The organism is Curtobacterium sp. MCLR17_034 (assembly GCF_003234485.1).
GTDB classification, from domain to species: domain Bacteria; phylum Actinomycetota; class Actinomycetes; order Actinomycetales; family Microbacteriaceae; genus Curtobacterium; species Curtobacterium flaccumfaciens.
Window position 1 is genome coordinate 55,275 of sequence record NZ_QKTH01000011.1, and the last position, 57,671, is coordinate 112,945.

48 protein-coding genes and 1 tRNA gene (2 of these 49 cut by a window edge) are annotated in these 57,671 nt (G+C 71.9%); 31 read left to right on the forward strand and 18 right to left on the reverse strand.

All coding sequences use genetic code 11. The features are described 5' to 3' along the window. Positions 1 to 54 carry the final stretch of an ATP-dependent Clp protease proteolytic subunit gene (locus DEI98_RS12190; protein ID WP_027464696.1) on the forward strand. It extends 606 nt beyond the left edge of the window, so 54 of the gene's 660 nt are visible here — the last part of the coding sequence; the start codon falls outside the window, past its left edge; it ends in the stop codon at positions 52 to 54. Positions 55 to 117: 63 nt separating this feature from the next. Here the strand turns inward: DEI98_RS12190 and DEI98_RS12195 are convergent, their stop codons facing one another. Continuing rightward, a complete protein-coding gene (locus tag DEI98_RS12195; protein WP_181438025.1) occupies positions 118 to 726 on the reverse strand; it encodes a copper resistance CopC family protein in 609 nt (202 codons plus the stop codon). Positions 727 to 776: 50 nt separating this feature from the next. Continuing rightward, on the reverse strand, positions 777 to 1,505 hold the full coding sequence (locus tag DEI98_RS12200; protein ID WP_181438026.1) for a YcnI family protein: 729 nt from the start codon (positions 1,503 to 1,505) through the stop codon (positions 777 to 779). A gap of 236 nt (positions 1,506 to 1,741) precedes the next feature. On the opposite strand from DEI98_RS12200, the gene clpX reads away from it, so the two are divergent. Next, complete coding sequence (clpX, locus tag DEI98_RS12205; protein ID WP_017886000.1) at positions 1,742 to 3,022, forward strand: ATP-dependent Clp protease ATP-binding subunit ClpX; 1,281 nt, start codon at positions 1,742 to 1,744, stop codon at positions 3,020 to 3,022. 122 nt (positions 3,023 to 3,144) lie between these two features. Here the strand turns inward: clpX and DEI98_RS12210 are convergent, their stop codons facing one another. After that, on the reverse strand, positions 3,145 to 5,169 hold the full coding sequence (locus DEI98_RS12210) for a M3 family metallopeptidase (RefSeq protein WP_111100871.1): 2,025 nt from the start codon (positions 5,167 to 5,169) through the stop codon (positions 3,145 to 3,147). A 227-nt stretch (positions 5,170 to 5,396) separates the two neighbouring features. Next, on the reverse strand, positions 5,397 to 5,978 hold the full coding sequence (locus DEI98_RS12215; RefSeq protein ID WP_071245042.1) for a TetR/AcrR family transcriptional regulator: 582 nt from the start codon (positions 5,976 to 5,978) through the stop codon (positions 5,397 to 5,399). 122 nt (positions 5,979 to 6,100) lie between these two features. Here DEI98_RS12215 and DEI98_RS12220 point away from each other — a divergent pair, with 122 nt between their 5' ends. Beyond that, positions 6,101 to 6,940: an alpha/beta fold hydrolase gene (locus DEI98_RS12220; RefSeq protein ID WP_111100872.1), complete on the forward strand. Its 840-nt coding sequence runs from the start codon at positions 6,101 to 6,103 to the stop codon at positions 6,938 to 6,940. 161 nt (positions 6,941 to 7,101) lie between these two features. Here DEI98_RS12220 and DEI98_RS12225 read toward each other — a convergent pair whose 3' ends face one another. Together DEI98_RS12225 and valS are read right to left on the reverse strand one after the other, a co-directional pair. Next, complete coding sequence (locus tag DEI98_RS12225; protein WP_027464702.1) at positions 7,102 to 7,353, reverse strand: hypothetical protein; 252 nt, start codon at positions 7,351 to 7,353, stop codon at positions 7,102 to 7,104. 65 nt (positions 7,354 to 7,418) lie between these two features. Next, the gene (gene valS, locus DEI98_RS12230; RefSeq protein ID WP_258370839.1) at positions 7,419 to 10,013 is read right to left on the reverse strand and encodes a valine--tRNA ligase; all 2,595 of its coding nucleotides are present in this window, start codon (positions 10,011 to 10,013) and stop codon (positions 7,419 to 7,421) included. A gap of 287 nt (positions 10,014 to 10,300) precedes the next feature. Here valS and proP point away from each other — a divergent pair, with 287 nt between their 5' ends. Beyond that, the gene (gene proP / locus DEI98_RS12235; RefSeq protein WP_258370840.1) at positions 10,301 to 11,866 is read left to right on the forward strand and encodes a glycine betaine/L-proline transporter ProP; all 1,566 of its coding nucleotides are present in this window, start codon (positions 10,301 to 10,303) and stop codon (positions 11,864 to 11,866) included. 146 nt (positions 11,867 to 12,012) lie between these two features. Here the strand turns inward: proP and DEI98_RS12240 are convergent, their stop codons facing one another. Genes DEI98_RS12240 through DEI98_RS12255 form a run of 4 tightly spaced genes read right to left on the reverse strand, consistent with a single transcriptional unit; the run spans position 12,013 to position 17,262 of the window. Continuing rightward, positions 12,013 to 13,749, reverse strand: coding sequence for an ABC transporter ATP-binding protein (locus DEI98_RS12240; protein WP_111100873.1), 1,737 nt, complete (start codon positions 13,747 to 13,749; stop codon positions 12,013 to 12,015). Further along, positions 13,746 to 14,645: an ABC transporter permease gene (locus DEI98_RS12245; protein ID WP_111100874.1), complete on the reverse strand. Its 900-nt coding sequence runs from the start codon at positions 14,643 to 14,645 to the stop codon at positions 13,746 to 13,748. Before DEI98_RS12245 ends, DEI98_RS12240 begins: the two co-directional genes overlap by 4 nt. Next, positions 14,642 to 15,637, reverse strand: a complete 996-nt coding sequence (locus DEI98_RS12250) for an ABC transporter permease (RefSeq protein WP_111100875.1) — start codon at positions 15,635 to 15,637, stop codon at positions 14,642 to 14,644. Before DEI98_RS12250 ends, DEI98_RS12245 begins: the two co-directional genes overlap by 4 nt. A gap of 5 nt (positions 15,638 to 15,642) precedes the next feature. Beyond that, positions 15,643 to 17,262, reverse strand: coding sequence for an ABC transporter substrate-binding protein (locus DEI98_RS12255; protein ID WP_111100876.1), 1,620 nt, complete (start codon positions 17,260 to 17,262; stop codon positions 15,643 to 15,645). 32 nt (positions 17,263 to 17,294) lie between these two features. Here DEI98_RS12255 and DEI98_RS12260 point away from each other — a divergent pair, with 32 nt between their 5' ends. Next, positions 17,295 to 17,894, forward strand: coding sequence for a TetR family transcriptional regulator (locus DEI98_RS12260; RefSeq protein WP_110864855.1), 600 nt, complete (start codon positions 17,295 to 17,297; stop codon positions 17,892 to 17,894). A 143-nt stretch (positions 17,895 to 18,037) separates the two neighbouring features. Here the strand turns inward: DEI98_RS12260 and DEI98_RS12265 are convergent, their stop codons facing one another. Continuing rightward, positions 18,038 to 19,060, reverse strand: a complete 1,023-nt coding sequence (locus DEI98_RS12265) for a cation diffusion facilitator family transporter (protein WP_111100877.1) — start codon at positions 19,058 to 19,060, stop codon at positions 18,038 to 18,040. A gap of 244 nt (positions 19,061 to 19,304) precedes the next feature. Here DEI98_RS12265 and ileS point away from each other — a divergent pair, with 244 nt between their 5' ends. The 5 genes from ileS to DEI98_RS12290 are packed head-to-tail and all read left to right on the forward strand — an operon-like array spanning position 19,305 to position 25,867. Further along, a complete protein-coding gene (ileS, locus tag DEI98_RS12270) occupies positions 19,305 to 22,562 on the forward strand; it encodes an isoleucine--tRNA ligase (RefSeq protein WP_111100878.1) in 3,258 nt (1,085 codons plus the stop codon). Next, positions 22,559 to 24,067 carry a folylpolyglutamate synthase/dihydrofolate synthase family protein gene (locus tag DEI98_RS12275; RefSeq protein ID WP_181438027.1) on the forward strand — a complete coding sequence of 503 codons (1,509 nt, stop codon included), beginning with the start codon at positions 22,559 to 22,561 and terminating at the stop codon, positions 24,065 to 24,067. Before ileS ends, DEI98_RS12275 begins: the two co-directional genes overlap by 4 nt. After that, complete coding sequence (locus tag DEI98_RS18395; protein WP_146243512.1) at positions 24,064 to 24,549, forward strand: DUF4233 domain-containing protein; 486 nt, start codon at positions 24,064 to 24,066, stop codon at positions 24,547 to 24,549. Before DEI98_RS12275 ends, DEI98_RS18395 begins: the two co-directional genes overlap by 4 nt. Before the next feature lie 35 nt (positions 24,550 to 24,584). Continuing rightward, the gene (gene ndk / locus DEI98_RS12285; RefSeq protein WP_017885984.1) at positions 24,585 to 25,004 is read left to right on the forward strand and encodes a nucleoside-diphosphate kinase; all 420 of its coding nucleotides are present in this window, start codon (positions 24,585 to 24,587) and stop codon (positions 25,002 to 25,004) included. A gap of 14 nt (positions 25,005 to 25,018) precedes the next feature. Then, positions 25,019 to 25,867 carry a thioredoxin domain-containing protein gene (locus tag DEI98_RS12290; RefSeq protein ID WP_071405555.1) on the forward strand — a complete coding sequence of 283 codons (849 nt, stop codon included), beginning with the start codon at positions 25,019 to 25,021 and terminating at the stop codon, positions 25,865 to 25,867. A gap of 69 nt (positions 25,868 to 25,936) precedes the next feature. Here DEI98_RS12290 and DEI98_RS12295 read toward each other — a convergent pair whose 3' ends face one another. Both DEI98_RS12295 and DEI98_RS12300 read right to left on the reverse strand, forming a co-directional pair. Then, positions 25,937 to 26,800: a thioredoxin domain-containing protein gene (locus tag DEI98_RS12295; protein WP_111100879.1), complete on the reverse strand. Its 864-nt coding sequence runs from the start codon at positions 26,798 to 26,800 to the stop codon at positions 25,937 to 25,939. 31 nt (positions 26,801 to 26,831) lie between these two features. Further along, positions 26,832 to 27,434, reverse strand: a complete 603-nt coding sequence (locus DEI98_RS12300) for a vitamin K epoxide reductase family protein (RefSeq protein ID WP_258370841.1) — start codon at positions 27,432 to 27,434, stop codon at positions 26,832 to 26,834. Between the two features lie 347 nt (positions 27,435 to 27,781). Between DEI98_RS12300 and DEI98_RS12305 the strand changes: the two genes are divergently transcribed. Together DEI98_RS12305 and DEI98_RS12315 are read left to right on the forward strand one after the other, a co-directional pair. Next, entirely contained in the window at positions 27,782 to 30,784 is a 3,003-nt protein-coding gene (locus tag DEI98_RS12305) for an Rne/Rng family ribonuclease (RefSeq protein ID WP_181438028.1), read from the forward strand. Position 30,785: 1 nt separating this feature from the next. Next, positions 30,786 to 31,715: a hypothetical protein gene (locus DEI98_RS12315; RefSeq protein ID WP_111100882.1), complete on the forward strand. Its 930-nt coding sequence runs from the start codon at positions 30,786 to 30,788 to the stop codon at positions 31,713 to 31,715. Between the two features lie 95 nt (positions 31,716 to 31,810). On the opposite strand, the gene DEI98_RS12320 is transcribed toward DEI98_RS12315, so the two are convergent. Continuing rightward, positions 31,811 to 32,083 (reverse strand): DUF4031 domain-containing protein, encoded by a 273-nt coding sequence (locus tag DEI98_RS12320; protein WP_071405560.1) that lies wholly within the window; start codon positions 32,081 to 32,083, stop codon positions 31,811 to 31,813. Between the two features lie 179 nt (positions 32,084 to 32,262). Here DEI98_RS12320 and rplU point away from each other — a divergent pair, with 179 nt between their 5' ends. The 15 genes from rplU to DEI98_RS12395 all read left to right on the forward strand — a co-directional run bounded on the left by rplU (position 32,263) and on the right by DEI98_RS12395 (position 48,572). After that, positions 32,263 to 32,571 (forward strand): 50S ribosomal protein L21, encoded by a 309-nt coding sequence (rplU, locus tag DEI98_RS12325; RefSeq protein WP_027464715.1) that lies wholly within the window; start codon positions 32,263 to 32,265, stop codon positions 32,569 to 32,571. A 12-nt stretch (positions 32,572 to 32,583) separates the two neighbouring features. Beyond that, positions 32,584 to 32,835, forward strand: a complete 252-nt coding sequence (gene rpmA, locus DEI98_RS12330; protein ID WP_017885976.1) for a 50S ribosomal protein L27 — start codon at positions 32,584 to 32,586, stop codon at positions 32,833 to 32,835. A 104-nt stretch (positions 32,836 to 32,939) separates the two neighbouring features. Beyond that, on the forward strand, positions 32,940 to 34,517 hold the full coding sequence (obgE, locus tag DEI98_RS12335) for a GTPase ObgE (protein ID WP_111054875.1): 1,578 nt from the start codon (positions 32,940 to 32,942) through the stop codon (positions 34,515 to 34,517). A 7-nt stretch (positions 34,518 to 34,524) separates the two neighbouring features. Further along, entirely contained in the window at positions 34,525 to 35,343 is an 819-nt protein-coding gene (gene proB / locus DEI98_RS12340; protein WP_217499638.1) for a glutamate 5-kinase, read from the forward strand. Positions 35,344 to 35,767: 424 nt separating this feature from the next. After that, on the forward strand, positions 35,768 to 37,033 hold the full coding sequence (locus DEI98_RS12345; protein WP_071405563.1) for a glutamate-5-semialdehyde dehydrogenase: 1,266 nt from the start codon (positions 35,768 to 35,770) through the stop codon (positions 37,031 to 37,033). 40 nt (positions 37,034 to 37,073) lie between these two features. Next, complete coding sequence (locus DEI98_RS12350; protein ID WP_035807661.1) at positions 37,074 to 37,274, forward strand: hypothetical protein; 201 nt, start codon at positions 37,074 to 37,076, stop codon at positions 37,272 to 37,274. An 11-nt stretch (positions 37,275 to 37,285) separates the two neighbouring features. Then, positions 37,286 to 37,885: a nicotinate-nucleotide adenylyltransferase gene (gene nadD / locus DEI98_RS12355; RefSeq protein WP_027464719.1), complete on the forward strand. Its 600-nt coding sequence runs from the start codon at positions 37,286 to 37,288 to the stop codon at positions 37,883 to 37,885. Then, on the forward strand, positions 37,882 to 39,399 hold the full coding sequence (locus DEI98_RS12360; RefSeq protein WP_110864844.1) for a hypothetical protein: 1,518 nt from the start codon (positions 37,882 to 37,884) through the stop codon (positions 39,397 to 39,399). The genes nadD and DEI98_RS12360 overlap by 4 nt, the downstream gene beginning before the upstream one ends. A 132-nt stretch (positions 39,400 to 39,531) precedes the next feature. Continuing rightward, positions 39,532 to 39,906, forward strand: coding sequence for a ribosome silencing factor (rsfS, locus tag DEI98_RS12365; protein ID WP_027464721.1), 375 nt, complete (start codon positions 39,532 to 39,534; stop codon positions 39,904 to 39,906). A 108-nt stretch (positions 39,907 to 40,014) separates the two neighbouring features. Further along, positions 40,015 to 40,087 (forward strand) — tRNA-Ala (locus tag DEI98_RS12370). 79 nt (positions 40,088 to 40,166) lie between these two features. Next, positions 40,167 to 41,090 carry an aldose 1-epimerase family protein gene (locus DEI98_RS12375; protein ID WP_111100883.1) on the forward strand — a complete coding sequence of 308 codons (924 nt, stop codon included), beginning with the start codon at positions 40,167 to 40,169 and terminating at the stop codon, positions 41,088 to 41,090. After that, on the forward strand, positions 41,069 to 42,586 hold the full coding sequence (locus DEI98_RS12380) for an anthranilate synthase component I family protein (protein ID WP_111100884.1): 1,518 nt from the start codon (positions 41,069 to 41,071) through the stop codon (positions 42,584 to 42,586). The genes DEI98_RS12375 and DEI98_RS12380 overlap by 22 nt, the downstream gene beginning before the upstream one ends. 76 nt (positions 42,587 to 42,662) lie before the next feature. Then, the gene (locus DEI98_RS12385) at positions 42,663 to 43,502 is read left to right on the forward strand and encodes a hypothetical protein (RefSeq protein WP_258370844.1); all 840 of its coding nucleotides are present in this window, start codon (positions 42,663 to 42,665) and stop codon (positions 43,500 to 43,502) included. Next, complete coding sequence (locus DEI98_RS12390; protein WP_111096054.1) at positions 43,499 to 45,127, forward strand: DNA polymerase Y family protein; 1,629 nt, start codon at positions 43,499 to 43,501, stop codon at positions 45,125 to 45,127. Before DEI98_RS12385 ends, DEI98_RS12390 begins: the two co-directional genes overlap by 4 nt. A gap of 34 nt (positions 45,128 to 45,161) precedes the next feature. Next, the gene (locus DEI98_RS12395) at positions 45,162 to 48,572 is read left to right on the forward strand and encodes an error-prone DNA polymerase (protein ID WP_111100885.1); all 3,411 of its coding nucleotides are present in this window, start codon (positions 45,162 to 45,164) and stop codon (positions 48,570 to 48,572) included. Between the two features lie 46 nt (positions 48,573 to 48,618). On the opposite strand, the gene DEI98_RS12400 is transcribed toward DEI98_RS12395, so the two are convergent. Both DEI98_RS12400 and DEI98_RS12405 read right to left on the reverse strand, forming a co-directional pair. Continuing rightward, a complete protein-coding gene (locus tag DEI98_RS12400) occupies positions 48,619 to 50,130 on the reverse strand; it encodes a cell wall metabolism sensor histidine kinase WalK (protein WP_084741168.1) in 1,512 nt (503 codons plus the stop codon). Further along, positions 50,127 to 50,804, reverse strand: coding sequence for a response regulator transcription factor (locus DEI98_RS12405; protein WP_017885962.1), 678 nt, complete (start codon positions 50,802 to 50,804; stop codon positions 50,127 to 50,129). The genes DEI98_RS12400 and DEI98_RS12405 overlap by 4 nt, the downstream gene beginning before the upstream one ends. A 171-nt stretch (positions 50,805 to 50,975) precedes the next feature. Here DEI98_RS12405 and DEI98_RS12410 point away from each other — a divergent pair, with 171 nt between their 5' ends. After that, on the forward strand, positions 50,976 to 51,314 hold the full coding sequence (locus tag DEI98_RS12410; RefSeq protein ID WP_027464726.1) for a hypothetical protein: 339 nt from the start codon (positions 50,976 to 50,978) through the stop codon (positions 51,312 to 51,314). Positions 51,315 to 51,373: 59 nt separating this feature from the next. On the opposite strand, the gene DEI98_RS12415 is transcribed toward DEI98_RS12410, so the two are convergent. Beyond that, positions 51,374 to 52,468: an aromatic acid exporter family protein gene (locus DEI98_RS12415; protein ID WP_111087568.1), complete on the reverse strand. Its 1,095-nt coding sequence runs from the start codon at positions 52,466 to 52,468 to the stop codon at positions 51,374 to 51,376. Positions 52,469 to 52,548: 80 nt separating this feature from the next. Here DEI98_RS12415 and DEI98_RS12420 point away from each other — a divergent pair, with 80 nt between their 5' ends. Continuing rightward, on the forward strand, positions 52,549 to 53,793 hold the full coding sequence (locus DEI98_RS12420) for an aminoglycoside phosphotransferase family protein (RefSeq protein ID WP_110864837.1): 1,245 nt from the start codon (positions 52,549 to 52,551) through the stop codon (positions 53,791 to 53,793). A gap of 567 nt (positions 53,794 to 54,360) precedes the next feature. Beyond that, positions 54,361 to 56,487: a DEAD/DEAH box helicase gene (locus DEI98_RS12425; protein WP_181422702.1), complete on the forward strand. Its 2,127-nt coding sequence runs from the start codon at positions 54,361 to 54,363 to the stop codon at positions 56,485 to 56,487. A gap of 112 nt (positions 56,488 to 56,599) precedes the next feature. On the opposite strand, the gene DEI98_RS12430 is transcribed toward DEI98_RS12425, so the two are convergent. After that, entirely contained in the window at positions 56,600 to 56,872 is a 273-nt protein-coding gene (locus DEI98_RS12430) for a mycoredoxin (RefSeq protein ID WP_027464730.1), read from the reverse strand. 58 nt (positions 56,873 to 56,930) lie between these two features. Here DEI98_RS12430 and DEI98_RS12435 point away from each other — a divergent pair, with 58 nt between their 5' ends. After that, positions 56,931 to 57,671, forward strand: the start of a protein-coding gene (locus tag DEI98_RS12435; RefSeq protein WP_181438029.1) for a CYTH domain-containing protein. It continues 789 nt past the right edge of the window; 741 of the gene's 1,530 nt are visible here — the first part of the coding sequence; it begins with the start codon at positions 56,931 to 56,933; the stop codon falls past the right edge of the window.

Sequence of the window (57,671 nt, forward strand, 5' to 3'; positions counted from 1 at the left end):
CTGATCGACCAGGTCCTCACCAGCCGCAAGAACCTGCCGGCGCTCGTCAAGTAGCACCAGCAGGAACGACGAAGGCCCCGCACCGAACGGTGCGGGGCCTTCGTCGTTGCGCGGTGGTCAGTCCTCGGTGTCGTCGGACTCCGGGGCCGGCTTGCGGCGCAGGAGCAGCAGCACCGCGACGACCACGCCGACCAGCACGACGCCACCGGCGCCGATCCAGATCGCGTCGGACGCCGCCGAGTCGCTCGATCCCGAGGCGGTGCCCGTGGTGGTGTCCGAACCGGCATCGTCGTCACCAGTGGTGGCGCAGGTCGGGGGCTTCGCCGCACCCGAGGCCGGGGTGAAGCCCGACGGCGCCTTCCACGTGAAGGGGTACTCGTCGGACACGGTGTGCCCGTCGGCGGAGACGATCTGCCACTCGACGGTGTACTTGCCCGAGTCGCCGAGTGCGGCGGCCGTGGTCATCGACGGCCCCTCGACGTCGACGCAGCCGTCCTCGTAGTACTTGCCGTCGGGGCCGACGATGCGGAACGCGAAGCCCGACCCCGAGTCGCCGATGTCGAGCAGCTTGTCGTTCGTCGTGATGTCGAACGTCTCCGGCAGCTCGGTCAGGGTGCCGCCGACCTCCGGGTCGGACGAGATCAGGTAGTTGTGCGCGCTGGCCGGACCGGCGAGCCCGAGGACTGCGCCACCGGCGATCGCGACGGCCGCGGCGGTCCCGGCCACGAGCCTCCAGGCAGAGGACCGAGGCCGGGACCGACGCGAGCCGCGCTGCGTCACTTGGCGGAGCTCCGACGACGCGTGCCGGCGACGGCGACGACCAGGGCGACGGCGCCGAGCACCAGGCCGCCGAGGCCGAGGAAGCGACCGACCAGGTCGGGGTCGTTCGAGGCGGTCGAGCCGGCGGCCTCGGCCGTCGGGGTCGCGGCGATCGGGTCGCCGTCGTCGTCCGTCGCCTCGGCGGCGGTCAGCGTGATCGAGGGTGCCGGGTGCTCGGGCTCGGCTTCGCCGGCCTTCTGTTCCTGGTTCCACTCGACGCTGCCCTTCTCGCAGGTCTGGATCGCGGGGAACTCGACCAGGTCGCCGGCCTTGCCGTCCGGCAGCGAGAACGAGAGCGCGAAGGTGTCGCGCTCGTCGGCGGGCAGGGGGGTCTTCGCGGTGTACGTGACGCTGGTGACGCGCTCGGCGGCCGTCTCGGCGTGGTCCTCGTCGGATGCCGACGCCGACGGGTCGGTGTAGGGCTCGGTCGCCTTCGTGATCGTCCAGTTCGGGTTCACGGTGGGCGTGACCTCGATGACGGACTCCGGCACCTGGAACTGGATCTTCGTCGTGGGGGAGCCGTCGCAGCCGTGCGGGACCGAGAAGGTCGCCGTGGTGTACGAGTTCGCTGCGGTCGACGTGGCCGTGGCGGACACGTGCGCGCTGGCCGCCGTGGCACTGCCGAGGACGATGACGGCTGCGACACCGAGGGTGACGGCGCCGCCGGCGGCGAGACGCTTCTGCATGGGGTTCCTTCCGGGGTGGTTCTGCACCTGCTGTTCTACAAGATGTAGAGAAGTCCGGATCACCGTAGCAGGCTCGCACGCCCTGGGCGAACGCGCGGGCGGATTCCGGAGGGGCATCGCGGTCGGTGTCACCGGTTGCGGTTAGGCTCGTGTCCACGACGAGGTGCCCACCAGCAGCGGTGCACCAGCGGTGGTGCGACAGCGCGGCCGGCATGTCCAATCAGGGAGGCACGGGAATGGCACGCATCGGAGAGAGCGGCGATCTCCTCAAGTGCTCGTTCTGCGGCAAGAGCCAGAAGCAGGTCCAGCAGCTCATCGCCGGACCGGGCGTCTACATCTGCGACGAGTGCGTCGAGCTCTGCAACGAGATCATCGAGGAACGTCTGGCCGAAGCCGGCGAGGACACCTCGAGCGGGGACTTCGAACTGCCCAAGCCGCGGGAGATCTTCGACTTCCTGCAGGAGTACGTCATCGGGCAGGACCCGGCGAAGCGCGCCCTCGCCGTGGCCGTCTACAACCACTACAAGCGCATCCGGGCGCAGGGGCAGATCACCGCCGCCGAAGACCGCGACGACATCGAGATCGCCAAGTCGAACATCCTGCTCATCGGCCCGACCGGCTGCGGCAAGACGTACCTGGCGCAGACCCTGGCCAAGCGCCTCAACGTCCCGTTCGCCGTCGCGGACGCCACAGCCCTGACCGAGGCCGGCTACGTCGGCGAGGACGTCGAGAACATCCTCCTCAAGCTCATCCAGGCCGCCGACTACGACGTGAAGCGTGCCGAGACCGGCATCATCTACATCGACGAGGTCGACAAGATCGCCCGCAAGGCCGAGAACCCGTCGATCACCCGCGACGTCTCGGGCGAAGGCGTGCAGCAGGCGCTGCTCAAGATCCTCGAGGGCACGGTGGCCTCGGTCCCGCCGCAGGGCGGCCGGAAGCACCCGCACCAGGAGTTCATCCAGATCGACACGACGAACGTGCTGTTCATCGTGGCGGGCGCGTTCGCCGGGCTCGAGGACATCGTGTCCTCGCGCGTCGGCAAGCGCGGGATCGGCTTCGGGGCACCCCTCCACAGCGCGACCGACCACCAGGACCTGTACTCCGAGGTGCTGCCGGAAGACCTGCACAAGTTCGGTCTGATCCCCGAGTTCATCGGTCGTCTGCCCGTCGTCACCACGGTGTCGCAGCTCGACCAGGCGGCGCTCATGCAGATCCTGACCGAGCCGAAGAACGCGCTGGTCAAGCAGTACCAGCGGATGTTCCAGATCGACGGCGTCGAGCTCGAGTTCGACCAGGGTGCGCTCGAGGCCATCGCGGACCTCGCGGTGCTGCGCCAGACGGGTGCCCGCGGGCTCCGGGCGATCCTCGAAGAGGTCCTCGGCCCGGTGATGTTCGACGTCCCGTCCGACGACGACGTGGCCCGCGTGGTGATCACCCGCGAGTCCGTGCTCGAGAACGCGGCGCCGACGATCGTGCCGCGGCCCCGGGCCAAGCGCGTCGAGAAGTCGGCGTAGCCCTCCGGAACCAGCGAACGGACACAGCACCACGGGATTCCGTGGTGCTGTGTCCGTTTCGCGGTGCGGTGCGGTGCGGTGTGGTGCGGTGCGCCAGCGCGCGGCGGCGTGCGCCGGCGCGCCTACTCGAGCCCGCGGCGCCGCAGCAGCGGGCCGACCTCGGCGTCGCGGCCGCGGAAGTCCCGGTACGCCTCGAGCGGGTCCTTCGCCCCGCCGACCCCGAGCAGACGCTCGGCGAACCGCCTGCCGGCTGCACGGTCCAACCCGCCGTTGTCGCGGAACCACTCCACCGTGTCGGCGTCGAGCACCTCGGACCAGATGTACCCGTAGTAACCGGCGTCGTACCCGCCCGAGAACGTGTGTGCGAAGTACGTCGACGAGTAGCGCGGCGGCACGGCCTCGACCGCGATGCCGGCGGCGGCCAGGGCGTCCCGCTCGAAGTCCTCGACGGACGTCACCGCCGCGGCGTCGGCCGCCGAGAGCCGGTGCCACGCCTGGTCGAGCAGTGCGGCGGCGAGGTACTCGGTCGTGCCGAAGCCCTCGTTGAACCCCTCGGACTCGCTGAGCCCCAGGACGAGCTCGGGCGGCAGGGGTGCTCCGGTCTCGTGGTGCTTCGCGTAGTTCGCCAGCACGGACGGCCACGACAGCCACATCTCGTTCACCTGGCTCGGGAACTCGACGAAGTCCCGCTCGACGTTCGTGCCGGAGAACCGCGGGTAGGTGGTGCGGGCGATGAGGCCGTGGAGGGCGTGGCCGAACTCGTGGAAGAGCGTCTCGACCTCGTCCTGGATGAGCAGGGTGGGGGAGCCGGCGGACGGCTTCGCGACGTTGAGGTTGTTGACCACGACGGGCAGGGTGCCGAGCAGCTCGGACTGCTCGACGACCGGGTTCATCCATGCGCCGCCGCGCTTGCCGTCGCGCGTGTAGAGGTCGAGCAGGTACAGCCCCACGGGCTCGCCGTCGTCGCCGGTGACCTCGAAGACCCGGACCTCGTCGTTGTAGCCGTGCAGGTCCGGGCGCTCGGTGAAGGTCAGGCCGTACAGGGCGCCGGCGGCGTGGAAGACCCCGTCGTGCAGGACCCGGTCGGCCTCGAAGTACGGGCGGAGCGCGGTGCTGTCCGCGGCGAACTGCTCGCCGCGCAGGATCTCGGTGGCGTACGCCCAGTCCCACGACTCGATGTCGAACCCGACCGTGCGCGACCGGACAGCGCGCTCGTCGTCGGCGTTCCGTGCCGCGGCGCCGACGAGCGAGGACAGCAGCCCGTCGACGGCCTCGGGGGTCTTCGCCGTTTCGTCGGCGGTCACCACGGCGGCGTGGTTCGGGAACCCGAGCAGCTCGGCGCGCTCGGCCCGCAGCCGGACGATGCGGAGCAGCACCTCGCGGTTGTCGTACTCGTTGCCGCGACGACCGCGGGCGAGCGAGGCGCGCATGATCCGCTCACGCAGGTCGCGGTTCGCCAGCGAGGACAGCCACGGGTGTCCGGTGTAGAGCGGCAGCGTGATGAGCCAGCCGTCGAGGCCCCGGTCGGCGGCAGCGGCGGCCGCGGCGGACTTCGCCCCGTCGTCGAGCCCCTCGAGCTCGTCCTCGCTCGTCACGTGCACGGCGGAGTCGTTGGTGTCCTCGAGCAGGTTCCGCTCGAAGGTCGTCGTCAGGGTCGAGAGCTCCTGGTTGATCGCGGTCAGACGCTCCTTGCCCGCGTCGTCGAGGCCCGCGCCCGCCAGGGTCATCTCGGCGTGGGTCCGCTCGACCAGGCGCAGCGCCTCACCGGTCAGCCCGGCGGCTTCGGCACCGTCGAGCACCGCCTGCACGCGGGCGTACAGGCGGGAGTCCAGCGTGATCGCGTCACGGTGGGCGGCGAGGAGCGGGGAGACCTCGGCCTCGAGGTCGTGCAGCTCCGGCGTCGAGTCGGCCGACGACAGCGTGAAGAACACGTGGCTGACGCGGGTCAGCAGCTGCCCGGATCGCTCGAGTGCGACCAGGGTGTTCTCGACCGTCGGGGCGTGCGGGTCGGTGGCGATGGCCTCGACCTCGGCGCGCTGCTCGGCCATGCCGGCTTCGAACGCCGGTCGGTAGTGCTCGAGTCGCACGTCGCCGAAGGGCGGCAGGGCGTAGGGGAGGGTGCTCGGGACGTCGAACGGGGTTGCCATCTGCCCACCCTATGCACGGGTGCTGGAGTCCGTTCCTTCCCATGACGCCCGGACTGGGAAGCGGGATCGGGCGTCCCTGGTCGAAAGAACCGACCAGGTACGCCCGGAACGACCAGGGACGCCCGGAACGACCCGGCACGCGCACCCGCGCCCGGCGCGACCAGCGGACGGACGGGAGGCCCGTGGCGGCGCCGCCACGGGCCTCCCGTCCGCTCGCTGGTCGCGTGTCAGCGCATCGCGGCGTCGATCAGGGTCACCGCGGCACGACGCGCGTGCGCGGCCGGCGCCGTGGTGCCGGCGATGGCCGCGGTGGTCTGCGCGCCCTCGGCGAGCAGTGCGAGCTGCGCGGCGAGTTCCTCGGCGTGCTCGGGGTCGGCGACGACCTCGGCGGTGAGCCGCTGCACGAACTGCTGGAACGAGTCCTTGTGCTCGCGCGCGATCTCGGCGACGGCGGGCGAGGTCGCGCCGAGCTCGCCGAAGGCGTTGATGAACCCGCAACCGCGGAACGTGTCGTCGCCGAACCACGACTCCAGGAAGTCGTAGACCGCCAGGAGCTTGTCTCGCGGGCTGGTCGCAGCCTCGACCGCGCCGTGCACACCCTGCTCCCACATGTCGTGGCGGCCGGCGAGCACCGCGGCGATGAGCTGCTCCTTGCCGGGGAACGCCGCGTACAGCTTCTTGAGGGAGACCCCGGCGCCCGTGCGGATCTCGTCCATCCCCACCGACTGGATCCCGCGCGTGTAGAACAGCTGGTCCGCGACCTCGACGATGTGTGCTCGGACGTCCGGCTCGACGGTGCTGGTGGCCATGTGTGTACCCCGTTCCCTGAGTGTTCACCGTTCTCGACTTGCGCCGGGAACGGGCGTTCTCTACTGTAGTCCACATCGGCGGAGAACGATCGTTCTCCGCGATACTCCGGGAAGGAACGATCATGGGTGCCATCACCGTCGGAACCGAGAACAGCGTCGACATCGAACTCCACTACGAGGACAAGGGCCAGGGGCAGCCGATCGTGCTGATCCACGGCTTCCCCCTCGACGGTAACTCGTGGGAGGGGCAGGTTCCGATGCTCCTCGAGGCCGGCTACCGCGTCATCACGTACGACCGCCGCGGCTTCGGCCAGTCCTCGCAGCCGTCCACCGGCTACGACTACGACACCTTCGCCGACGACCTGCACACGGTCCTCGAGACCCTCGACCTGCGCGACGTGATCCTCGTCGGCTTCTCGATGGGCACCGGCGAGATCGCCCGCTACATCGGCCGCCACGGTGAGGACCGGATCGCGAAGGTCGCGTTCCTCGCCTCGCTCGAGCCGTTCCTCGCCATCACCGACGACAACCCCGACGGCGCCGGCCCGATGTCGTTCTTCAAGGACATCGCCGCCGACGTGGCGAAGGACCGTTACGCGTACTTCACGAACTTCTACCAGGACTTCTTCAACCTGTCGGAGAACCTCGGCACCCGCATCTCCGAGGAGCAGGTCCGCAACGCCTGGAACATCGCGGCCGGCTCCGGCTCGATCGCGTCCGCGGCCGCACCCCTGACCTGGCCGACCGACTTCCGTCAGGACATCCCGAAGGTCACCGTCCCCGCACTGATCGTGCACGGCACGTCGGACAACATCCTCCCGATCGACGCCACCGGACGACGCTTCACCCAGGCGCTGCCCGCGGCGAAGTACGTCGAGATCGAGGGTGCCCCGCACGGCCTGCTCACCACGCACACCGCCGAGGTGAACGAAGTCCTGCGCACCTGGCTCGCCGAGTCCTGATCCCTCGGCGATCACGCGGGCGCTCCCCGGCGGGGGCGCCCGCATCGTGAGCACAAATGGTCGGGTCCCCACCGGGGACCCGACCATTTCTGCACTCCAAGCGCCGCGCAGCGAGCAGCGCGCAGCGCGCCCCCGCGCAGCGCGCCCGCGCGCAGCGCGCGCTAGTCCTCTTCGCCCGCGTCGTCGGGGTTCGTCACCTGGGCGTGCCCGAGCGCGTCGAGGTGGATCGAGGTGCCGTCGTCGAGCTCGACGATCGGCTTGCCCTCGAGGAAGGTCAGGGTCCAGCCCCACGTCGCCGTGTCGACGGACTCCGCCGCGAGCTCGTCCTCGACCCCGCGCACGGCGACGACCATCGTCTCGGGCAGTCGCGCAGGCGGCTCCCCACCCACGTTCCAGCGTGTGCCCAACTGCATCCGTGCCTCCAGTCCGGTGGTGGACGGGCCGGGTCACCAAGGCGACCCGGCCCGGACAGGCGACGTTACGCCTGCTGCTCCGCGAGCTCGATCTCGGTGACGGCGAGCTCGTCGCCGTCGACGAACGACAGGTTCTCGATGCGGCCGACGGCCGCCAGGTCGACCGCCGCGCGCTCGATGAGCACCCGCGTCTCGGCGGGCGCCGCGACGACCGCTCGCGTCACGGGCGTCTTCTGGGACGCCTTCGCCGCCGTCTTCGCGCCGCGGATCCCGATCAGCGCCTGCCCGACAGCCGCGAGCAGCCCGGTGGGGGCCGCGTCGGTCGGCAGGTCGCCCGCGGTCGGCCAGGAGGCCCGGTGCACGCTGGAGTCGTGGGTCCAGGCCCACACCTCTTCCGTCGCGTACGGGAGGAACGGTGCCAGCAGTCGGAGCAGCACGTCGATCGCGCCGCGCAGTGCCAGGACCGCGCTCGCCTGCGTCTCGTGCGTCGCGTCGGACGCGGTGCCGTAGGCACGCTCCTTCACGAGCTCGAGGTAGTCGTCGCAGAACGTCCAGAAGAAGCGCTCGGTGATCTCGAGGGCACGCGCGTGGTCGAACCCGTCGAACGCCGCGGTGGCCTGCTCGACGACGGCACCGAGCTCGGCGAGCATGTCGACGTCGAGCGCCTCGGTGACTCTCGTGGCGCCCTCGGGCAGCGGGAAGCCGTAGACGAACTTCGCCGCGTTGAGCACCTTGATCGCCAGACGACGGCCGACCTTGATCTGCTTCGGGTTCTGCGGGTCGAAGGCTGCGTCCGTGCCGAGCTTGGACGAGGCCGCCCAGTAGCGGACCGCGTCGGCGCCGTGCTGCTCGAGGATGGACAGCGGCGTGACGACGTTGCCCTTCGACTTCGACATCTTCTTGCGGTCGGGGTCCACGATGAAGCCGGAGATGGAGGCGTGCTTCCACGGCACCACGTCGGCCTCGAGCTGGCTGCGGAGCACGGTCGTGAACAGCCACGTGCGGATGATGTCCTGCGCCTGCGGGCGGACGTCGTACGGGTACACCAGGTCGTAGAGCGCCGGGTCGGTCTCCCACTTGCCCGCGAGCTGCGGGGTGAGCGACGAGGTGGCCCAGGTGTCCATGACGTCGAGTTCGCCCTGGAACCCCCCGGGCACGCCGCGCTGGTCCTCGGTGAAGCCGGGGGCGGGCTCGGAGGCCGGGTCGACGGGCAGCTGCGCCTCGGTCGGCACGATCGGCTGGTCGAACACCGGGTTGCCGTCGGCGTCGAGCGGGTACCAGACGGGCAGCGGCACGCCGAAGAAGCGCTGGCGCGAGATGAGCCAGTCGCCGGACAGGCCACCGACCCAGTTGTCGTAGCGGACGCGCATGAAGTCCGGGTGGAACGCGATCTCCTCGCCGCGCTGGCGGAGCGTGCTCTTCAGCTGCTCGTCGCGCGCACCGTTGACGATGTACCACTGGCGGGTCGACACGATCTCGAGGGGCTTGTCGCCCTTCTCGAAGAACTTCACCGGGTGCTGGATGGTCTTGACGTCACCGATCAGCTCGCCGGACTCGGTCAGCGCGTCGACGACGACCTTCTTGGCCGAGAACACGGTCTTGCCGGCCATCTCGGCGTAGAGCTCCCGGCCCGTCGCCGACTCGATCCAGGCGGGCTCGTCCGAGCGCACGCGGCCGTCGAAGCCGATGATCGCGCGGTTCGGCAGCTGCAGCTCGCGCCACCACACGACGTCGGTGGTGTCACCGAAGGTGCAGACCATCGCGATGCCGGCACCCTTGTCCTTCTGCGCCAGGTGGTGTGCGAGCACCGGGACCTCGACGTCGAACAGGGGGGAGCGGACCGTGGTGCCGAAGAGGTCCTGGAACCGCTCGTCGTCCGGGTGGGCCACCAGGGCGACGCAGGCGGGCAGGAGCTCGGGGCGGGTGGTCTGGATGACGACGTCGTCGCCACCGTCGGTGCGGTGGAAGGCGATGCCGTGGTACGCGCCGGGCATCTCCTTGTCCTCGAGCTCGGCCTGCGCGACCGCGGTGCGGAAGGTGACGTCCCACAGGGTCGGGGCGTCGGCCTGGTAGGCCTCGCCGCGCTCGAGGTTGCGCAGGAACGCGCGCTGGGCGCTCGCCCGCGAGGTGTCGTCGATGGTGCGGTACGACTGGGTCCAGTCGACCGACAGCCCGAGCGTGCGGAAGAGCTCCTCGAACTGCTGCTCGTCCTGCACGGTCAGGCGCTCGCACAGCTCGATGAAGTTGCGGCGCGACACGGGCAGCTGGTCGGCGGCCTTCGAGGACTTGCCGTCCCCGCCCTCGAACGGCGGCGTGAACTCGGGGTCGTACGGCAGCGTCGGGTCGCAGCGGACGCCGTAGTAGTTCTGCACACGGCGCTCGGTGGGCAGACCGTTGTCGTCCCAGCCCATCGGGTAGAAGACGTGCTTGCCGCGCATGCGCTCGAACCGGGCCTTGAGGTCGGTGTGCGTGTACGAGAACACGTGCCCGATGTGCAGCGAGCCGGAGGCGGTGGGCGGCGGGGTGTCGATCGACCAGACGGCGTCGCGGTGACCGGCGGCGTCGCGGTCGAAGCGGTAGGTGCCGTCCTGCTCCCAGACCGGCCCCCAGACCTGCTCCAGTCCGTCGACGCTCGGCTTCTCGGGCATGGGCTTGGTCATGGGTGTGCCTTCCGTACGTGTGTGCGGCACCGAGTCCGTGATGAGGTGCCTGAGTGTTCCGCGCCTGACGCGCGGTGCCCCAATCGTAGCGGCCGCGCGAGGGCGCGCAGCCGGACGACCGGCCGCTCACGGCCATCGCCGATCGGCGCCTAGCACACCGAACTGTCGGACACGCCCGGAGCCTGCTAGTCTTCCTGGGTTTGTCCGGCGAGCGCAGGGTTCGCAGGAGCTGCAACGTCGCCGTCCGCCGGACGCCCGAAGGAAGCACCGCACCCCGGAGGAACGACTTGGCACCGAACAACGCACCCCACCCGCACGGCGATCGGCCGTTGCGCACGAAGGGCGCCGCGAAGCGCGCTCGTCGCGATCTGACGAAGGACGACGTCACCGTCGTCGAGGAGTCACTGCTCAAGCGTGCCGTCGCGGCTGCCGCGCTCGGCAACGCCATGGAGTGGTTCGACTTCGGCATCTTCGCGTACCTGACGGTCACCATCTCGCAGGTGTTCCTGCCGCAGGGCGACCCGGCCGCGAACATCGTCGCCACGTTCGGCTTCTTCGCCGCCGCGTTCATCGTGCGCCCGATCGGTGGTGCCGTGTTCGGCCCGATCGGCGACAAGATCGGCCGCCAGAAGGTCCTCGCGCTGACGATGATCCTGATGGCCGCCGGCACGCTCATGATCGGCCTGATCCCGTCGTACGACACGATCGGCTTCTGGGCCCCGGTCCTGCTGCTCGTCGCCCGCTTCGTGCAGGGCTTCTCCACCGGTGGTGAGTACGGCGGCGCCGCGACCTTCATCGCCGAGTACTCGCCCGACAAGCGCCGCGGCTTCATGGGCTCGTGGCTCGAGTTCGGCACCCTCGCCGGCTACGTGCTCGGCGCCTCGATCGTCACGGGCCTGCAGTTCGGCCTGTCCGAGGACGCCCTGCTCAGCTGGGGCTGGCGCATCCCGTTCATCGTCGCGGGCCCCCTCGGCCTGATCGGCCTCTACCTGCGCCTCAAGCTCGAGGAGACCCCGGCGTTCCAGAAGCAGCAGGAGCAGGCCGCCGAGCGCGAGGGCCAGAAGACCCCGTTCCTCAAGCTCTTCGCCGAGAACTGGCGCTCGCTCATCATCTGCATCGGCCTGGTCCTGGTCTTCAACGTGACCGACTACATGCTGCTGTCGTACATGCCGACCTACCTCGAGCAGAACCTCGGCCAGAACGCCACGTTCGGCCTGATCCTCATCGTCATCGTGATGCTGCTCATGATGGTCGTCATCACGTTCGGCGGTCGGCTGTCCGACAAGTTCGGGCGTCGTCCGGTGCTCGCCGCCGGCTGCATCGGCTTCATCCTGCTGTCCTGGCCGGCCCTCAAGCTGGTCCAGACCGGCACCGGCGTCGGCGTCTTCGCCGGCCTGCTGATCCTCGGCGTCGTACTGGTCACGTTCACCTCGACCATGCCGTCGACGCTGCCCGCGCTGTTCCCGACGATCATCCGCTACGGCGCCCTGGCGATCGCGTTCAACGTGTCGGTGTCGCTCTTCGGCGGGACCACCCCGCTCGCGACCGCTGCGCTCATCAACGCCGCGAAGGACGCCGGGTACGGCTGGGCCGAGGACATCCCCGCGTTCTACCTGATGCTCGCCGCCGTGATCGGCCTGGTCGCGGTGTACTTCACCAAGGAGACCGCCGCGAGCCCGCTCATGGGCTCCGGCCCGACGGTCGGCTCCGAGGACGAGATCGCCGGCGTCATCGAGGACTACAACGACCCGACGTCGGAGCTCGCGCAGTCCGACTGGGCGAAGGACTTCTCGACGAGCGAGATCCCGATCATCTCGGCCGACGCCGCCCAGAACGAACCCTCCGGTTCCTGACCACGTGCCGCCCCGCGGCAACCCGGCCAGGAGGCCCGGTGCACGTCCGTCACGGACGCGCACCGGGCCTCCTGGCCGTTCAGGGCCGTCGGTGACGCCACGCGCGCAGCGACAGTCCACGGGTGCGAGCGCGCGTGGACGGTCGCTCAGCCCGTGGGGCCGGCTGCGGTCCCTGCGGCGGGGCCCGCTGCCAGCCGCTCCGCGGCGTGCAGCAGCCGCGCGGTCACCGGGTGCGCCGGGCGCGCGAAGACCTCGGCGGCGGGGCCGTGCTCGACGACCGCGCCGCGGTGCACCACGAGGACCTCGTCCGCCATCCGCCGGACCGCCCGCAGGTCGTGCGACACGAACACCATCGCCACCCCGGTCTCGTCGCGGAGCCGTTCGAGCAGCCGCAGCACGGCGTCCTGCACCGTGGCGTCGAGGGCGGTCACCGGCTCGTCGAGCACGATCACCTCGGGATCGGTCGCCAGCGCACGGGCGATCGCGAGCCGCTGGCGTTGCCCGCCGGACAGGGTGCGGGGGGAGCGGGACCGCAGCACGGGGTCGAGGTCGACCTGTCGCAGTGCCGCGTCGACCCGTTCGCCGAGCGCACCGCGTGCCCGCCGTTCGTCACCGCGCGAGAACGCGTCGGCGAGGACGCGCTCGACGTTCCACCGTTCGTCGAACGTCGCGCCGGGGTCCTGGACGACGGCCGCGACCCGGTGCCGTCGGGGGCGGCGCTCGCGCTCGGGCAGCGGGACCCAGGGTTCGTCGTCGAGCGTGACCGCGCCGGCGTCGGGCGTCTCGAGCCCGAGGAGCATCCGCGCCAGCGTCGTCTTGCCCGAGCCCGAGGCGCCGATCACCCCGAGCACCCGGCCACGTTCGAGCCCGAACGACACGTCGTCGACCGCGAGCACCCCGTCGTACTCCCGCGAGAGCCCCTGCGACGCGAGCACGTCCCTCGCACCGTGCGAGGTTGCCCGCTCGGTGCCGCGGCTGCCGATCGGCGCACGGTGCGGAGTCGTGCGGTCGGTGCGAGGTTGGCCGCTCGGTGCATCGTCAGAGGGCTGCACGGAGCCATCGACCTCGCACCGGTCTGCGAGATCGGCACCGTGCGCCGGCGCGGGCGCAGCCGCGGCAGCACCGGCCGCGCGCACCAGCGCCCGGGTCGCGGGGTGGGTCGGCGCCGCGAAGACCTCGGCGACCGGGCCCTGCTCGACGATCCGGCCCTCGTGCACGACGGCGACCCGGTCGGCCCACCCCGCGACGAGCCCCAGGTCGTGCGTGATGACGAGCAGTCCGGCACCGCGGGTCTGCGCCGCCCGCAGCTGTTCCATCACGGTGACGGCGACCCCGGCGTCGAGGGCCGTCGTCGGTTCGTCGGCGACCAGCAGCGCGGGGGACCCGACGGTCGCCGCGGCGATGAGGGCCCGCTGTCGCATCCCGCCCGACAGTGTCCCGGCGAGCCGGCCGTCGGTCGCGATGTCCGGGTCGAGGCCCACCGCGGCCAGTGCGTCGCGCACGGCGTCCACGCGCTCGGCCGCACGCATCTCGGTGTGCAGGCGGAGGCTGTCGGCGACCTCGCGCCCGACGGGGCGCAGCGGGTCCAACGCGCCCAGGGCCTCCTGGCCGACGTAGCCGACCCGCGATCCCCGAAGCCGACGCCACCGCCGGTCCGTGTACCCGCCGACGTCGACGCCGTCGACCGTGAACACGTCGGCGTGCACGGCGGCGCCGGGCGCGGACAGGCCGAGCACGGCGCGGGCGGTGACGGTCTTTCCGGAGCCGGACGCCCCGACCAGGGCGACGCACTCGCCGGCGTCGACGCGCAGGCCGACACCGTGCACGATCGGGGTGCCGCCGATGGCGACGGTGAGCCCGCGGACGTCGAGGACGGCGCTCACCGCGCGGCCCCGGTCCGTCGGATCGCCCGGCCGAGCACGGTGACGGCGGTCGCGAGCACCACGATCGCGAGTCCGGGGAAGGTGCTCATCCACGGCGCGGTCTGCAGGTACGTGCGACCGTCGGCGAGCATCGCGCCCCACTCCGGCGCGGGCGGGGGCGTGCCGACGCCGAGGTAGCTCAGCGCCGAGGCCCACACGACCGCCTGCCCGACCCCGAGCGTGGCGACGGCGACGACGGGCCAGAGCGCCGTCGGCAGCACGTGCCTGACCACGGTGCGGGCGGGGGAGCGGCCGAGCAGCACCGCCGTCTCGACCACCTGCGAACTCCGGGCGGCCCGGACCAGGCCGCGCACGATCCGGGCGTAGCCGGGAGCGGTCGCGAACCCGACGGCGAGCACCGCCGGTACCGGACCCGGACCGGTCACGGCGATGACGACGAGGGCGACGAGCAGCAGCGGCAGGGCGAACGCGACCTCGGTGACGCGGCCGATGACGGCGTCGAGCAGTCGTCCGAGTCGTCCGGCCCCGGCACCGAGACCGGCGGCGACGCCGAGCAGGACGCCCACGCCGCCGCCGATCAGGGTCGCGGCGACGCCGACGACGAGCGATGCCCGGGTCCCCGCGACCACCCGCGCCAGGACGTCGCGTCCGGACTCGTCGGTGCCGAACGGGTGCGCGCCGCTCGGGGCGGCCAGGGCATCTGCGGGGTGCACCGCGAGTGGGTCCCCGCCGCCGAGCAGGGCGGGCCACACCGCCGCCACGACGGCGACCAGGACGACCACCCCCGCGGCGATGCCGCCGGCGCCGAGCGTCCCCCCACGGACGCGCTCGGTGCCGACGGCGGTCTGGTGGCCGGGCGTTCCGGTCTGGAGGCCCGGGTCGGCGATCCCGCTCACCGCGCGCCCGCCGGACGGCCGGGCTCACGGCGTCGCGCAGCACCGGGGCGCAGGGCCGCGTTCCGTGCGGTGCTGCGCGGGTCGACGGCACGTTCGACCAGGTCAGCCACGGCCAGCACGACCACGTACGCGGCCGCCGACACCATCGCGATGCCGGCGACGAGCGGCATGTCCCGCTGGGTGACGGCGGTGACCAGGGCACGGCCGATGCCGGGCAGGGCGAACACGGACTCGACGACCACGGCTCCGGAGACGAGCGACCCGAAGGCCCACGCGGACAGCGCGATCCCGGGCAGGGCGGCGTGCCGGAGCAGGTGCCGTCCGAACAGGCCGAGGCGGGTCTCGCCCCGACCTCGGGCGGCGAGTGCGAAGGCGGAGCGCTGCGCGTCGACCACGCCGTCGCGCACGGTCTCGGCCAGGTACCCGGCGACCGGCACGGCCACGGTCAGCACCGGGAGCACCCAGCCGCGAGCGGTGCCGTCACTGACCGCCGGCACCCACCCCAGGGACGTGGCGAACACCACGATGAGCACGCTGCCGAGCCAGAAGTGCGGCATCACGCTCGCGGTGACGCTCAGGGCGCTGGTGAGCCCGGCGGCGATCCGGCCGCGCTGCGTCGAGGCCCAGGCGGCGACGATCGCCAGCACCCAGGCGACGACGAGGCCGGCGACCGCGAGCGTCAGCGTGACGGGCAGCTGCTGGGCGAGGAGCGTCGCGACCGGGGTGCGGAAGGCGTACGAGTCGCCGAGCTGCCCGGTCGCCAGGCGTCCGAGGAACACCGCATACTGCACCAGGACCGGCTGGTCGAGGCCGTACTCGTGGCGGACCTGGGCGACGGCCTCGGCCGAGGCCTGCGACCCCGGTCCGCCCAGGATCGCGAGCGCCGGGTCACCGGGGATGAGCCGGATCGCGACGAAGACGATCGTCGCGACGGCCCAGAGCACGCCGATGCCCCCGGCGAGCCGCCGGAGGGCCCACCAGACCCATCGCATCCGTGTCAGCGGTCGATCCAGGCGGTGCCGAACCAGGGCGTCGAGACCGGGGTGGTCCGGATGCCGTGCACGGCCGAGCGCACCAGGAAGTGGTTCTGCTGGTCGTACAGGGGGAGCACGGTGTCGCTCGCCAGGATCGCCTTCTGCGCCTGCTCGTACAGGTCGGCACGGTCGTCGGCGTCCGAGGTGCGGGCGGCCTGCTCGAGCAGCCGGTCGACGGCGGGGTCGTCGAGCTGGGCCAGGTTCGCGAAGTAGCCCGACGGTGCCGGTTCGATGCTCGCGCTGTCGTACAGGATGCGCAGGACGTCGGGGCCGACCTTCGTGTACGGGGCGCTGACGACGTCGTACTCGTTCGCGGCGAGGGCGGCGTACCAGCTGGACAGGTCGAGTTCGTCGAGCACGACCTTGAACCCGACGGCCTTCTCGGACGCCTGGATCTGCTGGAACAGGCTGCGCTCGGCCGGCACCGACTGGTTCGTCGAGACGGGGAACGTCACGGTGAGCTGCTGGCCGTCCTTCTCGCGGATGCCGTCCGACCCGACCTTCCACCCGGCGTCGTCGAGGAGCTGCTTCGCCTTGGTGGGGGAGTAGTCGAACCGGCTCTTCTCGGAGTACGCGAGCGGCTCCGCGCTCGAGAGCACCGAGTACGAGCGCTTCGCGGTGCCGAGGAACAGCGACTGCAGGCCGGGGTCGATCTCGGCACCGGCGATGAAGGCCTGGCGCACCGCTTCGTCGCGGAACACCCCGTGCCCGGAGTTCAGCTCGAGCCGGTTCGAGGCGCCGGGGCGCGGGGCGTCGAGGTCGCGGATGGCGCCCTTCGCCGACGCGGCCTTGAGCTGGTCGGGCTGGGCGTTGTCGATCACGTCGACCTGGCCGGACTGCAGCGCGGCGTAGCGCGAGGTCGAGTCCGGCAGGAACCGCCACGTGATGCCGGACAGGCGCGGCTTCGTCGCGCCCCAGTAGTCGGTGTTCTTCGTCAGGGTGACGCGGTCGCCGTGCTTCCAACCGGTGACCTCGAAGGGGCCGGTGCCGACGGGGGACTCGCAGTTCGTCGCCTGCTTCCGTTCGAGCGCCTTCGGGGACTCCATGCCCACCCAGGGCTGCGAGAAGGACTCGAGCAGCGCGCTGTCCGGTCGGCTCAGCGTCAGCGTGACGGTGTGCTCGTCGGTGGCGGTCGCCTTCGTGATGGACTGCAGCGCCAGGTAGCCGGTGCTCGAGGCGGTGGCCGGGTCCTGCACGTGCTTGATGTTCGCCACGACCGCGGCGGCGTCGAACGGGGTGCCGTCGCTGAAGGAGACGTCGTCGCGCAGGGTGAACGTCAGGGTCTTCCCGTCGTCGCTCGTGGTCCACTTGGTCGCGAGCTCGGGCGTGGGTTCGCCGTCCTCGAGCCCGACGAGCTCCTCGATGTACTGCGTCGCCAGGAGTGCCTGCGGGTAGTTGCCGCCGACGTGCGGGTCGAGGCAGGTCGGTTCGGCGTCGCCGGAGGCGTAGGTGAGCGTGCCGCCGGCGACCGGTGTGCTGCTCCCGGTGCTCGTGCCCGGTCCGCTGCAGGCAGCGAGGACGAGCAGGACCGCCGAGGCGCCCGCGATCGCGGTGAGGGTTTTCTGTACTGAGTCCAAGATCATGGCTGACCGAGTCTAACGGTTTACTGGGGCCCATGGACGAACCGATCCGCCGCGGTGGCCGACCCCGACGCTCGAGCGCTGAGGTGCTCGCGGACGCCGCCGCCGAGCTCTTCCTCGAGCAGGGGTACGGACGCACCACGGTCGACCAGATCGCCGCCCGCGCCGGGGTCAGCCGTGCGACGTTCTTCAACTACTTCCCGGCGAAGGCCGACGTGATGTGGCTCGAACTCGACGCCGCCGTCGCCGGGCTGCCCGGGTACCTCGCCGCCTCGACCGAGCCGAGCGTCGTCCGGGCCGTCGAGCAGGCGCTGCTCGCAGCAGCCCGTGCCCACGACCCCGAGCGGGTGCCGTGGGCCGTTGCGCAGGCCGAGGTCATGGGCATCGGGCCCGAGCTGGTGGCGGGCGTCGCGGTCCGGGTGACGGCGCAGCACGAGGCCGTCGCCGCCTTCGTCGCGGGCCGCACGGGGGAGCAGGCGCGCTCACTCTGGCCGCAGACGGTGTCCGGCGCGATGCTCGGAGCCGCCGCCGCGGCGTTCGGGGTGTGGGTCACCGACGGGGTCGGCCGCCGTGCGCTCGTCGAGTACGTCGCGGCGGCACTCACCCCGGTGGTCGCGGGCCTCGACGCCCGCTGACGCGCCGGCGTCTTTGCGCGACGCCGCCTCGCCCGCGTGACGCCGCCGAATCCGGCGGCGTCTCGAGCACATGGCGGCGTCTTGCTGACACGCCGGCGTCTTGCAACACGAACCCCGCCGCCGGCCACCCACCCAGTCGACGCTCACTCCGTGCGCAGGGTCCCCGCGCCACCGGACGCCACGTCCGAAGCCGTGCCGTCCCGCACGACCTCGGGCACGTCGCCGTCGGTCGGCACCAGCGAATCGTCGCCCGGGTAGCTCAGGGTGAGGACGGCCTCCTCGATGTAGGGGCTGTCCTCGAGCGACTGCTCCACCTCGCGCAACCGCACCGCCACGTGTTCCTCGGTCTCGTTCCCCGTCAGGTCGACGGCCGCGACGAGGTACACCCGCGACGGCCCCACGAACTCCAGGTGCAGGTAGGTGACCCGCTCGACCTGCGACCGGCCCAGCAGCTCGACGAGCACGGCGTTCTCGAGCTCCGGGGACGTGCTCTGGCCGAGCAGGAACCGGCGGTTGCGATCGATCAGGACGATCGCGACGATCCCGAGCAGCACACCGATCGCGATGGAGCCGAGTGCGTCGAAGACCGCCAGCCCGGTGACCTGGTGCAGGAACACCCCGAGGAACGCCACGACCAGGCCGATCAGCGCCGCCGCGTCCTCGGCGAACACCGCACGGAGCGTCGGGTTCGACGACTGCAGCACGTGCCGCAGCACCGGGACCTTGCGCTTCGTCGCGGCACCGTGCGCCTGCCGGTACGCCTGCAGGAAGCTCGTGCCCTCGAGCAGGAACGCGACCCCGAGCACGACGTAGTTGAGGACGACGTCCTCGGCCGGCCCGGTGTCCCCGAACTCCGAGATGCCGTGGTAGATCGACACGATCGCACCGGCCGTGAACAGCCCGAACGCCGCGAACATCGACCAGATGTAGGTCTCGCGTCCGTACCCGAGCGGGTGTGCGGTGTCCCGCTTCCTGCCGCCCCGTCGTTCCGCGACGAGCAGGAACACCTCGTTGCCGGTGTCCGCCCAGGAGTGCGCCGCCTCGGCCACCATCGAGGCCGAACCCGACACGAGCGAGGCGATCGTCTTCGCGATCGCGACGAGCAGGTTCGCCCCGAACGCGATCAAGACGGTGACGAGTGACTCCGGGCGTTCTTCTGCGGGCATCGCTCAAGCATGCTCCCGTCCGGTAAAGTCGTGTTCCACGAGCATCGATCCGGCCATCACCGGGGAGCTTCCGGAAGAACGCGGAGCGCACCAGCGCCTCCGTCAGTAGAACCGGGCGGGTTCGGGACCGTCACCATCCCCGACACAGAGTGGTCGCACAGCGCACGTTGGGCGGCAAACGAGGTGGTACCGCGGAACCTGTTTCCGTCCTCGTGGAGATCGAGCGAACCCACAAGGAGTCCCGGTGCCGTACCCGTTGAACGCCGATGCCGATGGCGTCGTCCCCTCGCCGAGCTTCCCCGCCGTCGAGCGGGGCATCCTCGCCTTCTGGAAGCGCGACGACACCTTCCAGGCGTCCATCGACGCGCGACAGGGCTGCCCGGAGTGGACCTTCTACGACGGGCCGCCCTTCGCCAACGGTCTGCCGCACTACGGGCACCTGCTGACCGGCTACGCCAAGGACGTCTTCCCGCGCTACCAGACCATGCGCGGCAAGCAGGTGCACCGCCGCTTCGGCTGGGACACCCACGGCCTGCCCGCCGAGCTCGAGGCGATGCGGCAGCTCGGCATCACCGAGAAGCACGAGATCGACGCCATGGGCATCGACGTCTTCAACGCCGCCGCCAAGAAGTCGGTGCTGCAGTACACCGACGAGTGGCAGGAGTACGTCACCCGCCAGGCGCGCTGGGTCGACTTCGAGGACGACTACAAGACCCTCGACGTCACCTTCATGGAGAGCGTGCTCTGGGCCTGGAAGCAGCTCTGGGACAAGGGCCTGGCGTACGAGGGCTTCCGGGTCCTGCCGTACTGCTGGAACGACCAGACGCCGCTGTCCAACCACGAGCTGCGCATGGACGACGACGTCTACAAGATGCGCCAGGACCAGTCCGTCACCGTCTCGTTCCCGCTGCACGGCGACCGCGCTTCCGCGCTCGACCTGACCGGTGTGCGGGCGCTCGCCTGGACGACGACCCCCTGGACCCTCCCGACGAACGCCGCGTTGGCAGTCGGTCCGGAGATCGCGTACGCGGTCGTCCCGGCAGGGCCTGGAGGCGCGGCTGACGGTGCCGACGCCGGTTCCGTCTCCTACCTGCTCGCGTCGGACACCGTGGCCGCGCACGCGAAGGAGCTCGGCTACGCCTCGGGTGACGAGGCGCTCGCCGCCGTCGCGCGCACGCTGACGGGCGCCGAGCTCGACGGCGTCGAGTACGAGCGGCTGTTCGACTTCCTAGCCGACCAGGAAGGGTACGAGAACGCTTGGCGAGTACTGGTCGCCGAGTACGTCGAGACCGGTGAGGGCACCGGCATCGTGCACCAGGCCCCGGCCTACGGTGCCGACGACCAAGAGGTCTGCGCCGCCGCCGGCATCCCCGTCGTGCTGTCCCTCGACGAGGGCGGCATCTTCACGTCGCAGTTCGGCGAGGTCGCCGGCCTGCTCTGGTCGGACGCGAACAAGCCGCTGACCAAGGCGGTCCGCGACGCCGGCCGACTGCTCCGCCAGGCGTCCTACGAGCACAGCTACCCGCACTGCTGGCGGTGCCGGAAGCCGCTCATCTACAAGGCCGTCTCGTCGTGGTTCGTCCGCGTCACCGAGCTCCGCGACCGCATGGGCCAGCTCAACCAGGACATCAACTGGGTGCCCGACAACGTCAAGGACGGCCAGTTCGGCAAGTGGGTGGGCAACGCCATCGACTGGTCGGTCTCGCGCAACCGATACTTCGGCACGCCGATCCCGGTGTGGCAGTCCGACGACCCCGAGTACCCGCGCACCGACGTGTACGGCTCGCTCGCCGACATCGAGCGCGACTTCGGTCGCCTGCCGGTGAACGCCGAGGGCGAAGTGGACCTGCACCGGCCGTTCATCGACGACCTGACGCGGCCGAACCCCGACGACCCCACGGGCAACTCGACGATGCGCCGGATCACCGACGTGTTCGACGTGTGGTTCGACTCCGGCTCGATGCCGTACGCCCAGGTGCACTACCCGTTCGAGAACCGCGAGTGGTTCGAGTCGCACAGCCCGGCCGACTTCATCGTCGAGTACATCGGGCAGACGCGCGGCTGGTTCTACGTCATGCACGTGCTCTCCACCGCGCTGTTCGACCGGCCGGCGTTCCAGAACGTCATCAGCCACGGCATCGTCCTCGGCTCGGACGGCCAGAAGATGTCGAAGTCGCTCCGGAACTACCCGGACGTCTCCGAGGTCTTCGACCGCGACGGCGCCGACGCCATGCGCTGGTTCCTGATGTCCTCGTCGGTGATCCGCGGCGGCAACCTCGTCGTCACCGAGGAGGGCATCCGCCAGGGCGTCCGCGAGTTCATGCTGCCGCTGTGGTCGACGTACTACTTCTTCACCCTGTACGCGAACGCCTCGGGCCCCGACGGGTACCGGGCCCAGCGCCGGACCGACTCGACCGACGTGCTCGACCGGTACCTGCTCGCGAAGACCCGGGTCCTCGTCACCGACGTCCGGACGCACCTCGACGCGCTCGACACCCCGCTCGCAGCCCAGGCCGTCCGCGACTTCGCCGACGTGCTCACGAACTGGTACGTCCGCCGCTCGCGCGACAAGTTCTGGACCGGGGCCGACGCGGACGCCGGCGCCGAGACCCGTGCGGCGTTCGACACGCTGTACACCGTGCTCGAGACCCTGACCCGGGTAGCCGCCCCGCTCGCGCCGCTCGTCACCGAGGAGATCTGGAAGGGCCTGACCGGCGGACGCAGCGTCCACCTGACGGACTTCCCGGACCCCGACGAGTTCCCCGCCGACGACGCCCTCGTCGACGCGATGGACCGCGTGCGCGACGTCGCCTCGAAGGGCCTGGCGCTCCGCAAGGCCACCGGCAAGCGCGTCCGCCTGCCCCTGGCCACGCTGACCCTGGTGGTGCCGGACCCGGCCGCGGTCGAACCGTTCGCCGACATCCTGCGCGACGAGCTCAACGTCAAGCGCGTGGTGCTCGAGGCCCAGGCCGAGGAATCGCTGGCGCAGTACGGCATCGAGCGGAAGCTCACCGTGAACGCCCGCGTCGCCGGTCCCCGCATCGGCAAGCAGGTGCAGCAGGTGATCCCGGCCGCCAAGAAGGGCGACTGGACCGCGACCGACTCCGGCGTGACCGTCGGTGGCGTCGACCTGATCGAGGGCGAGTACTCACTCGACCTCACCGTGGCCGACGCCTCGGTGGCCGTGGCGTTCCTCGACGAGGGCGGTTTCGTGGTGCTCGACACCGTGACGACGCCCGAGCTCGAGGCCGAGGGGCTCGCCCGTGACGTCGTCCGCGCCGTCCAGCAGGCCCGCCGCGACGCCGACCTCGACGTCAGTGACCGCATCGCCCTGACCCTCCGGGTGGACGACACGGCCGACGGCGCGGTCCGCGCGCACCAGGAGCTCATCGCGGGGGAGACCCTGGCGACGAGCGTCGAGATCGTGCCCCTCGGGGCGGACAACACCACCACCGACGTCGGTGACGGTGCGAAGGTATCCGTGGAGGTAGCACGCGCATGAGTGACCACGACCAGTACGACGACCACGAGGCGAACGAGGAGTTCGTCGGACACGACGAGCTCGACGGTCACGGTGTTGATGGGCGCGACGAGGACGGCATCCGGATCCCGGTCGGCCCCTCCGGCGACGCTCCAGCCGACGCCGTGCCCTACGGCGGCGACGACGACGAGGTCCGCCGCGTCGAGGCCGCCCTGTACGCCCGCATCGGCGAACAGGCCCCCGAGCGCCGGCTGACCGCCACGCGCCGCGCCGTCGAGCTGCTCGGCGACCCGCACCTGGCGTACCCGGTGATCCACGTGACGGGCACGAACGGCAAGACGTCGACCGCGCGCACCATCGAGAGCATCGTCCGGGCCCACGGCCTGCGCACCGGCCTGATGACGAGCCCGCACCTGGTGTCGATCCGGGAGCGAATCGTGGTCGACGGTCAGCCGATCGCGGCGGACCGGTTCGTCGAGAACTGGGACGACATCGCCCCGGTGCTCGAGATCACCGACCGCGAACTCGCCGACAAGGGCGAACTCCCGCTGACCTTCTTCGAGGCGCTCACGGTCCTCGCCCTGGCGTGCTTCGCCGAGGCCCCGGTGGACGTCGCCGTGATCGAGGTCGGCATGGGCGGCGAGTGGGACTCCACCAACGTCGTGCAGAGCCAGGTGTCGGTGTTCACGCCGATCGCCATCGACCACGCGAAGCAGCTCGGTGCCACCGTGGCCGAGATCGCCCGCACCAAGTCGGGCATCGTCAAGCCGTCGTCCGCCGTGGTGTCGAGCCGACAGGTCCCCGAGGCCCTCGCCGAACTCGAGCGCGCCGCCGAGCTCACCGAGTCCACCCTGGCCGTGGAGGGCACGGGGTTCAGCGTCGTCGACGTCACCCCGGCGGTGGGCGGACAGCTCATCACCGTGCAGGGCATCGCCGGCCGCTACGACGACCTGTTCCTGCCGCTGTTCGGCCGGCACCAGGCCGAGAACGCCGCCGTGGCGATCGCGGCGGTCGAGTCGTTCCTCGGTCGCGGGGCCCAGGCCCTCGACGAGGACGTCCTGTCCGAGGGCATCGCCGGCACGACCAGCCCCGGCCGCCTGCAGCCCATCGCGACCGACCCGACCGTCGTCGTCGACGCCGCGCACAACCCGCACGGTGCGAAGGCCCTGGCCGATGCCCTGCCGGTGGCGTTCCCGTCCGAGCACGTCGTCGGCGTCGTCGGGATCCTCGGCGACAAGGACGCCCGCGGGTTCGTCCGCGCGCTCAAGGACACCGTCGCGACGTTCGTCGTGACGCAGCCGCCGGGGGAGCGAGCGCTCGACGCGGACGAGTTCGCCCGGGTCGTCGTCGACGAGGTCGGCGAGGACCGCGTCGTCGTCGAGCCGTCCCTGGCGTCCGCACTGCAGGAAGCGCGCAGCCTGGCCGACGAGGCGGACGCCGAGGACGCCCTCGTGCTCGTCGCGGGCTCCATCGTGATGGTGGGCGCGGTCATGGACCTCGTGCACCGCGAAGGTGAGGCGAAGTGACGGACGCACCACGTCCCCACGAGCACGGCCAGCCGACCTCTCCGCAAGCTCCGCGGTCGTCTGGAACCGGCTCGCGTGGGCCCACCTCCCGGCCGGGCCGCGCACCGCGCACCCGGAAGCCGCGCCGCGAACGCGGGGCGCAGGAGAGCCTGCTCTCGATCACGCTCGTGCTCGAGGCGATCATGTTCTTCTTCCCCATGCTCGTCGTCTTCGGCAAGGGCACGCTGCCGCCCGCAGCGGCCTTCGGCGGGGGCATCGGCGCGATCATCGTCCTCGCAGCTGCCTCACGTCTGACGGGCAACCGGGCCGGTGTATGGTTCGGGTGGCTGCTGCAGGCGGCCATCCTCGCCACCGGGTTCATCGAACCGTTCATGTTCGCGGTCGCCGTGGTGTTCCTGGCGCTGTGGGTCTTCTGCTTCGTCAAGGGCGGTCAACTGGACCGTCAGAACGCCGCGCGCCGAGCGGCCATGGGCGAGGACTGACCACCACATTCGACCCCGAACACAGGGAGTACTGCGTGTCCGACTTCGAAGAGACCCTCGTCCTCGTCAAGCCCGACGGCGTCGCCCGCCAGCTGACCGGTGAGATCCTCCGCCGGATCGAGGCGAAGGGCTACGAGCTCGTCGACCTGAAGATGCTCACGGCGCCGCGTGACCTGCTCGACGCGCACTACGAGGAGCACCAGGGCAAGCCGTTCTTCGAGCCGCTCGTCGAGTTCATGCAGTCCGGTCCCGTCGTCGCCGTGCGCGTCGCCGGCAACGGTGCGATCGCGGGCTTCCGCTCGCTCGCCGGCACCACCGACCCGACCTCGGCCGCGCCCGGCACCATCCGTGGTGACCTGGGCCGCGACTGGGGCCTCAAGGTGCAGCAGAACCTGGTCCACGGTTCGGACAGCCCTGAGTCGGCCGCGCGCGAGCTCGCGCTCTGGTTCGCCTGAGCGACGGGGACGACGTGACGAACAACGACCGACCCACCAAGAACGAGCGGCGTCAGCACGCCCGAGAGGTCGCACGCCAGCGCGCGGACGCCGAGAAGCGCCGCAAGCGCCGCAACAAGTGGTTCCTGCAGGGCGGCATCGGCCTGGGCATCGTGGCGATCGCCGCGATCATCGCGATCGTCGTGGTGAACGTGAACAACGCGCCCGTGGTGTCCGCAGCCGGGCCGAAGAACATGGCCACCGGCGCGATCCAGTTCACCGGCCAGGACGGCAAGGTCACCCCGGTGACCACCCCGGCCGTGTCCGCGACGGGCTCGGCCTCGCCGGTCCCGACGGCGAACAGCGACGGTGCCGTGACGGTCACCGAGTACGTCGACTGGGCCTGCCCGGTCTGCAAGCAGTTCGAGGCGGCCTACTCCGACCAGATCCTCGACAAGGTGAAGTCGGGTGACGCGACCCTGGCGATCCAGCCGGTGTCGATCCTGGACCGCAGCTACGCGGGCTCCCGCTACGCCAGCCGTGCCGCGAACGCCGCCATGTGCGTTGCGAACTACGCACCGGACAAGTTCCTCGACGTGCAGACGCAGTTCTTCGAGAACCAGCCGGCCGAGGGCACCAAGGGCCTGACCAACTCCGAGATCGCGAAGCTCGTCAAGGCGGGCGGCGCGACCGGTTCGGACCTGTCCCAGTGCCTGTCGTCCGAGCAGTTCAAGGGCTGGGTGACGAAGTCGACGCAGGCCGTCACCACGAACGAGGCGCTCGCGGGCACGCAGGGCTTCGGCACGCCGACGATCGTCGTCGACGGCAAGCGCCTGGACGACCTGAGCACCGTCATCACCGCGATCGACGCCGCGGCGAAGTAGCACTCCCCGCACGACCGACGGCCCTCGCTCCCATCCGGGAGCGGGGGCCGTTCGTCGTGAGGGGGGGGGCTAGGACGTCCCGCCGTGCTCCCGGACGAAGGCCGCGAACGCGTCGACGTCGGCGAGGGACGCCGCGCCGTCCGCGTTGTACTGCTCGCCGTCGACGATGATCGTCGGCGTGCTCGTGATCCCGTCGAGCGACGAGTTCGACACCGGGTCGTTCATCGCCCGGTTCGTGGCGTCGGCGACCCACCCGGCGAAGTCCTGCCGGGTGATGCACGGTGTCACGGCTGGGTCCGTCGCTCCGGCTTCGCGCGCGAGCGACGCCAGCTCGTCGTTCGTGAGTCCGCGCGTGCTCTCCGAGGGCTGGTGATCGTAGAGCGAGCTGTTGAAGGCCAGGAACGCGTCCGGGTCGTGGTCCGCGACGCACGCGGCAGCCGCAGCGGAGCGGGTCGAGTACCGCGATCCGAGCGACACGCGGTCGAGCAGCCCGAGCGGATGCAGCTCGAGGGTGGCGGTGCCGTCCCCGACCCACTGCCGGATCCGGGGCATCTGGGCCGTCTCGAACTGGTTGCAGTACGGGCACATGTAGTCCGCGTAGATCGTGATCGCGGTCTTCGAGCCGTCCTGCTCGGTCGGCGTCGGGGTCCCGCCGTCGGGCACCGCGCGCGTCTCGACGGGCACGATCCTGCCGTGCACCCCGGTGAGCAGGACGCCGTCGCTCGCCGCGTTCCGCGGACCCGGCCCGGCGGGCTGCACGGAGTTCGCGATGACCAGGACGACCACCGCGACCACCGCGAGGCCACCGACGATGATCCCGCTGATGCCGAGTGTGCGGAGGCGCCGGCGTCGAGACTGCTCCGCCGCCCGTGCCGCTCGCGCACGTTGCCGTGCGGCGTCCCGGCGCGCCCTGCTGCTCTCGATCTCGCTCATCGATCCCGAGCGTAGGGGCAGCGGGGACGGCTCAGAAGCTGGTGAGGACCGCGGGGAACTTGATGATGATCGTGACGATGATGACCAGGTAGTTCGCCAGCGCGAACGCCCAGCTGAAGGGCAGGAGCGACCGCCCGACACGCTGTGCCCCGGCGCCGAAGCGACCCTGGGCGGCGTTCCAGATCGTGAACACCCAGAACATCGGGATCGTCATCGACCAGACGAGCATGCACCACGGGCACAGCGCGCCGATGACGAACACGGTCTGCGTGAACAGCCAGGTCACGAACACCCACGCCAGGAAGACCCCGGCGTTGAAGACGATCCAGAACCAGCGCGAACCGTTCCGGAACCCGGCGAGCAACAGCACGGCGACGGCGATCGGGGCGACGAACCCCATGACGCCGAGCAGCGGGTTCGGGAACCCGAACAGGTGCCCCTGCCAGCTGGCCATCACGTCGGAGCAGTTGATGAACGGGTTCACGTCACAGCTCAGGACGGCCTTCGGGTTCTCGTACTTCGTGAACTCGTCGAGGACGAGCCGGAACGAGCCGAACAGGCCGACGAACCCGGTGACGAGCAGGAAGACCGCCATCGCGATCGGACGACGGGGGGCAGGTGCAGACGCGGTCACGCGGTCATCATCGCATGCGGGTTCCGGTGCTTTCCGGGTGCGGCATGCGATAATGCCTGGAGGTCGTGCGGCCAACCGCACACCGAAGAGAGCTTTCCGAGTGACGCCCCACCGGGCCGAACCCGGACGATCCGGTGCGGTGAGAGCGCACTGTGGTCGGGCAGCGTCACTCCGATGCCGAGCCGGAACGGGCCGGGTGCCCGGACCGGAACGGGCGCGGACGCAACGAGAAGTTGACGCGGACCGATCACGAGACAGCGAGCGCGGGGGCGTCGACGCCGCCCGCCACGACACAGAATTCCCGCCACCCGAAAGGGTGCGAGTGGGGCCGAGGAGTGCACCAGTCCATGGTGGAGCAGAACAACGACAACACGACCAACGACGAGAACGCGCCGAAGCGCCGGAGCCGCCTGTTCGGCGGTCGCCGCGCCCGGTCGTCCGGCCAGGAGGCCCGTGGGGGCGCCGAGCAGGCACCCCACGCCGACGAGACCCTCGCGCTGACGGGCGGCGCTGACGCCCGTCCCGCGGCCAGCGTCGCGTCGGCCGGTTCGCCGGACTCTCCCGATTCGCCGGACTCGCCCGACTCCCCGGCGTCGCCCGTCGAGCCGACCGACACCGGGGCGGTCTCCGTCGCGGTCGAGGCGGTCGCCGACAGCGGTGCCGAGCCGCACGACGTGAGCACGCTGACCGGCGACCTGCCGGTCGTGACGGGCGACCGGTCGGCCACCGCGACCGACGGGGCGGACGCGGACCGCGCCTCCCGTCCCGCCGACGCCGCACCGACGGCCGAGGTGAGCGGCGACGCCGCACCCGCCGACGAGCCGTTCGTGCCGAAGGCCACGAGCACGCTCAGCCTGATCTTCCACGCGCCGGTGCTGCCGGAGCTGCCGCAGCGCGCGCCCCGGTTCGAGCGTGACCGCGACCGTGACCGTGACCGCGACGAGGACGACCGCTACGACCGCGAGGACCGCTTCGACCGCGACCGCGACCGCGACCGTGACGACCGCGACGACCGCGACGACCAGGGCGGCTCGCGCCGTCGCTCGCGTCGCCGTGGTTCGAGCGCCGACCGCGAGGCCCGCGAGCCGCGCGACCACCAGGAGCCGCGCCGCCGCGAGCCGGAGCTCATCACCGAGCCGCAGCGCATCAAGGGCTCGACCCGGCTCGAGGCGAAGAAGCAGCGTCGTCGTGACGGCCGCGATGCCGGACGCCGCCGCCAGGTGGTCAGCGAGGACGAGTTCCTCGCTCGCCGCGAGAGCGTCGACCGCCAGATGATCGTCCGCTCCAGCTCGTCGACGATCGAGATCGGCGTGCTCGAGGACGGCATCCTCGCCGAGCACTACATCACCAAGTCCGAGAACGTGTCGCTCATCGGCAACGTCTACCTCGGCAAGGTGCAGAACGTCCTGCCCTCGATGGAGGCGGCGTTCGTCGACATCGGTCGTGGCCGGAACGCCGTGCTCTACGCCGGTGAGGTCGACTGGAACTCCGTCGAGACCGGCAACCACGGTCGCCGGATCGAAGCAGCACTCAAGCCGGGCGACAAGGTCCTCGTGCAGGTCACGAAGGACCCGGTCGGCCACAAGGGCGCCCGCCTCACCAGCCAGATCTCGCTGCCGGGTCGCTACCTGGTCTACGTGCCGAACGGCTCGATGAACGGGATCTCGCGCAAGCTGCCGGACACCGAGCGTGCCCGACTGAAGAAGATCCTGAAAGAGGTCCTGCCGGAGCACGCGGGCGTCATCGTGCGCACCGCTGCCGAGGGCGCGACCGAGGAACAGCTCACCCGCGACGTGCAGCGCCTGACCAGCCAGTGGGAAGCCATCCAGAAGAAGGTCGCCGGTGGCCACGCCCCGGTGATGCTGCACTCCGAGCCCGACCTGCTCATCAAGATCGTCCGCGACGTCTTCAACGAGGACTTCACGAAGCTGATCATCGACGGCGAGGCCGCCGGCGGCACCATCGACGAGTACCTGTCGGCCGTGGCCCCGGACCTCAAGGACCGCGTCGTCCGCTACGAGGGCCCGGACTCCTTCGAGGAGTTCCGCCTCAACGAGCAGATCGACAAGGCGCTCGACCGCAAGGTCTGGCTGCCCTCCGGTGGTTCGCTCGTCATCGACCGCACCGAGGCCATGACGGTCGTCGACGTCAACACGGGCAAGTTCGTCGGCTCCGGCGGCAACCTCGAGGAGACGGTCACGAAGAACAATCTCGAAGCCGCCGAGGAGCTCGTCCGCCAGCTCCGCCTGCGCGACATCGGCGGCATCATCGTCGTCGACTTCATCGACATGGTGCTCGAGGAGAACCGCGACCTCGTGCTCCGCCGCCTGGTCGAGTGCCTGAGCCGCGACCGCACGAAGCACCAGGTCGCCGAGATCACCTCGCTCGGCCTCGTGCAGATGACCCGCAAGAAGATCGGTGTCGGCCTGCGCGAGTCCCTCGACGAGGTCAACGCGAAGATCAACGACAACAACGCCGACCCGGGCCCGAGCAAGGGCCGTCGCAAGGGCCGCGGCGGGAACGGCAACGAGAACGGCCGATCCGACAACGGCAACGGCAACGGTGGCAAGGGGAACTCCGGTTCCTCGGGGCAGTCGAACGGTGCCTCCGGCCAGGCGCACCAGATCACCGACGACGTGAAGAACGCGCTGTCGCGGATCGCCGCCTCGACCCTCTCGCACGACGAACAAGAGGCCGCAGCAGCTGCCGTGACCGCGACCGCGACGGAGGCCACGGCACCGTCGTCGGCCGACGCGTCGACCGGCCCGGACAGCACGGGTGGCGAGCAGCCGACCGGTTCGAAGCGTCGTCGCCGTGGCCGTGGCGGCCGCGGGGCAGAGCAGCAGAGCGGAGACCAGCAGGGCGGCGACCAGCAGGCCGCTGCCGACGCTCGGGCCACCGATGCACTGCAGGCACCCGCTGCCGAGCAGTCGGACCCGTCTGGGTCGTCGGTCACCGCTGAGCCCGCCGTGATCGTCGAGCCCGAGGCGCGCGCGCCGAAGGTCGCTGCTCCGGCCGTCACCGAGCCCGCAGCCGCACCGAAGGCGAAGGCCCCGGCCCGCCGTCGCGTGAGCTCGAGCGCCACCGTGACGCCGACCGACAACACCGTGGCGATCCTGGACATCCCGATCGCCGCGGCGCCCAAGCGCGAGCAGCGCGCGGTCGCCCCGGACGCCGAGTCCCTGCTCGACTCGGTGCTCCAGGCGCTCCCGGAGCCGAAGCAGCCCGGACAGGGGCGCTCGCGCTCCCGCCGGGTCTCGTCGCCGAGCATCAGCGCTCCCGCCACGCCGACGGAGGAGTCGACCGACGACGCCGATGGCTCCGACGGCTCCGTGATCCTGGGGAGCTGACGTGTCGAACCCGGGCGACCCGCAGCAGCAGCGTGGGTACTACGGTGCGGGCTGGTCCCAGCCCGCACCGCCCGGCCCGGGCGCCCAGCAGCCCGGTGGCCCGGTGCCGCCGCAGCAGGGCGGTGTGCCGCAGTACGGGCGTCAGCCCGGTGCCGGCGCGCCGTACGCTCCGCCGCGGCCGCCCCGTGCCCCGGCCGATCCCCGCCGGGCCTTCGCGCCCGGTGCCTCGGTGACGAACACGGCCGGTGCGCTCATCGCCGTGGTGGCCCTGGTGCTCGTCGAGTTCGTGTCCGGGCTCTTCGGGCTGCTCGGCACCTCGCTCGTGGTCAGTCCGTTCCGGCACTACGGCGCCGGCACGAGCCTGCTCGGCAGCTTCACGACCGGGGTCTTCGTGGCTCCGTTCCCGTACTACGTCGGCGCGTTCCTGGCCCTGGCGTTCCTGACGCCGATCGACCGCCGCAGCCCGCTGCCGAGGCTCCTGCTCCGCGTGGTCCTCGCCGGCGCCGCGGGCACGGTGGCCCTGATGCTCGTCGGGGTCTTCACCGGCTCGTTCGGAGCGGCCACCGCCGGCGGCTCCCAGCTCGTCATCGACGTGCTCACGCGACCGCTGCAGAACGGTCTGCCGTTCACCGTGATGCTCCTGGCGACCGCCACGGCAGCTTGGCTCTGGCTCGGTCGGCCGCGCCGCGGACGTGGCTCGTCGACGACCCCGGGGATGCCGGGCACCGTCCGACCCGCCGACGCGGTCCCACCCTCGACGATCCAGCCGCAGGCACCACAGCAGCCACAGCAGCAGCCGCCGGCACCGTACGGGCAGGGGCGCGTGCAGCCCGACCCCCACGGCCAGTACGGCGGCCAGTACGGCGCCGGGCCACGCCCAGACCAGCAGCAGCCCCCGGCGAACCCCTGGGGCGGTCCAGCGCCCCGCTGAGCCCGTTCGCGCGGCCCTGCGAGCCGGCGGCGCACCGTGCGCGGTGCCGGGCGGGGCGGACGCACGCCGCGCCTCCCGGGCGTCCGGACGGGCGGTCAGAGACCGCGCTTGTCCCGCTGCGCCACGCGCAGCCCACTGCGGATCAACCGCAGCACGAGCTCGCGACCGGTCACGGCCGAGGCGCCAGCGGCCACCAGTTCGTCGTACCGCGAGAGCGGGACGTCGTAGTGGTCGTGGTCGAACGCACGGCGCGGCACACCGGCCCGCGCAGCGAACGCGTGGAGTTCCGCGTAGGATTCATCACTGACGAGGTGCGACCACAGTGTGTCGTGGGCGGGCCACGTCGGTGGGTCGATCAACACGGTCACCGTGCAATCGTACGGGTGTCGCCGTTTGACCGGACCCAGGGTGATCGAGTATTCTCGGTCCCTGGTGTCAGCGGGCCGTTCTGCCTGCGTCGCCGATCGGGCCCGGCCTTCCGGGAGCCGCTCGTGCAGAAGTGGGCACCCGAGACTTCCCTCAAGCAGAGTTACGTAAGGATTTCCACGTGGTTTACGCAGTAGTGCGCGCCGGCGGCCGTCAGGAGAAGGTCGAGGTCGGCACCATCCTGACCATCGACCGTGCCAAGGCGGACGACAAGGGCAACATCGACCTCGCCCCCGTGCTCCTCGTGGACGGTGACAAGATCACGTCGGCGGCTTCCGAGCTCGCGAACGTGACCGTCACCGCCGAGGTGCTCGACGACCTCCGTGGTCCCAAGGTCATCATCCAGAAGTTCAAGAACAAGACCGGGTACAAGAAGCGCCAGGGTTTCCGCGCTGAGCTGACCCGCGTCAAGATCACCAAGATCGCGTAAGGGAGTCAACTCATGGCACACAAGAAGGGTGCGAGTTCCACTCGCAACGGTCGTGACTCGAACGCACAGCGCCTCGGCGTGAAGCGCTTCGGTGGCGAGGTCGTCAACGCCGGCGAGATCATCGTCCGCCAGCGCGGCACGCACTTCCACCCGGGCGCCAACGTCGGCCGCGGTGGCGACGACACGCTGTTCGCCCTCTCGTCCGGTTCGGTCGAGTTCGGCACCAAGGGTGGCCGCAAGGTCATCAACATCGTCAACGCGTAGTCGTTCGAACGACTGCAGCTGGAGGGGCGGGCCGAGTGCCCGCCCCTCCTTCGCTTTTCCCGCCGACGATCCCGTCGGCACAACGAAACACCTGGAGTGGACCCATGGCGACCTTCGTCGACCGCGTGACCCTGCACCTCAGCGCGGGGCACGGCGGCAACGGCTGCGTGTCGGTCCGCCGTGAGAAGTTCAAGCCCCTCGCCGGGCCCGACGGCGGCAACGGCGGTGACGGCGGCGACATCGTGCTCGTGGCCGACCCGCAGGTGACGACGCTGCTCGGCTACCACCGTTCGCCGCACCGCTCGTCGAAGAACGGGCAGCCCGGCATGGGTGACCACCGCAGCGGTGTCAGCGGCGAGGTCCTCGAGCTCCCGATGCCCGTCGGCACCGTGGTGTACGACGAGTCCGGCGAGGTCATCGCCGACCTCACCGAGCCCGGCATGCGCGTCGTCGTGGCCCCCGGTGGACAGGGTGGCCTCGGCAACGCGGCGCTCTCCACCACGAAGCGCAAGGCCCCCGGCTTCGCGCTGCTCGGCACCGAGGGCTGGGCGGGGGACATCAGCCTCGAGCTGAAGACCATCGCCGACGTGGCCCTCGTCGGGTTCCCGAGCGCCGGCAAGTCCTCGCTGATCGCGGCCGTCTCCGCCGCCAAGCCGAAGATCGCGGACTACCCCTTCACGACCCTCACCCCGAACCTCGGTGTCGTCGAGTCCGGTGACACCCGCTTCACCGTCGCCGACGTCCCCGGTCTGATCGAGGGCGCGTCCGAGGGCAAGGGCCTGGGGCTCGAGTTCCTGCGCCACGTCGAGCGGTGCGAGGCGCTGCTCCACGTCATCGACTGCGCCACGCTCGACCCGGGCCGTGACCCGATCAGCGACCTCGACGTCATCCTCGGCGAGCTCGAGCGCTACCCGGTCCCCGAGGGCCAGGTGCCGCTGCTCGAGCGCCCGCAGCTCATCGCCCTGAACAAGATCGACGTGCCCGAGGCGCAGGAGCTCGCCGAGTTCGTCACCGCCGAGCTCGAGGGCCGCGGCTACCGCGTCTTCCCGATCTCCACGGCGTCCCGCAAGGGGCTCCGCGAGCTGACGTTCGCTCTGGCCGACATCGTCGAGCAGGCCCGCGCCGCCCGTGCCGCCGAGCCGGTCCCGGAGCGCATCGTGCTCCGCCCCCGCTCGGTCAACGAGAAGCCGTTCACCGTGCGCGCCGAGGGCGGCGAGGAGCACCGCTTCTACCGCGTCCGCGGCGCCAAGCCGGAGCGCTGGGTCCAGCAGACCGACTTCACCAACGAAGAGGCGATCGGCTACCTGGCCGACCGGCTCGCCAAGCTCGGCGTCGAGGACGGCCTGTTCAAGGCCGGAGCCGTCGCCGGCTCCACCGTCGTCATCGGTGGCGACGGCGGCATGGTGTTCGACTGGGAGCCCACGCTCACGTCGACCGCGGAGCTCATCACGAGCGCCCGTGGCACCGACGCCCGCATCGGTGCGACGTCGCGTCCGACCCGCAACGAGCGGCGCGAAGAGTACTTCGAGCGGATGGACGCCAAGGCGGCCGCCCGTGCCGAGCTCGAGCAGGAGCGCGTCTCCGGGCTCTGGGTGGACGACGAGGTGGTGACCAGCGACCAGCTCGGCACCGGCGACCAGTTCGACGCCGACCAGGTCGAGACCAGCGACCAGAAGGACTGACCGCGGCATGACCGACACGACCGCCCGCACCGACCTCGGACCCGTCACCCGGCGCGAGGACATCCCGCGTGCGCGGCGGATCGTGGTCAAGGTCGGCTCGTCCTCGGTCAGCGGTGACGCCGCCGGCCAGATCGGCCCCCTGGTGGACGCCCTGGCTGCCGCTTACGGCCGGGGGACCGAGGTCGTGCTCGTGTCGTCCGGTGCGATCGCGACCGGGTTCCCGTTCCTCGGACTCGAGGGCCGGCCGGACGACCTCGCCACGCAGCAGGCGGCGGCCGCCACCGGGCAGAACGTCCTGATGTTCCGGTACCAGAAGGAACTCGACCGGCACGGTGTCGTCGCGGCGCAGATCCTGCTCACCGCCGGTGACCTGCAGAACCCCACGCACCGGGTGAACGCCCAGCGCGCCATCGACCGCTTGCTCGCGCTGCGGGTGCTCCCGATCGTGAACGAGAACGACACGGTCGCCACGCACGAGATCCGCTTCGGCGACAACGACCGGCTCGCAGCCCTGGTGGCCCGGCTGCTCGGGGCCGATGCCCTCGTGCTGCTCTCCGACGTCGAGGCGCTCTACACGGCACCCCCGGAGCAGCCCGGCGCGACCCGCATCGACGAGGTGCCGTTCGGCGACGAGCTCGCCGGGGTCACCTTCGGCTCGATCGGCACCGCCGGCGTCGGCACCGGGGGAGCGGGGACCAAGGTCGCCGCCGCACGGCTCGCGGCCGAGGCGGGCACCGCGGTGCTCGTGACCGACACGGCGCTGGTCGACCGCGCGCTGGCGGGCGAACACCTCGGTACCTGGTTCCACGCCGCGCCGCGTCCCTGACACGGTCCGCACAGTGCCGCGCCGCGTCGCGCCAGTGGCAGCGAGCGGTCACGACTCCCCGTCGGGACGGTGCCGACTGGTCGGAGACCGTCGGTGTGGGCGTCGCGGAGCGACGGTCTGTGACCGCTCGCGTGGCGCAGGACGACGTGTCGTGACCGGTCGGTGGGGTGGACACGACCGCCTGGAGGCCCGGCGCCGGTCCCGGAGACCGGTGCCGGGCCTCCAGGCGGTCACGACTCCCCGTCGGGACGCCGTCGAACGGTCGGGAACCGTGGGTAGGGGCGGCGCGGAGCGACGATCGGTGACCGCTCGGCAGGCGGGTGACGACGTGTCGTGCCCGCTCGGAGCGGCGGACCGGGCCTGGAGGCACGGCGAGCGTCCGGCACGCCCGTCACGAACCGAGGGGCGGACCTACAATCGGTCCATGTCGTCGATCGCGCCCGCCCCGACCCTCACCGACAAGCTCGTGGCGGCACGGGCCGCTTCGTCGGCGCTCGCGACCGCGACGACCGCCGTCAAGGACGCGGCCCTCGGCGCGATCGCCTCGGCGGTGCGTGCCGCGACCGACGAGATCGTCGCCGCGAACCACGACGACCTCGTCGCCGGCGAGGACGGCGGGCTCTCGTCCGGGCTGCTCGACCGGCTGCGACTCGACCCCGTCCGGATCGAGGCCCTCGCCGCCGCGGTCGAACACGTCGTCGGGCTGACCGACCCCGTGGGGGAGCACGTGCGCGGGTCGCAGCTGCCGAACGGACTCCAGCTCACCCAGGTGCGCGTGCCGTTCGGTGTCGTCGGGGCGATCTACGAGGCACGCCCGAACGTCACCGTCGACATCGCCTCGCTCGCGCTCAAGTCGGGCAACGCCGTCGTGCTCCGTGGCGGATCGGCGGCCCAGCACACGAACGCCGTGCTCGTCGCCCGGATCCAGGACGCGGTCGAGTCGGTCGGCCTGCCCCGCGACCTGGTGCAGACCATCGACGAGTTCGGCCGCGCCGGTGCCACCGAGCTCATGCGGGCACGGGGCCTGGTCGACGTGCTGATCCCGCGGGGGAGCGCCGCGCTCATCCAGACCGTCGTCACCGAGTCGCAGGTGCCGGTCATCGAGACCGGTGCGGGCGTCGTGCACGTGTTCCTCGACGCGTCCGCGCCCGAGCAGCGTGCGGTCGACATCGTCCTGAACAGCAAGGTGCAGCGGCCGAGCGTGTGCAACGCCCTCGAGACCCTCCTGGTGCACGAGGCCGCGGCCGAACGGCTCCTGCCACTGCTGGCCGATCGGCTGCGGGCGTCCGGTGTGACGCTGCGCGGCGACGACGCCACGCGGGCGATCGTGCCCGGGGTGCTCCGCGCCACCGACGACGACTGGGCGACCGAGTCGATGGACCTCGACCTGTCGATCCGTGTCGTGCCCGACGTCGACGCGGCGATGGCGCACATCGCCCGGTGGTCGACGCACCACACGGAGTCGATCGTGACGAACGACGTCGACACCGCCGAACGGTTCCTGGCGACCGTCGACTCGGCGGTCGTGATGGTGAACGCCTCGACCCGGTTCACCGACGGCGGCGAGTTCGGTTTCGGTGCCGAGGTCGGCATCTCGACGCAGAAGCTGCACGCGCGCGGTCCGATGGGCCTGCCGGAGCTCACGAGCACGAAGTGGATCGTGCGCGGCTCCGGGCAGATCCGCGGCTAGACTGAACGGCGTCTTTCCCCGACCGAACGGAGCACGAACGATGACCCTCCTCGCAGAAGCTGCTGAGCACGCCTCCGGGGCGCCCGCGTTCGTGTTCCCCATGGTCGGCGCCCTCTTCTTCATCTTCCTCGGCTTCGTGACCTGGAGCTTCCGCGACGTGGCCTACCGCCACTCCCAGAAGTTCGAGGCCACCCGCCACCACGAGACGGGTGTCGACGAGTTCGGTCACACCAAGATCTGACCGACCACTCGATGCTCGAGACCACCGGACGGCCACGCATCGGCGTGATGGGTGGCACGTTCGACCCCATCCACCACGGGCACCTGGTCGCGGCGTCCGAGGTGGCGCGGGCGTTCGACCTCGACGAGGTCGTCTTCGTCCCCACCGGACAGCCGTACATGAAGTCCGACGTCACCGACGCCGAGCACCGGTACCTGATGACCGTGATCGCCACCGCGTCGAACCCGATGTTCACCGTCAGCCGCGTGGACATCGACCGCCCGGGGCCGACGTACACCGTCGACACCCTGCGGGACCTGCACGAACAACGGCCGGATGCCCAGCTCGTCTTCATCTCGGGCGCAGACGCCGTTCAGCAGATCGTCGACTGGAAAGACCATGATGGTCTCTGGGACCTCGCGCACTTCGTGGCCGTGACGCGTCCGGGACACGCCTTGAGCCTCACCGGATTGCCCGAGCGGGACGTAAGCTTGCTCGAAGTCCCTGCACTGGCCATATCCTCGACGGATTGCCGTGACCGGGTTCGACGGGGGTTCCCCGTCTGGTACTTGGTTCCCGACGGTGTCGTCCAGTACATCTCCAAGCACCATCTGTATCGGAGCGTTGCATGAGTTCGTCCGACGCGCAGCCGCCCCTGTCGCGGCGCCAGGCGCGCGAGCGGGAGCGTGCCGCCGCGGCCGGTTCGCAGCCCGCGACGCCGCCCCCGACCGTCGCCGCACCCGCCGCCGAGACCCCCGAGTCCCGTCGCCGTCCGGGGTCGCACGTCGCCCCGGCCCCCGGTGGCCCCGCCCAGTCGTCCGCGCCGGCATCGGCGCAGACCGACCCCGGATCCGCCGCGTCCGTCCCGGTGTCGGCACCCGCGGCCGGTGTGCCGCCGTTCCCGCCGGCCTCCGCGACCGAGATCGTCCCCGGCAGCGGTGGGCTCACCCGTCGGCAGATCCGGCAGCTCCGTGCCGCCGAGCGCCAGGCGGTCCTGCCGGTCCCGCTGCAGAACCCCACGCCCCAGTCGTCCGACCGCACCGTCGAGGACGTCCTCGGGTCGGTGGACACGATCGACCCCTCCGCCGCGCCGCAGAGCGCTCCGGACGCCGAGGCCGCGCACGACGAGCAGCCCGCTGCCCCGACGGTCCTCGACCAGGCCGCGGTCGCCCAGGCCACCGAGGCCGACGGGTCCCCGGACGCGCTCGAGCCCCTCGAGGAGGCCGCTGCGCACGCCGAGGAGCCCCGCCGCCACCGGTCGACGTGGTCGCCGCCCGCCGACGTCACCGAGTCCGACGCGTCCGCGACCGACGTCCCGGAGTCTGGAGCGCCGGAGACCGACGCCCCGGCGGGCGACGTCCCCGAGTCCGACGCTCCTGCGGACGAGACGACCGACGTCGCACCGGCGGACGAGTCGTCCGAGGACGCTCCGGCCCGGTCTGCCGACGACGCTCCCGCTCCCGCTGCCGGGTCGCAGCCCGCCGTCACGCCGGTCCCGATCCCGACGAACGCCGCCGCAGCGACCCCCGCGGTGTTCCCGCTCTCGCTCGACGCCGAGGACGACGACACCAACGAGGTGCCGCTGCCCGAGCCCGCGACCGAGGCCCCGAAGGTCCCCGCGGCGTTCCAGCGCCCGACCGAGCCGAAGCCGGTGACCACGGCCTTCGCGCCGCCCGCCGGCCACTGGTCGCAGCAGGCGCACGACTCGAACGACTCCGAGGTGCACGACGCCGAGACGGGCACCCGCCGCGTCGCGGTGACGAACACGAACGCGATCATCCTGCCGAACTCGGCCCTGGCCGACCCCACCGGTGCGCTCAACGCGACGGGCGAGGTGATCCTGACCGGGTCGATCGACCTGCCGGCGTCGCTGTCGTCGACGGGGTCGCACCGGCCGATCGACGGCGCCGAGGTCGACCGCCTGCTCGAGCAGCAGGACGAGCAGCCCGAGACCGACGCCAGCCCGGTGCGGGCCAGCCGCGCGGTGTCCAGCCACACCTCGACCCGTCAGGTCGTGCTCGCCGCCGCCAAGCCGAAGGAGTCGCGTACGCCGCTGATCCTCGGTGTGACGGTCGGCGCGGTCGGGTTGGCCGCGGCCGGCGTCATCATCACCGCACTGCTCACCACCCACGCGTTCGGCGGCTGACCGCTGCCGTCCTCGACGTCCGTTCTCCACCACCCCGCCGACCCTGACCTGGCCGCTGTCGGCGGGGTGGCTTATGATCGTGACCCATCAAGCGAACCGGCTGTCCGTCGGTTCGACGACCGGAAGGAATCCGTGACCGCCTCCACTCGCGCACTGGAACTCGTGCAGGCCGCAGCACTCGCGGCCGACGCCAAGCAGGCCGAGGACCTCGTCGCTCTCGACGTGACCGGGCCGTTGCAGCTCACGGACGTGTTCCTGCTCGCAACCGGTCGGAACGAGCGCAACGTGCAGTCCATCGCCGATGCCGTCGAGGAACGCCTCCTCGAGCTCGGTGCCAAGACGCTCCGCCGCGAAGGCCGTACCGAGGGCCGCTGGGTCCTCATCGACTTCGGCGAGATCATCGTGCACGTCTTCCACGACGAAGACCGCCAGTACTACTCGCTCGAGCGTCTCTGGGCTGACTGCCCGACGATCCCGCTCGAGCTCCCGGTGGACCACACCGCCTGATCAGCGACGCGCCCGGGTGACGGCTTCGATTTCGTTGCCCGGCGTTCGCATGGTGTACGCTTCTATGGTGCCTCCGGGGAACCGGTCGGTACGGAAACAGCACGATCTGGGTCTGTGGCGCAGCTGGTAGCGCACCTGCATGGCATGCAGGGGGTCAGGGGTTCGAGTCCCCTCAGATCCACCCTCAACCCCGTCGTTCCTCGGAACGGCGGGGTTTTTCGTACGCCCGGCGGGACTCGGTGGCCCGATACGCTGAGCCCATGAGCAACGACGCGCCGCTGTCCGGGTCCCCGCTGACGATCGCCTCCGCCGGGTACACGGCCGACATCGCCACGGTCGGAGCGACACTGCGGACCCTGCGGCACGAGGGCCGAGACCTGGTCGTCCCGTTCGACGCCGACGAGGTCCGCCCGGTCTTCCGCGGTGCCGTCCTGGCCCCGTGGCCGAACCGGATCGTCGACGGCGAGTACTCCTTCGGCGGCGTCGACCACGAGCTCGCCCTCACCGAGCCCGCACGGCACCACGCCCTGCACGGACTCGTCGCGTGGACGGACTTCGGCGTGCAGGAGCAGGCGGACGACCGCGTGGTGCTCGCCACGACCGTCCAGGCGCAGCAGGGCTACCCGTACCGCGTCGAGGTCACCGTGGAGTACCGGCTCGACGCCGAGGGGCTGCACACCACGATCACCGGGACGAACACCGGGTCCGAGGACGCACCGTGGGGGACCGGCCCGCACCCGTACCTCGTCGCGGGTACCGGCACCGTCGACGACTGGACCTTGACGCTCCCCGCCGCCCAGGTGCTCGAGGTGACGCCGGACCGGCTCATCCCGACCGACCTGGTCCCCGGGCACGACGAGTTCGACCTGCGCACGCCCACGCTGATCGGCGACCGGTTCATCGACCACGCCTTCACCGGCTTCGACCGCGACGCCGCCGGCCTCGCCACCATCGCGGTCACGGCGGCGGACGGTCACGGGGTCCGTGCGACCTTCGGGCCGGAGTGCGGCTGGGCGCAGGTGCACACCGCCGACCACGTCGTCCCCGAGTACCACCGCGCCGGTCTCGCCGTCGAGCCGATGACGTGCGCCCCCGACGCCTTCAACGACGGCGAGGACCGCGGCCTCGTGGTGCTCGCGCCCGGTGCCTCGCACGCCGCCGCATGGACGATCGCCGCGATCTGAGCACCCCCGACCCCGGCGTCCGCGTCGAGGTCCGCCGACTCGACCCGGTCCCCGACCTCGCGGCCCTGGCGGCGCAGGTCCCCGGGGACCTGGTGTGGCTCGACTCCGGCCTGCCCGACGGTGCTCCCGCCACGGCTCGACCCCGGGCACGGTGGTCCGTGCTGGCGTGGACGGACGGGCCGTTCGCCGCCCGGTTCCGGCACCAGGACCGTCGCGCGCACCTGACGGTCGCCGCGCCCGCCGAGGGGTGGTTCGGGCCCGCCCGATCCGAGGAGCGTCCGGCCTTCGCGGCGCTGGCGGATCTGCTCCGACGCACGCCCCGCCTGCCCGAGCCGGTCGTCGGGTGCGGGTTCGCGCTGGGCTGGGTCGGGTTCCTCGGCTACGAGCTCGGCCGCGAGTCCGGCGGCCCGGACCGCACCGCCGACGGGTACGCCGACGCCGACCTGCGGTTCGTCGACCGAGCCGTCGTCGTCGACCACGCCGGTGGCGCCTGGGCGCTCGCGCTCGTCGCCGACGCGGAACCGGCGGCCAGTGCGCGGAACCGCGTGTGGCTCGAGGAGGTGCCCACCCCCACGACGTCGGCCGGCGTCGTGGACGCGGCCACGGGCCTCCCGGCCGGGGTGTCCACGGCGACCGGACGCGTCACGCGCGCCGCCTACGAGCGGTCGGTCGACGCGTGCCGCGCGGAGATCCGCGAGGGGAACGCGTTCCAGGTCTGCCTCACCACCGCCTTCGCGGTCGGACTGGAGGCCCGTGGCGGCCCCGGTACGGACCCGCACCTGGGCGAGTACCTGCGGATGCGGGCGGCCGATCCCGTCCCGTTCGGCGCGTTCCTGCGGCTCGGCCCGCTGCGCGTGGCGAGCCGGTCACCGGAGCGGTTCCTGCGGATCGACGCGGCCGGAGCGGTGCTCGCGGAGCCGATCAAGGGCACGCGGCGGCGGCTCGCCGACGCGGTGGCGGACGCGGCTGCGCGGGACGACCTGGCGGCGAGCCCGAAGGACCGCGCCGAGAACGTGATGATCGTCGACCTGCTGCGGAACGACCTGCTGCGGACCGCGGTGCCCGGGTCGGTGCACGTCGAGCGGCTGTGCGCCGTCGAGACGTACGCCAGCGTGCACCAGCTGGTCTCGACGATCGGGGCGGTGCTGCCGCGGGGGACGTCGCGGGCCGACGTGGTGCACGCGGCGTTCCCGCCGGGGTCGATGACCGGGGCGCCGAAGAGCAGTGCCACGGCGATCGCGGACCGGCTCGAGGGGGCGCCGCGCGGGGTGTACTCCGGGGTGATCGGGTACTTCTCGGCGAGCGGGGCGGTCGACCTGTCGGTGGCGATCCGTAGCCTCGTGACCGTGCTCGACGAGTCGGGAGAGGTGCGTTCTCGGACCCTCGGAGCCGGGGGAGCGGTGACCTGGTCGTCGGTGCCCGCGGACGAGGCGGACGAGGTCGAGACCAAGACGCGGTCGGTGCTCGGCGGGGTCGGGGCGGTTGCCAGCTGGTGAGCTGATGCCCTGATCCGAACACGTGTTCGACCAGGACTGTCCACGGATGTCGGACGCGATTGACATCATCGAACACATGTTCGAATATGAGGGCATGCAGACGGCGGCGGCACTCCGGTCGCCCACCCCGGACCGGGGCGGGCGGAGCGGTGCTGCACGCGGCGGCAGCGGTGCGGGCGGTGGCGGTGCGCGCCGTGGGCCGGACCACCTGAGCGATGCCCGGGCCGCGCTCGACCGCATCACGTCCCTGCGGTCCCGGGTGGCCGACATGGAGTCCACCCGGGTCGACACCGCCGGGCTCCCCACCGCCCCGGCGCTCGAACCCCTGCTGCCCGGTGGCGCGATCCGGGTCGGTGGCACCTACGCCGTCCCCGAGTCGGTGCTGCTCGCGATCACGATGCTGCAGGCGGCCTCGGCGGCCGGGGCGTGGTGTGCGGTCGTCGGGGTGCCGTCCTTCGGGATCGAAGCCGCCGCCGCCGCGGGGATCGACCTCGAACGGCTCGTGCTCGTCCCCGATCCGGGTGACCAGTGGCTCGCCGTGACGGCGGCGATGGCCGACGTCGCCCAGATCGTCCTCACCCGACCGCTCAGCCGGGTCGTGCCGGGCGACGTGGCACGGCTGTCGGCCCGCCTGCGACAGCGCGGTGGCGCACTCGTCGCGCTCGGCTCCTGGCCCGGGGCGGACGTCACGCTGCGGGTCACGTCCTCGACGTGGAGCGGCATCGGTCAGGGCCACGGCCACCTGACGGAGCGCCGGGCCACCGTGACCGCGACCGGGCGTGCCGGCGCGGTGCGTCCGGCGACCGCCGAGCTGCTCCTGCCCGCGGCCGACGGTGCGGTCCGGGCCGCCACACCGGTGCCGATGGTGGGCTCCGGGGACACCCGCGTGCTGCGGCCCGTGGCGGTGGCGTCGTGATCGCCTCCGGGCGCGTCCGGACCGACGCGATCACGCGGGGAGCGGCACTGCCCGAACCACCCCCGACCCGGACGATCGTGCTCTGGTGCCCGGACTGGCCGGTCATCGCGGCGGCTCGGGCCGGTGGCACCCCGCCGGAGCAGCCCCTCGCCCTGACCGCGAAGGGGCTCGTGTTCGCGAGCTCCGCGTCCGCGCGTGAGCAGGGTGTCGTGCGGGGGCTCCGCGTGCGTGAGGCGCAGGCGCGGTGCCCCGAGCTCCTCGTGCAGCCCTACGACGACGCCCTCGACCACCGCACCTTCGAGCCCGTCATCCGTGCGGTCGAGGCGGCTGTCCCGGGGGTCGAGGTGCTGCGGCCGGGCACCCTCGCGCTCCGTGCCCGCGGGCCGGCCCGGTACTACGGCGGTGAGCGCGCGGCGGCGGCGACCCTCGCCGGCATCGCCGCCGACCACGGCGCCCCCGCGGTGCGGGCCGGGGTGGCCGACACCCCGTTCGCGGCGGACCAGGCCGCCCGCGCCCGTCCGGTGCGTCCCGGCGAACGGGTGCGCCTCGTGCCCGTCGGCGGGTCGGCGGACTTCCTCGCGCACCTGCCGCTCGGCGTGCTCGGCGACCCCGACCTCACAACGGTGCTCGACCGGCTCGGCATCACCACGCTCGGCGACTTCGCGGCACTCGGCGACGAACAGGTGCGGGACCGCTTCGGCGTGGCCGGGGCGTTCCTGCACCGGTTGGCCGGGGGCCGCGACCCCCGCGAGATCGCGGCGCGGGAGATCCCGCCGGAACTCCGGGTCGAGGCGTCGTTCGAACCCCCGCTGGACCGCGCCGACCAGATCGCGTTCGCGTTCCGGCGTTCCGCCGACGACTTCGCCGAGCGACTCCGGGCCGCGGGGCTCGTGGCGACGACCATCCGCGTGGGGATCGTCGACGAGCGCGACATCCTGCTCGAACGGACCTGGGCGCACCCGCGCTGGTTCGACGCCGCCGACGTGGTCGACCGGGTGCGGTGGCAGCTCGCCGGCGGGGTGGACCCCAGCGGGCTCGAGGCGCCGGTCACCTCGGTCGTGCTCGAGCCGGTCGCCGTCGACGACATGGCGAACCACGAGCGCGGGCTGTGGGGATCCGGCCCGGACGAGCGCGTGCACCACGGCCTCGCCCGGATCCAGGGCATGGTCGGCCACGACGGTGTGGTGAGTCCGCGCATCGGTGGTGGCCGCACCCTGTCCGAGCGCGTGGTGCTCGTGCCGTGGGGCGACGCGCCCGCCGGTGGTGAGCGTGCCCTGGCGACCGTCCGCGACCGCCCGTGGCCCGGCAAGCTGCCCGGCCCGCCCCCCGCCACCGTGCTCGAGCGCCCCCGACCGGTCGACGTCGTCGCCGTCGGTGGTGCGAGCGTCGACGTCGACGAGCGTGGCGTGCTGTCCGGCGCACCCGACCGGTTCCGCGCCGAGGGCGACCGGGGCGGCGGGTTCTCCGCCGTGACGGCCTGGGCGGGGCCGTGGCCGCTCGTCGTCCGGTGGTGGGAGTCCGGCGGCCGACGCCTGCACCGGCTGCAGCTCGTCGACGCCGAGGGGCGCGCCTGGTACCTGGTGCTGGCGGACCACCGCTGGTGGGCCGAGGCGATCGCGACGTGACCCCGACCACCACCACCGACAGGAGCGTGACCTGATGGGCTACAGCAACCCACCCATCCCGTGGTCGCAGTTCGAGCGCGCGCTGTCCGACAAGCGGAGCCCGGGCACGGCGCACGACGGCGACGGCGGCGACAGCCCGGCGTGGTCGCGGAAGCGCGAGCCGTACGTCCCGTCGCCGCTCGACACCGACGGCGGGCCCGTGGTGCCGTACGCCGAACTGCACGCGCACTCGGCCTTCAGCTTCCTCGACGGCGCCAGCCAACCCGAGCACCTGTTCGAAGAAGCCGCTCGGCTCCGACTGCACGCCCTCGCGCTCACCGACCACGACGGCTTCTACGGGGCCGCCCGGATGGCCGAGGTCGCCGAGTCGTACCCGCAGGTCGGCACCGTGTTCGGCACCGAGCTGTCCCTGGGGCTGACCGAACCGCAGAACGGTGTGCCCGACCCCGAGGGTTCGCACCTGCTCCTGCTCGCCGACGGCCAGGACGGCTACCACCGGCTCGCCGGCGCGGTGACGAGCGCACACCTGGCCGCCGGGTCCGAGAAGGGCAGCCCGCAGTACGACCTCGACGACCTCGCCGCGCGGGCGGACGGGCACTGGCGTGTCCTCACCGGGTGCCGGAAGGGCTCCGTGCGGCAGGCCCTCGAGCAGGGTGGCGAGTCCGCCGCCGAGACCGCACTCCGGGTGCTGCTCGACCGGTTCGGCAGCCGCAACGTCGTCGTGGAGCTGCTCGACCACGGCGACCCGCTCGACAGCGCCCGCAACGACGCCCTGGCCACCATCGCCGCGAAGCACGCGCTGCCCCTGGTCGCCACCGGCAACGTGCACTACGCCACCCCCGACCGGTTCCCGGTGGCGACCGCACTCGCGGCGGTCCGTGCCCGCCGCAGCCTCGACGAGATCGACGGCTGGCTGCCGGCCGCCGACACCGCCCACCTGCGCTCCGGCGCCGAGATGGCCAGACGGTTCGGGCGCTACCCCGGCGCGATCGAGCGGACCGTGGAGCTCGCCGACGAGCTCGGGTTCCGGCTGAAGACCGTGCAGCCCGGGCTGCCCGACCTCGACGTCCCGGACGGGCACACCGCGATGTCGTGGCTCCGCGAGCTCACGTGGACGGGTGCCCGGAGGTTCTACCCCGGCAGCGCCGACGGCGTCGACCCCCGCAAGCGGGAGCGCATCGAGCGTGAGCTGTCCGTGATCGAGGAGAAGAACTTCCCGGGGTACTTCCTGATCGTGCGCGACATGGTGCAGTACGCCCGCGGTCGGGGCATCCTCTGCCAGGGGCGGGGCTCGGCGGCGAACTCGGCGGTCTGCTACCTGCTCGAGATCACCGCGGTGGACTCGATCCGGTACGGGCTGCCGTTCGAGCGGTTCCTGTCGGCGATGCGCGACGAGGAACCCGACATCGACGTCGACTTCGACTCGGACCGCCGCGAAGAGGTGATCCAGTACGTGTACGCCAAGTACGGCCGGCACAACGCCGCCCAGGTCGCGAACGTCATCACCTACCGGCCCAAGGGCGCGGTGCGCGACATGGCGAAGGCGCTCGGTCACAGCCCCGGGCAGCAGGACGCCTGGTCGAAGCAGGTCGAGCGGTGGGGGTCGGTGACCGAGAGCCAGGACCACGACATCCCGCCGGCGGTCGTCGGGCTCGCGAGCGACGTCCTCGGGTTCCCGCGGCACCTCGGCATCCACTCCGGCGGCATGGTGCTGACCGACCGCCCGGTGGGCGAGGTCGTGCCGATCGAGCACGCCCGGATGGACGGCCGCACCGTGCTGCAGTGGGACAAGGACGACTGCGCCTACATGGGGCTCGTGAAGTTCGACATGCTCGGGCTCGGCATGCTCGCGGCCCTGCAGTACTCGTTCGACCTGGCGGCAGAGCACTGCGGGGAGCGCTGGGAGATGCACTCCATCCCGAAGGAGGAACAGGGGGTCTACGACCAGCTCTGCCGCGCGGACACGATCGGGGTGTTCCAGGTGGAGTCCCGCGCGCAGATGGGCACCCTGCCCCGACTGCTCCCGCGGCGGTTCTACGACCTGGTGATCGAGGTCGCGCTCGTCCGACCCGGGCCCATCCAGGGCGGCGCGGTGCACCCGTACATCCGCCGGCGCACGGGCGAGGAACCGATCACCTACATGCACCCGGCGCTCGAACCCGTGCTCGAACGCACCCTCGGGGTCCCGCTGTTCCAGGAGCAGCTCATGCAGATGGCGATCGCGGTCGGCAACTGCTCCGGTGACGACGCCGACCTGCTGCGACGGGCGATGGGGTCGAAGCGCGGGCACGAGAAGATCGACCGACTGCGCGACAAGCTGTACGCGGGGATGGCGGACAACGGCATCCACGGGGCCGACGCCGACGCGATCTACGCGAAGATCCAGGCGTTCGCGAACTTCGGCTTCGCGGAGAGCCACTCGATCAGCTTCGCCCTCATCGTCTACGCGAGCGCGTGGATGCGGCTGCACTACCCGGGGGCGTTCCTGGCGGCACTGCTCCGGGCGCAGCCGATGGGGTTCTACTCACCGCAGACCCTGGTCGCCGACGCCCGGCGGCACGGCGTCCGCGTGCTGCGACCGGACATCCTGCGGTCCGGGGTCGACGCCACGCTCGAACCGCTACCGGACGGGGAAGCCCCTGCCGGTGCCGACGCGTGCCTGGCCGCCGAGCAGCCACCGGTGCTGCCCTTCGACAAGGCGCTCCCCGACGACACCGCGAGCCACCGACGCGACGGTGCCTTCGCCGTGCGGCTCGGGCTCGCCGAGGTCGCGTCGCTCAGCCGGAAGAGCGCCGAGAAGATCGTCGCGGAGCGGGACGCCAACGGGCCCTTCCTCGACATGTCGGACCTGGCCCGCCGGGTCGGGCTCACCACGCCGCAGCTCGAGGCCCTCGCCGCCGCCGACGCCTTCACCCCGTTCGACATCGACCGCCGCGGTGCGATGTGGTCGGCTGCCCAGGCGGCCGCCGAGCGTCCGGACCAGTTGCCGGACACGCAGGTGTTCGTGCAGCCGCCGCTGTTCGGGCAGATGACGAGCGGGGACGTGCTCATCGCCGACATGTGGTCGACGGGCATGACGACCGACGACCACCCCGTCCGGCACGTGCGCGACCGGCTCACAGCCCGCCGGGTGCTCAGCGTGCAGGACACCGCGACCGCCGAGACCGGACGACGGGTCGAGGTCGGCGGGATCGTGACGCACCGGCAACGTCCGGCGACGGCCTCCGGCATCACGTTCCTGAACGTCGAGGACGAGACCGGGCTGGTCAACGTCATCTGCAGCGTCGGGGTCTGGGGGCGCTTCCGCCGGGTGGCGCGGGAGTCCCCGGCGGTGATCGTCCGGGGCATCCTCGAGCGCTCGCCCGACGGGGTGGTCAACCTGGTGGCGGACCGCATCGAGCACCTGTCGCTGTCCGTCCGCACCCGCTCGCGGGACTTCCAGTGAGCGGTCGTGCTCGGGTGAGCGGGCGCGCCCGAGTGAGCGGTCGTGCTCAGCGCACCTCGGGCAGGCTGATCGTGACCTCGAGCCCACCGGCGGGCACGTTGCGGAGCGACGCCGTGCCTCCTGCCCGTTCCGCCACCGCACGCACGATCGCGAGTCCCAGCCCCGAGCCGCCGGGCAGGGCGCCGGCACCGGTCGACGGGTCCGGGTTGGGGCGGGACGTCCGGGCCTCGTCCGGACGGGTGAAGCGGTCGAACGCCACCGGGATGAAGGACTCGGGCACGCCGGGGCCGTCGTCGGTGATCTGCAGCACGCCCTCGCCGCCGGTGCTCCGCCAGGACACGAAGATGCCGCCGCCGCGGGGGAGTGCGGCCACGGCGTTGCCCGCGATGTTCGTGACGAGCTGGGCCATCCCGCCGGTGTCGATCCGGTACCGTGGTTCGACGGTGCCGCCGCCGATGCCCGGGCCGGAACCACCGACGGCGACGGGCGGTTCGAGGTCGAAGTCGACGGTGACGTCCTTCGCCGACGCGATGAGTCGGACGCGGTCGACCGCGGCCATCACCTCGTCGCCGAGGTCCGACCACGCGGTCTCGGGGCGCCGGTCGCCGTCCTGTTCACGGCGCTCGGACTCCTCGATCCGCGACAGGGCGAGCAGGTCGTTCGCCAGCCGCGACAACCGCGCGACGCTGTGCTTCGCGCGTTCGATGTGGGCGGCGAGGGCGGCGGCGTCGTTGCCGTCGAGCGAGGCGAGGTCGAGCTGGGTCGTCAGGATCGCCAGGGGCGTCCGGAGCTCGTGGCTGGCGTCCGACACCATCTGGCGTTCGCGCTCGGTCGCCTGCCGGGTCCGGGCGAGGAAGGCGTTGAGCGTGGTCGCCAGGGACGCCAGCTCGTCCTGGGCGGGGCCCACCGGCAGTTCGGCACGCTCCGGGGCGACCGAGAGCCGTTCGGCCTCGCGGCGCATCCGGTTCACCGGGCGCAGCGCGGTGGTCGCGAGCACCCAGGACGCCACGCCGAAGGCGAGCAGGATGGCCAGACCGGTCAGCGACAGCGTCGTCGTGAGGTCGTCGACGACGATGGCCTCGGCCTGCGAGTTGCGGGCGGCGACGACGGTCCAGCGGCCGGCCTCGTTGACGGGGTGCTCCACCACGACGCGGTACTCCGAGCCGGATGCCGTGATGATCGAGGTGCCGGCGGGGGTGGACCGCAGACTGCCGAGCGCCTGCTCGACACGGTCGGGCATCGTCGACAGCACGATCTCGCCGGACGGGGACACGACGGCGACGAGCTGCGCGTTGCCCGGCGGCGAGAGGTCGGGGTCGCTGTCGACCTCGAGCGTGGCGACGTACGGGTCGGCATCGGCGTCGAGCAGGGTGCGGGTCGCACTCGCGACGACGCTCACCACCTGGAAGCGCATCACCAGGACGAGCAGCAGGATGACGATCGCGGCGATCGCCGTCGACCCGATCGTGATCCGGGCACGCAGCGACAGCAGACGCAGCGGCCGGATCGGACCGCCGCGTCGGCGGTCCGATCGTGGGGCGTCGTCGGCCCCGCTCACGCCCCGAGCAGATCCAGGCGGTACCCGCGACCGCGGACCGTGGCGATGGCGACGGTGGCCTCGTGCGCGGTGAGCTTCTTGCGGAGGTACGAGATGTACTGCTCGACCACGTTCGGGTCGACGTGCTGCGAACCGTCCCAGACCTCTTCGAGGATCTTCGGGCGGTCGACGACACTGCCGGCGGACCGGGCGAGCAGTCGGAGCAGGGCGAACTCGGTGGGGCTCACGGCGACGCGCTGGCCCTTGATCGAGATGCGGCGGGCCTCGGAGTCGATGGAGACGTCCCCGACCTCGATCGTGCGGGGTGCCCCGGCGGACTCACGACGGCCGAGCGCACGCAGCCGAGCGGTGAGCTCGGCGAAGGCGAAGGGCTTGGTGAGGTAGTCGTCCGCGCCGGCGTCGAGCCCGAACACGCGGTCGTCGACGGCATCGCGCGCGGTCACGAGCAGGATCCGCACGGGGTCCTCGCGCTCACGGATCCGCCGGGCGAGCTCGAAGCCGGACATGCCGGGCATCATCACGTCCACGACCGCAAGGTCGAACGCCTGCTCGCCGAGGGCGATGAGCGCCTCGACACCGTTCTCGACGGCCGTGACCCGGTACCCCTCGGCCGCGAGTCCGCGTTCCATCAGGGCACGCATCTCGTCGTCGTCCTCGACCACCAACAGCCGCATAGTGGACCTCCTCGGACCCATCGTGGCATCGAACCGGCGCGGAGGGCCGTTCTCCGGGTCCGACTCGCTGAATCTCGTCACAGGTCAAAGCAGAACGGTCTGTCCCACGTTCTAGGGACGTGAGCGCCGCTTGCTTCGTTGCTAGGCTCCGGCAGCGGACAGCGCGACCCGATGCGCCGCCCGCACTGGGGGATCATGAACGACTCGATCGACCACCCGGCCATCGTGCGCCTGCGCGCCGAACTGGACGCCGCGTGGAAGGGCATCGGCGCGCTCGCGCAGCTGGAGGACGCACCGCGCGACCGCGTGGTCGCGGAGCTGCGGACGGCGGTACCGGACGTGGCGAGCCGTGCTGCACGCGAGGTCGGCACCGAGGCCGTCGTCGCGGAGATCAGCCGGTACGCCGACGCCGGCATCCCGGGTGCGACCGCGACCGACGTCGTCCCGACCGCGGTGATCTGGTCGGACGTCGTGCGGACGGCGTCGGAAGCGGCCTGCGCAGCGCGCTGACGCCCAGCAGCGCGCCGACGCCCAGCAGCGCGCAAGCGCAACGTGCCGGTGTGCCGGCGCTAGTCGTCCTCCCCGAGCAGCTCGCCACGCACCCGTCGGATGTCCTCGAGCAGTGCCCCGATGAGCACCCAGTGCCGGGAGTTCGGCCGGACCACCTCGAGCGGCGCGGTGAGTGCCGGCTCGGAAGCCTCCGCCCACGGCCCGACGTCCGGCCCGGAGGCAGCAGTGTCCGCTCCGCCGACCCCGTCCACCGGGTCGAGCCGTGTCGACTCGACCCGCGCACTGAGGGCCCGGACGTCCGCACCGATCCGTGCCACCTCGGTTGCGATGCCGTGCACCACCGGGTCGTCGCGCAGGTCCGGTGCGGTGTTGTCGCGGATCGCCCGGGTCATCCCGGTGACCCGGGTCACCAGGACGCGCAGGTGGTCGGTGGTCACCACGTCGCGGTCGAGGATCGTCCGGTGCCGTCCACTGCGCGGGTTCATCGTCAGGGACTCGCGCGCCGACCCCAGGGACGCCTCGGCCTTGGCGTGCTGCTGCCGCAGTGCGCGGGCCGCGACGAGCGCCTCGTCCCAGCGCTCGCGGTCCCACCCCTCGGTCAGGCCGATCGCGATCCGCTCGAACGCCACCGCGGTGTCACGGGCGAGCCGGGCGACGGCGAGGTGCGCCGGTTCGAGCAGCACGGGCGGCACGATGAGCGCGTTCACGACCAGGGCGACGATCGCACCGATCACGGTCTCGAGGATCCGGTCGGCGGAGTAGTTCGGCGTCACGACCCCGGCGGTGAGCACGAGCATCCCGCTGATCCCCACCTGGGTGGCCGAGGTCGGGGTGAGCCGGAGTGCCCAGGCGATGAGGATCGCGAGCACGATGACGAGCAGCACGACGAACACGCCGTCGCCGAGCAGCAGGTGGAACCCGGTGGCCAGCACGACGCCGATCACCACGCCCGCGCTCCGCTCGAGCCCCTTCACGAACGACTGGTTGATGCTCGGCTGCACCACGAGCAGTGCAGCGATCGCCGCGAAGGTGGGGAACGGCCCCTGGATGACCAGGCGGCAGAGGAGCACGGCGGCGACCACCGCGACGGCGGTCTTCACGACCTGCAGGAACGGCGTGCGACTGGAGCTGCGGAGACGCGCGACCGGGTTCACACCGACCACGGTAGCCACCGGCCGCGCGCCGAGCCGTGCACGAACGCGACGAAACCCGCGCGACACGGTTGACTGATGTCGTGTGGCCCAACCATGAGCGCGTCATCCCGCAGGCCTTCGCCGGCTCCGGGACCTCCGTGGTGGCCGCGCGGGCGCACTCCGTCGAGCCCTCGGGCAACGGCTACCTGTACGGCTACGAGGTCGACACGGTGGACCGCAACGGCCAGCGCGCCACGGTCCTGACCTACGTCGACACCGGCGGCACCCACGACCAGAACAGCGCGATCGTCACCGACCCGGCGACAGGTGACCCGGTGTCGGTGTGGGCGTACCCGAACGACCCCGGCCTGCCGGTGCTGCCGCAGGTCACCTACCGCGACGCCGTCGCCGAGCTGCTGACCACGCTCGGCATGCCCGTCACCGACCCGGTGCTCACCGTGGCGGCGTACCGGCCCGGCAAGCGCGCGGTCGTCCGCGTGGACGCCCCCGAGCGCACCCTGTTCCTGAAGATCGTCCGCCCGCACCGGGTCGCGCCGATCGTGCAGTCGCACGAGCAGTTCGTCGCGGCCGGTCTGCCCGTGCCGCGTGTGCTGTCCAGCCGTGGCGACGGCCTGCTCGTGCTCGAGCGCATCCGCGGGGTGCCCGCCGGCAGCCGCATCCTCGACATCGCCGACGACCCCCGCTTCGTGGCGTCGCTCGCCGCGCTGAGCGGCCGGGTCGCCACCGTCCCGATGACCCAGCAGGCGCGCGCCGACGCGATGGACCACGCCGACTGGCACCGTCGCACGCTCATCGCCGCCCTGCCGCACGACGCCGAGGAGATCGACCGCCTGTACGACGCCATCGGCCGCCGCTCCATCGGCTGGTCGAGCTCGACCAAGCAGGTCGTGCACGGCGACCTGCACCTGGAGCAGGTCTTCGTCGACGAGGACGAGCCGTGGCGCATCTCCGGCCTGCTCGACATCGACACCGCGGGCTGGGGCTTCCCGGTCCGTGACGTCGGTGCCGTCGTCGCCCACCTCGTGGTCACCGGGCTCTGGCACCGGTCCCGAGGCGACGCCGAGCGCGGCGCCGCCGCCGAGCGCCTCGCCGACGCGATCGCCCGCGACTGGGTCGCGCGCAACCCGCGCGAGGCCGACCGCATCGGACCCGCCATCGGCGCCCAGCTGCTCGCCCACGCCGGCGGCCAGGCGACCACCGGTTCCGCCAACGGGATCCAGACCGCCCAGCAGCTCCTCGCCGCGACGCAGGCCGCCCTGGCGGACGCGGCCCCGAGCCTCCCGACCGGTGGTTCGACCCGCCCGCGGTCCGCACCGCAGGTCTGAGACGCGACGCCGCTGTCGCGAAAGCGACAGTTCTGCGCGGAACATCCGCGGCGTCCTGTCGCTTTCGCGGGGTCACCGGGGCAGGGAACCGGAGACGTGTCGCTTCGGTGGGGTGAACACGACCGGAGGACGGACTGGAGGCCCGGGTCGGGCCCGCCACGGGCCTCCCGTCCGCCGTCGCGACGCGCGCGGGCAACGCGCCGGTCGCCTCCGTCGGTGGTCCGGGAGTAAACTGAGCGCGCACGCACCGCGTTCCCGCGTGCCGCGTCGATTCCGGACGCAGCCGTCGATCACTTGATCGACGCGGGGACCGGGCCGTGACCGCCCCGAGGGGGCATCACGTGCGTGTGACGACGCCGGATCCCGGCGCGGACCGTCCGAACCTGCTCCCGGCAGGTGCTCGTGTGGAACGGCTCGCGGGAGTCCACCGGACGTCCCGATGCGGGGACCGGCGATGCGGTGGGCCACGGTGGCCCGCAGCTGAACCGGAGCCGCGCCAGGCACCGGTGCAGGACTTCCCGCCCCACGGGCGGATCGCCCCGACGTGTGGGCGGAACAGGAGGAGCGTTGGCTCGATCAGGCACCCGGCGTGCTGCCGGCGGGACGCGGACCGCGTCACGTCGCACCAGGCCGCTGGACAACGACGGCGTCATCCCCGTCCTCGCCCGCGCTGTGCGCGAGGTCGAGGCTGCGGCGCAGCGCGGACCGCTCAAGGCATCGAACCGGACGAAGTTCCAGGCGGTCGCCCTGCTCATGCGCGAAGAGCGCGCGCGGGTGAAGGCCGACACGGAGCTCACCGACGCGCAGCGCGCCGAGCAGCTCAAGCGGCTCGACGGCGTGGCCACGATCCTCGCGAAGACGGCGGCGCGCGACACCAGCGTCATCCAGCTCCTCGCCGAAGAGGTCCAGGTGTCCGAGGCGACGCGTGCGGTCAAGCGCGACATGATGATCGCCGGCGGCATGGAACTGCAGCCGGAGGACCTCGTCATCGCGTCCGAGCCCGCCGCGGTCGTCGAGACCCCGGTGCGGGCCGTCGTGCCGCAGGCGGTCGTGCAGCGCCAGCTGGCGAACCCCTTCATGCCACCGGACTTCGCCCTCGCCGACCAGCCCGTCGCGCACCCGCGTCGCCTGGCGAACTGGGAACTGTTCGGGCCGCTGTTCAAGTCGTTCGAGTACGGCGCGGGCGGGGGAGCGGCGACGATGCCGCTGCCGGAGCCCACGACGCTGCACTCGCGCTCGGGCACCACGCTCATGAAGCACCAGGCGGAACTCGTCGCCGCCGCGGCGCAGGGGCACCGCACGTTCCTGCTCGCCGACGAGCCCGGCCTCGGCAAGACCGCACAGTCGCTGCTCGCCGCCGACGCCGCGAACGCGTTCCCTCTGCTCGTCGTCGTGCCGAACGTCGTCAAGACGAACTGGGCGCGTGAAGCCGAGCGCTGGGTGCCGAACCACCGCGCCACGGTGATCCACGGGGACGGCAACGACCTCGACGGGTTCGCCGACATCGTCATCGTGAACTACGAGATCCTCGACCGGCACGCCGGGTGGCTCGGCAACTTCGGGTTCAAGGGGATGGTCGTCGACGAGGCGCACTTCATCAAGAACAGGGACTCGCAGCGCGCCCGGTTCGTGCTGCAGATCGCCGAGCGCATCCGGCAGCGCACCGCCGCACCGCTGCTCATGGCGCTGACCGGTACCCCGCTGATCAACTCGGTCGAGGACTTCCGCACCATCTGGGAGTACCTCGGCTGGATCGACGACAAGAAGCCGCGCGCGAAGCTCATGAACGAGCTCGAGGAGATCGGCCTGACGCCGGCCGACCCCGGGTTCTTCGTCGAGGCCCGCCGTGCCGTCATCGACCAGGGCATCGTCCGACGCCGCAAGGTCGACGTCGCCGCGGACATCCCGGCACGCCGGATCGCCGACATCCCCGTCGAGCTCGACGGTGACGAGGGTCGCTCCATCCGCGACGCCGAGCGCGAGCTCACCGCGAAGCTCGTCCGCCGCTACCACCAGGCGCTCGACGCCCGCACCGGGCAGGACCCGGTCGTCGGCATCGACCACAAGCTGGTCCGCCAGGTCGCCCGCTGGGAGCTCGAGGACCAGGACGCCTCGTCGACCGGCGAGAACGTGTTCTCGATGGTCCGCCGCATCGGCCGGGCCAAGGCCCAGCTCGCGGCCGACTACGCGGCGCAGCTCGCCTCGAACGTCGGCAAGGTCGTGTTCTTCGCGAAGCACCTCGACGTGATGGACCAGGCGGAAGAGGTGTTCGCCCGTCGCGGCCTGCGCACCGCCACGATCCGCGGCGACCAGACCCCGACGCAGCGCACGGCCGAGATCGACTCGTTCGTGAACGACCCCGACGTCGCCGTCATCGTCTGCTCGCTGACCGCGGCCGGGGTCGGCCTGAACCTGCAGGTGTCGTCGAACGTCGTGCTCGCCGAGCTGTCGTGGACGAGCGCCGAGCAGACCCAGGCGATCGACCGCGTGCACCGCATCGGGCAGGAAGAGCCCGTCACCGCGTGGCGCATCATCGCCGCGCAGACGATCGACACCAAGATCGCCGAGCTCATCGACTCGAAGGCGTCCCTGGCCGCCCGCGCGCTCGACGGTTCGGACGAAGAGGTCGTCGACTCCGGTGACATCCAGCTCGACGCGATGGCTGCGCTGCTGACCGAGGCGCTCGGCGGCTAGCGCCGGCGCGTCCGGCGCTGTCCCGGACAGCAAAACACCGGTGTTCGCACTCTGAACCGCGTCATGCGCGTGTTCGGAGCGTGAACACCGGTGTTTTGCGAGGGGAACCTGCTCAGATGCGGGACTGCACCTCGGCCAGGGACGGGTTCGTCGCCGTCGTGCCGTCGGGGAACACCAGCGTCGGCACGGTCTGGTTGCCGCCGTTGACCTCGGCGACGAGCTCGGCGGTGCCCGGGGTCTGCTCGATGTCGACCTCGGTGAAGGGCACCCCGGCCTTCGACATCTGGTTCTTCAGCCGGGCGCAGTAGCCGCACCACGTGGTGGTGAACATCGTGACGCCGCCGGCTTCGGGCGTGAACTGCTCGCGGGTGATCGTGTCGCTCATCCCTGCAGGCTAACCCCGGGTGCGGGGAAACCCCGCAGTGCCTGGTAGACAAGAGCGTGTGAGCCACACGCACCTCGAGATCGAGCGCACCTACGACCTGCCCGAGGGCGGTGCCCTCCCCGACCTCGTCGGCGCGGGCGGCATCCTCCGCACCGAGCACCAGGAGCCGTTCGAACTGGACGCGACCTACTGGGACACCGAGCGGTACGACCTGGTGGCCGCGCGGGTGACCGTCCGCCGTCGCACGGGCGGCCCCGACGCCGGCTGGCACATCAAGCGCTCGGAGTCGGACACGGTCCGCCACGAGCAGCAGTTCCCCCTGACCGACGACGCCGACACGGTGCCCGACGAGGTCCTCGCCGCGCTCTTCACGGAGCGTCGTGGCCGCGGGCTGCGTCCCGTCGTCCGGATCACGACCACCCGCACCGTCACCCGACTGCTCGACGAGGACGGCGACCAGATCGCCGAGCTCGCCGACGACCAGGTCACCGCCCGGCGCCTCGACGACGATGCTCCGGAGACCCCCCGCACCTGGCGCGAGGTCGAGGTCGAGACCGTCGACGGAGTCGACCCGCAGATCGCCCACGAGCTGTTCGCGGCCCTCGACGGGCGCTTCGCGGCCGTCGGTGCCGGCCCCGCCGCCGTCGCGTCCAAGCTGGCACGCGGGCTGGCAGGAGCACCGGCACCGCGCCTCCAGACCGAGGAGAAGCCGGCCAAGGGCACGACCGCACGCATCCTGGCGAAGCGGGTGCGCAAGCTGCGCGTCGCGCTGCTCGGCCAGGAGGCCCGGCTCCGCTCC

Coding starts and splice junctions, on each gene's coding strand:
- DEI98_RS12250 (WP_111100875.1), bottom strand. CDS start 15,637: ATGCGATGGGTCTGGTGGGCCCTCCGGCGGCTCGCCGGGGGCATCGGC.
- DEI98_RS12405 (WP_017885962.1), bottom strand. CDS start 50,804: ATGCGGCTGTTGGTGGTCGAGGACGACGACGAGATGCGTGCCCTGATG.
- DEI98_RS12395 (WP_111100885.1), top strand. CDS start 45,162: ATGGGCTACAGCAACCCACCCATCCCGTGGTCGCAGTTCGAGCGCGCG.
- obgE (WP_111054875.1), top strand. CDS start 32,940: ATGGCGACCTTCGTCGACCGCGTGACCCTGCACCTCAGCGCGGGGCAC.
- DEI98_RS12275 (WP_181438027.1), top strand. CDS start 22,559: ATGAGTGACCACGACCAGTACGACGACCACGAGGCGAACGAGGAGTTC.
- DEI98_RS12360 (WP_110864844.1), top strand. CDS start 37,882: ATGAGTTCGTCCGACGCGCAGCCGCCCCTGTCGCGGCGCCAGGCGCGC.
- DEI98_RS12255 (WP_111100876.1), bottom strand. CDS start 17,262: ATGATCTTGGACTCAGTACAGAAAACCCTCACCGCGATCGCGGGCGCC.
- rpmA (WP_017885976.1), top strand. CDS start 32,584: ATGGCACACAAGAAGGGTGCGAGTTCCACTCGCAACGGTCGTGACTCG.
- DEI98_RS12215 (WP_071245042.1), bottom strand. CDS start 5,978: ATGGCCACCAGCACCGTCGAGCCGGACGTCCGAGCACACATCGTCGAG.
- DEI98_RS12260 (WP_110864855.1), top strand. CDS start 17,295: ATGGACGAACCGATCCGCCGCGGTGGCCGACCCCGACGCTCGAGCGCT.
- DEI98_RS12350 (WP_035807661.1), top strand. CDS start 37,074: ATGACCCTCCTCGCAGAAGCTGCTGAGCACGCCTCCGGGGCGCCCGCG.
- proB (WP_217499638.1), top strand. CDS start 34,525: ATGACCGACACGACCGCCCGCACCGACCTCGGACCCGTCACCCGGCGC.
- valS (WP_258370839.1), bottom strand. CDS start 10,013: ATGACCAAGCCCATGCCCGAGAAGCCGAGCGTCGACGGACTGGAGCAG.
- DEI98_RS12385 (WP_258370844.1), top strand. CDS start 42,663: ATGTTCGAATATGAGGGCATGCAGACGGCGGCGGCACTCCGGTCGCCC.
- DEI98_RS12410 (WP_027464726.1), top strand. CDS start 50,976: ATGCGCCGCCCGCACTGGGGGATCATGAACGACTCGATCGACCACCCG.
- clpX (WP_017886000.1), top strand. CDS start 1,742: ATGGCACGCATCGGAGAGAGCGGCGATCTCCTCAAGTGCTCGTTCTGC.
- DEI98_RS12345 (WP_071405563.1), top strand. CDS start 35,768: ATGTCGTCGATCGCGCCCGCCCCGACCCTCACCGACAAGCTCGTGGCG.
- DEI98_RS12380 (WP_111100884.1), top strand. CDS start 41,069: ATGGACGATCGCCGCGATCTGAGCACCCCCGACCCCGGCGTCCGCGTC.
- DEI98_RS12265 (WP_111100877.1), bottom strand. CDS start 19,060: ATGCCCGCAGAAGAACGCCCGGAGTCACTCGTCACCGTCTTGATCGCG.
- DEI98_RS12200 (WP_181438026.1), bottom strand. CDS start 1,505: ATGCAGAAGCGTCTCGCCGCCGGCGGCGCCGTCACCCTCGGTGTCGCA.
- DEI98_RS12375 (WP_111100883.1), top strand. CDS start 40,167: ATGAGCAACGACGCGCCGCTGTCCGGGTCCCCGCTGACGATCGCCTCC.
- DEI98_RS12430 (WP_027464730.1), bottom strand. CDS start 56,872: ATGAGCGACACGATCACCCGCGAGCAGTTCACGCCCGAAGCCGGCGGC.
- DEI98_RS12210 (WP_111100871.1), bottom strand. CDS start 5,169: ATGGCAACCCCGTTCGACGTCCCGAGCACCCTCCCCTACGCCCTGCCG.
- DEI98_RS12305 (WP_181438028.1), top strand. CDS start 27,782: ATGGTGGAGCAGAACAACGACAACACGACCAACGACGAGAACGCGCCG.
- DEI98_RS12295 (WP_111100879.1), bottom strand. CDS start 26,800: ATGAGCGAGATCGAGAGCAGCAGGGCGCGCCGGGACGCCGCACGGCAA.
- DEI98_RS12225 (WP_027464702.1), bottom strand. CDS start 7,353: ATGCAGTTGGGCACACGCTGGAACGTGGGTGGGGAGCCGCCTGCGCGA.
- DEI98_RS12220 (WP_111100872.1), top strand. CDS start 6,101: ATGGGTGCCATCACCGTCGGAACCGAGAACAGCGTCGACATCGAACTC.
- nadD (WP_027464719.1), top strand. CDS start 37,286: ATGCTCGAGACCACCGGACGGCCACGCATCGGCGTGATGGGTGGCACG.